This is a genomic window from Mycobacterium sp. PS03-16, assembly GCF_004570325.1.
Lineage (GTDB): Bacteria > Actinomycetota > Actinomycetes > Mycobacteriales > Mycobacteriaceae > Mycobacterium.
Window position 1 is genome coordinate 1 of sequence record NZ_SPQO01000038.1, and the last position, 42615, is coordinate 42615.

Here is a 42615-nt window from a genome sequence, read left to right on the forward strand (position 1 = left end):
TGCCGGCGGTGCGGGCGGAGCCACACCGGCAGCAGGCTCGACGACTGCGGCCGGCGGAGCCGGCGGCGCGGGCGGAGCCACACCGGCAGCAGGTTCAACGACAGCCGCGGGAGGGGCGGGCGGACCCGCCGGAGCACCGGCACCACCGGCCTGAGCCAACGGAGCGCCAGGAGCCGGCGGCGCGGGCGGAGCCACACCGGCAGCAGGTTCAACGACAGCCGCGGGAGGGGCGGGCGGACCCGCCGGAGCACCGGCACCACCGGCCTGAGTTAACGGAGCGCCAGGAGCCGGCGGCGCGGGCGGAGCCACACCGGCAGCAGGTTCAACGACAGCTGCGGGAGGGGCGGGCGGACCCCCCGGAGCACCGGCACCACCGGCCTGAGCCAACGGAGCGGCGGGAGCAGGCGGCGCCGGGGGCACCGCACCGCCACCCGAACCAGCCGCCGGCACACCGGGACCACCCGGAACCGGCGGCACCACACCACCACCCGAACCAGCCGCCGGCACACCCGGACCACCCGGAACCGGCGGCACCACACCACCACCCGAACCAGCCGCCGGCACACCCGGACCACCCGGAACCGGCGGTGTCACCGCACTAGAGGTGTCGACCAATCCCGTCGGCGGCAGCGGAGCCCGCGGCGGAGTCGCGGTGGCGATCCCGTTCAGCGATCCGGCGGGCGGGATGCCCACCGACGGCGGTGTCGCCGTGGTGATTCCGTTGGTCGAGCCGGCCGGTGGGACGCCCACCGACGGCGGCGCGACATTCGTCAGGGCAGTGTTCGCGCCCGGTAGCGCTTCCGGGATGCGACCGGGAACGGTGAGCAGCTGCTGCATGATGTTGACGCACGGAACGCCCGGGCTGACCGTCACATTGGGATCGGCGATCGCCGACGTGGGATTGAAGAGCTGAACGGCCCAGCACGCCCCTGCGGTGGCAAGGGCGGTGACGCCCAAACGATGTGTGGTCCGCGACATGTTCCCTCGATCTCTGTGCGCTGCCTGTGACGCCTGTGCGTCGGGAGGAACGTATGCCGGGACAGCGAATTGGCCGCTGCGACAATTCGGCGTTTACCGAACTGTTGCGAATGCGAGGTATTTCAGTGACAGAGCCGCGTAGGCCCTGCTTGAGCGGATTTCTTTCGCCTTGCGAAGGAGACATCTCGGCATCATCGGAACGTCACGTCGCGGTTCCCGAAATCCTCAGCAACGTGCACTACGCAAACCATCGGCAGAACCGGTGACCGGTGACGTGCACGGCGTGCTGAGTGCCCGCGCATGCGGACCGCCGCAGAAGATTGCGCCGCATCGACACTGAAGACGTTGACCCACAACGACTCCACCACGTCGACCGCTTGGGCGAGGCTCAGCAGTCAAGCATCGGAGCCGTCGACTTCACCTCCACGCGCGCGCTCGACGGCAGCGCCCGCACCTCGGCGCACTCGTTACGAACACCGTGCGCCTGTCGCCGCGCGCCCAGCGCCTGACCGCGGTCGGCTGAGCGACGGCGCGCCGGACCGGGACACCGGTCCGGTGCGTTTACGTTGTCGGAATGGACCTCTGGCTGGCAGCCGATCCCGCGTTCTTCGGCGGCCCCGGACAGGGTCCGCGCCAGCTCATCGAGCTGTTCGTCGCCTTCGGGCTCACCGCGCTGATCGGCCTGGAACGCGAGATTCAGGGTAAGAGCGCAGGCCTGCGCACCCAGACCATCGTCGGCACCGCCGCGGCCCTGATCCTGCTGGTGAGCAAGTACGGCTTCAGCGACGTACTGGCCGCGGGGACCGTCGAGGTCGACCCGTCACGCGTGGCGGCCCAAATCGTGTCGGGCATCGGGTTTCTCGGCGCCGGCATCATCATCTTCCGGCGAGGGTCGGTGCACGGACTGACCACCGCGGCCGCGGTGTGGGAGTCCGCGGCGATCGGGATGGCCGCAGGCGCCGGGTTGTTGCTGCTGGCGTGCACGGTCACCGCGATGCACTTCGTCATCGTGCTCGGCTTCATGCCGTTGGCGCGGCGCCTCAACGCCCGGCTCAGCGGATCGGTGCGTCTGCACATCACCTACCGGGAAGGCCAGGGTGTACTGACCCGGCTGTTGCAGGCCTGCGAGCGGCGCGGGTGGCAGCTGGCCGAACTGGCCGCCGACGCGCCGGGCGAGCCGCTGGGCGCCGGCCCGGGGCAGACCGGGGTGATGCTGACCTTGGCCGGTGACCGCATCTTGAGCGCGCCGACGGTGCTGGCGACCATCGACGGCGTCACCGCGATCCGTCAGCTCGACGACGATCCCGACTGACGCCGCTCAGTCGGGATGGCGTCCGGCGCGGTACGACGCCACGACACCGACCGCGACGAACGCGGCGAACACCGCGAACAGCCAGCGGGCGGCCGTCGCGCTGCCGTCGTCGGTCATGTTGACCACCACGCCGGCCAGGCCGGCGCCGAAGGCCCCGCAGATCAGCTGCACCGTGTTGATCGCCGCCGCGGCGGCCGGCCCCTCGGCCGGGTCCCCGACCCGGCTCATCGCCCACGCGGACAGGTGCGGCCAGGCGACGCCGATCCCGGTGCCGGTGAGCAACAGCCCGACCGCCCACAGCGCGGTCCACGCGGGCGACATCTCGTCACGTAAGGCCACCACTCCCAGCGCCAGCCCGGTGGCCATCACCAGCGGAGCGGCCGCGACGGTGCGCACGATGACGCGGGTGCGGCGCAGCGAGGCGCTGCTGATCTCGCCGCCCGTCCAGCCGACCGACAGCACCGCCCCGAAGAATCCGGCGACCACCGGCGCCAGCCCGGCGAGGCGCTGACCGAACAGCGGCACGTACATGTCGACCATGGTGGCCGCCATCAGCAGGCCCAAGGTGACGTAGATCCACTTCAGCGGCCCGGACGAGAACGTGCTGGGCGGCAGCACCGCCGCACCGGCCCGCCGGTCGGCGTAGACGAACACCATCACGATCAGCGCGCCCAACGCCAGCAGGGCCGCGGTGGCGCGCGCATCGTGCGGCACCCCGGCCGAGCTGACCACCAGCGCCGCCGCGCCGAGCAACAGCAGCGACCGCAGCGGGATGCGCACCCGCTGGGCCGCCACGGCACCGGACTCCCGGCCCGGCAGCGCGAACGGCACCAGCACCGCCATCGCGAGGGTCAGCACGACCAGCACCCCGAAAGCCCAACGCCACGAACCGAATTGGGCGAACAGGCCGCCGGCGGAGGGGCCGACGAGCGTGCCCACCCCCCACATCGCCGACACCAGCGCCGAGGCGCGGGTCCACAGGTGCCTCGGCAGCGCGGTGTTGATCACGGCGTAGCCCAGCCCAGCGAGCAGTCCCCCGGCGGCGCCCTGCACCGTGCGCCCGGCCAGCAGGAGCTCCATCGACGGCGCCAGCGCGCAGCCGAGGCTGCCGGCCCCGAACACGGTCAGCCCGCCCAGGTACGCCGTCCGCGCGCCGAGGCGCATCAGCAGCGGGTGCACGGTGGTGGCGGCGACCACGGAGGCGACCAGGTACACCGTCGTCACCCAGGCGTAGAACCGGTGACCGCCGATGTCGGCCACCGCGCTGGGCATCAGGCTGATGGTGAGGAACTCGTTGGTCGCGTACAGCGCGACGCCGCCGGCAAGCACCGTGGAGGCACCGAGGTGCCGGGGCCCCAGCAGGTCGCGCCAGGCGCCCGGGGTGACGGTCGCGGTTTCAGTCACCCGCTCACGCTAGGAGCTCAACTCCGGTTGAGGTCAAGCGCCGGTCACTTCAGCCCGGCCGCATCCATCCCGCGCAGCTCTTTCTTCAGGTCGTGGATCTCGTCGCGGATGCGCGCGGCCAACTCGAACTGCAGATCCCGTGCGGCGGTCATCATCTGTTCGGTCAGATCCTTGATCAGGTCCGCCAACTCCGCGCGCGGCATGTTCGCGGTGTCGCGACCCTCGACGATGCCGGCGCTGACCGCGCGACCCGGCTCGCCCGGCGCCCGCCGGCCCCGCGACGAATTGCGCCCGGAGCCGCCGACCTCCACCGTCTCGGTGTCGTCGGCCTCCCGATACACCTGGTCGAGAATGTCGGCGATCTTCTTGCGCAGCGGCTTCGGGTCGATTCCGTGCTCTTTGTTGTACGCGATCTGCTTGGCGCGGCGCCGTTCGGTCTCGTCGATCGCCTCGCGCATCGAGTCGGTGATGTTGTCGGCGTACATGTGCACCTCGCCGGACACGTTGCGTGCCGCCCGGCCGATGGTCTGGATGAGGCTGCGGGTGGACCGCAGGAAGCCCTCCTTGTCGGCATCGAGAATCGCCACCAGCGACACCTCGGGCAGGTCGAGACCCTCACGCAGCAGGTTGATCCCGACCAGCACGTCGTACTCACCGAGGCGCAGCTGGCGGAGCAGTTCGACGCGGCGCAGCGTGTCGACCTCCGAATGCAGGTACCGCACCCGGATCCCGAGCTCGAGGAGGTAGTCGGTGAGGTCCTCGGCCATCTTCTTGGTCAGCGTGGTGACCAGCACGCGCTCGTCGCGCTCGGTGCGCTTGCGGATCTCGCCGATGAGATCGTCGATCTGGCCCTTGGTGGGTTTGACGATGACCTCCGGATCGACCAGCCCCGTGGGCCGGATGACCTGTTCGACGAACTCACCGCCGGACTGCGCCATCTCGTACGCGCCGGGAGTGGCCGACAGGTACACCGTCTGCCCGATCCGGTCGGCGAACTCCTCCCAGGTCAAGGGTCGATTGTCGACCGCCGAAGGCAGCCGGAACCCGAAGTCGACCAAGTTGCGCTTACGGGACATGTCGCCCTCGTACATCCCGCCGATCTGCGGGACGGTGACGTGCGACTCGTCGATGACCAGCAGGAAGTCCTCGGGGAAGTAGTCGAGCAGCGTGGCGGGCGCCGACCCGGCCGGGCGACCGTCGATGTGGCGCGAATAGTTCTCGATGCCCGAGCAGAAGCCGACCTGGCGCATCATCTCGATGTCGTAGTTGGTGCGCATCCGCAGCCGCTGCGCCTCCAGCAGCTTGCCCTGCCCCTCGAGTTCGGCGAGCCGCGCCTCGAGCTCCTGTTCGATGGTCGAGATGGCCTGCGCCATCCGCTCCGGGCCGGCGACGTAGTGGGTGGCGGGGAAGATCCGCAGCGAGTCGACCCGGCGGACGATGTCCCCGGTCAGCGGATGCAGGTAGTACAGCGCCTCCACCTCGTCACCGAAGAACTCGATGCGCACCGCGAGCTCCTCGTAGGACGGGATGATCTCGACGGTGTCGCCCCGGACCCGGAAGGTGCCGCGGGTGAACGACATGTCGTTGCGGGTGTACTGGACGTCGACCAGCAGGCGCAGCAGCCCGTCACGCGGCACCTCGTCACCGACCTTCAGCTCCACCGAACGGTCCATGTAGGACTGCGGCGTGCCCAGGCCGTAGATGCACGACACCGACGCCACCACGACCACATCGCGCCGGGAGAGCAGGCTCGACGTCGCGGAGTGCCGGAGCCGCTCCACATCGTCGTTGATCGAGCTGTCCTTCTCGATGTAGGTGTCGGTCTGCGCGATGTACGCCTCCGGCTGGTAGTAGTCGTAGTACGACACGAAGTACTCGACGGCGTTGTGCGGCAGCATCTCCCGCAGCTCGTTGGCCAGCTGGGCGGCCAGGGTCTTGTTCGGCGCCATCACCAGGGTGGGCCGTTGCAGCCGCTCGATCAGCCACGCGGTGGTGGCCGACTTGCCGGTGCCCGTGGCACCGAGCAGGACGACGTCCCGCTCACCGGCACGGATGCGCTGCTCGAGCTGGTCGATGGCGGCCGGCTGGTCACCGGCGGGCGCGTACGGGCTGACCACCTCGAAGCGCGCACCGGTGCGCACCATCGACTCGACGGGTCGGTACTCCGAGTGCGCCAGCACTGGATGCTCGGTAGCGAAAGCCATGTTCACAGGGTAGAACCAGGCACCGACACGGTCTTGTTCCCGGACTCCTATGCTGTGACCATCCACGCGCCCAAGCACGAGACCTTCGACCTCACCGCCCGCACGAACACCGACCCCAAGGGCATCGTGCGGGCCGTCGACGTCTACACCGTCGAACCGTGGGGCCTGTACATGGCCCGGCCGACCCCCGGCCGGGCACAGTTCCACTATCTCGAATCGTGGCTGCTGCCGTCGCTGAACCTGCGGGCCACGGTCTTCCACTTCAACCCGGGCCACGAGCGCGACCAGGACTTCTACCTCGACGTCGGGCGGTACACACCGGGCCCGCAGCGCTGGGTGGCCGAGGACCACTACCTCGACCTGACGGTCCGGACCGGCATCGGGGTCGAGCTGTGTGACGTCGACGAACTGCTGACCGCGGTCCGGCACAACCTGCTGACCCCGGAGGTCGGTGAGCAGGCGGTGCAGACCGCCGCGGCCGCGATCGACGGCCTCGCCCGGCACGGCTACGACCTACACCGCTGGCTGGCTGGCAACGGCATGGCTCTCGTGTGGCGAACATTGTAAGGTCACCTATCATGAGCCCTGTGAAGCGCGGATACGCCGCAGGTGCCGCGGCAGCGGTCATGATCGGTGCCTCGCAGTTAAGTCCGGCCGTCGCCGTCGCCGAACCGGTGGACCCGCCGCAGCCGGTGATCCAGGAGCCGGCCGGCCCCGTGGTGCTGCACAACATCGTCTACCGCGCGCGGATCGACGGGGTCTCCCGCGGGGCGACGATCAGCTACGCCGCCGAAGGCGATCAGACGCAGACCGCCAATCCCACGATGGTGCCCGGCCGGGTGTTCGAGGCCAACACCGTGCTGCCCGAGTCCGGCGTCGCGAACATGCGCGTGGCCATCGAGTGGCCGTACTCGGCGAACCTGCACTGCGAGATCCTGGTCGACGATCAGGTGGTGGCCCAGGCCGACGACTTCATCGCCCCACGGGTGCTGCCGCAGCGCGACGACCCGGACTACGGCGCCATCGTCTGCGAGGCACCGGTGAGCGGTGTGCAGAACATGCTGCCGGCGGATGCCGCCGCCCCGCCGCCCGATTCGAACGCACCGCCGCTGCCCTGACCGGTCAGGGCCGCCACCCCGTGGTGTCGGCCCACTCCCACGCCCGCCGGTAGGCGTCGAGAAACCACGGTTCCTTGGCCTCGGCATAGGCGCCCGTCGTGGGGGGCGCCGCCCCCGCCACGCGGCGTTTCAGCGCGAGGTAGTCGGCCTGCACGGCAGGGTTGGCGCGCAGCCACTCGACGAACAGCAGTGCGAACTGCTGATTCGGATGGCCCTCGACCCGCAGGTGCACATTGGTCGGGCGGCCTGGATCAGCCGAGCAGTGCACCCGCTTGTGCCACAGCGACTCGTCGTCGCGGTGGTCGAACGCGGTGACCGTCGAGCGCGCGTCGGCCTTGCCGACATCGGCGGTGACCGGCCGTCGCACGTAGCCCGCAGCGGTCAAGGCGTCCCGCAGTTCGTCCGCGTCCTCGAGCGAGGCGACCGTCACCTGGACGTCGATCACGTCCTTGGCGTCCATCCCGGGCACGGCCGTCGAGCCGATGTGGTCGATGCGCACCGCGCGGTGCCCGCAGGCGGTGCGCAACCGGGCGAGGATCCGGCCGGCCTGATCGGGCCAGGTGGCGTCGTACGGCACCAGCGCAGGCGCGGCCGCCGCCGGCTCCCCGACTCGCAGGTTGTGCGCGAACGGCAGGATCCGCTCATGCCACAGGGTCCGCGCCTGCTCGACGAGTTCTGCTGCGCTCCCGGAGTTGTCCAGCCACACATCGGCCACGGCCCGCCGCTGTTCCTCGGTGGCCTGTGCCGCGATCCTGGCCCGCGCGTCCTGCTCGCTGAACCCGCGGTATTCGATCAACCGGGCGACCCGCAGATCCTCGGCGGCGTGCACGATCACCACGAGCGGGAACATCGGCGCCATTCCCGACTCGACCAGCAGAGGGATGTCCTCGATGATCACCGCATCCGAGTGCGCGGCGTCGATCAGCTCCGACCGGCGCTTCGCGACCAGCGGATGCACGATGCCGTTGAGGGTCTGGCGCTTGTCCTCGTCGCTGAACGCGATGGCCGCCAGCGCAGGCCGGTTCAGCGCGCCGTCGGGGGTCAGGATGTCCTCACCGAACGCGTCGACCAGCTTCGCCAGCCCCTCGGTGCCCGGTTCGACGACCTCCCGCGCGATCACATCGCCGTCGACGACGATGCCGCCGAGCTCACTGAACGTCGAGGACACCGTCGATTTCCCGGCGCCGATCCCGCCGGAGAGCCCTATGCGCAGCACCGGACCAGTCTGTCAGCAAGGACGCCGGAAACGGCGAACGCCCCGGCTCGGTGAGCCGGGGCGTTCGTCGTGAACTGGACTGGTCAGGCGTTGCCGGCCAGCTTCTCGCGCAGTGCGGCGAGCTGAGCGTCGCTGGCGAGCGTTCCGCCGGTCGACTCCTCCGACCGCGACGAGCCGTTCGACACGGGGCGCTCGGCCGCCTCGGCCTCGGCCGCGGCGAACCGCTCCATCTGCGCGGTGTGCATCTTGTGCCGGCGCTCCGCCTCGGCGTAGCGGGACTCCCACTCCTCACGCTGCTTCTCGAAGCCCTCGAGCCACTCGTTGGTCTCGGAGTCGAAGCCCTCGGGGAAGATGTAGTTGCCCTGCTCGTCGTAGCTGTCGGCCATGCCGTACTTCGAGGGGTCGAACTCCTCGGTGTAGTCCTCGTTGGCCTGCTTGAGCGACAGCGAGATCCGGCGACGCTCGAGGTCGATGTCGATGACCTTGACCATCGCGTCGTCGCCGACCTGGACCACCTGGTCCGGGACCTCGACGTGACGCTCGGACAGCTCGGAGATGTGCACCAGGCCCTCGATGCCCTCCTCGACGCGGACGAACGCACCGAACGGCACCAGCTTGGTGACCTTGCCGGGCACGATCTGACCGATCGCGTGGGTGCGGGCGAAGTGGCGCCACGGATCTTCCTGCGTCGCCTTGAGCGACAGCGAGACCCGCTCGCGGTCCATGTCGACGTCGAGCACCTCGACGGTGACCTCGTCGCCCACCTGAACCACCTCGGACGGGTGGTCGATGTGCTTCCAGGACAGTTCGGAGACGTGGACCAGGCCGTCGACCCCGCCGAGATCGACGAAGGCGCCGAAGTTGACGATCGAGGACACGACACCCTTGCGGATGGCGCCCTTCTGCAGCTGGTTGAGGAACTCGCTGCGCACCTCGGACTGGGTCTGCTCCAGCCACGCGCGGCGCGAGAGGACCACGTTGTTGCGGTTCTTGTCGAGCTCGATGATCTTCGCCTCGATCTCCTTGCCGATGTACGGCTGCAGATCGCGGACGCGACGCATCTCGACCAGCGACGCGGGCAGGAAGCCGCGCAGGCCGATGTCGAGGATCAGGCCGCCCTTGACGACCTCGATGACGGTGCCCTTGACGGCCTCGTCCTTCTCCTTGAGCTCCTCGATGGTGCCCCAGGCGCGCTCGTACTGGGCGCGCTTCTTGGACAGGATCAGGCGGCCTTCCTTGTCCTCCTTGGTGAGGACCAGGGCTTCGACCTCGTCGCCGACGGACACAACCTCATTGGGGTCGACGTCGTGCTTGATCGAGAGCTCGCGGGACGGGATGACGCCTTCGGTCTTGTAGCCGATGTCGAGCAGGACCTCGTCGCGGTCCACCTTGACGATGGTCCCTTCGACGATGTCGCCATCGTTGAAGTACTTGATGGTCTTGTCGATGGCGGCGAGGAAGTCTTCCGCGGAGCCGATGTCGTTGAGGGCTACCTGCGGGGACGTGACGGAGGGACTTGGCATGTGGTGGGTTGCTCCGGACAGCTTTGGTCGTAGGGACAGAAATGATGATGATTGTTGTGCCTGCGATCGAATACACACAGGTACGTCACGAGACTACTCGACGTCGACCACGCGGGACAAACCCATGGCCCGTGGCGCGGCGAATCCCTGCTTATGCTGCAGCGGTGTCCCAGCTCGGCGGGCCCCCGCCCCACCTCCCGCCGTCCGCGCTCCGTCCACCGTTGACGCTGAAGTTGCGCCAGGTCGGGGCGCCGCTGGGCGTCCTGATCGCGCTCGGCACGGTCGTCGGGCTGATCGTGATCGCGCTGACCGTGGTCAATCCCGTCGGCACCGCGATCGCCTTCGTCCTGTCGACCGGGGCCATGGCGGTGGTGGTGCTGGCCTACGTGTGGCTCGACCGGTGGGAACCCGAGCCACCGCGGCTGCTGGTGTTCGCGTTCCTGTGGGGCGCCTCGGTGGCGATCGTCCTGTCGATGGTGCTGGGAACGGTGTTCGAGGCGGTCCTCGCGCCCGGCGGCGCCGCGGACGTCAGCGCACTGTCGGTCGTGCTGGGCGCCCCGCTGATCGAAGAGGCGGCGAAAGGGCTCTTTCTGCTGCTCATGATGACCGGGCGGCGGCGCAACGAGCTCAACACGATGACCGACTGTCTGGTCTATGCGGGCCTGGTCGGCGTCGGCTTTGCGTGGCTGGAGGACATCCTCTACATCGCCGGGGCGGAGACGGTCGGCGACTCACTGCTGACGGCGGCCCTTCGGCTGATCATGGCGCCGTTCGCGCATTCGCTGTTCACGACGATGTTCGCGGTCGGTGTCGGTCTCGCACTGCGGCAGCACAGCGCCGTGGCCAGGATCGCGCTGGTCATCGGCGGCTACGCGGTCGCGGTCATGATGCACGCGCTGTGGAACGGGTCCTCGCAGCTGGGCTTCGATACCTATCTGCTGGTTTACGTGCTGTGGATGGTGCCGGTGTTCGCGGTGTCGATCGCGCTGGCCGTGGGCAGCCGGCGCCGGGAACAGCGCCTGGTCGCTGCGAAACTGCCCGGCATGGTCGCCGCCGGGCTGGTCATGCCCAACGAGGCGACCTGGCTGGGCTCGCTGCGCAACCGCAAGGCGGCGATCGCCGAGGCCCGCCGCCTCGGCGGCCCGGCGGCGGGTAAGGCGGTCGGAGCGTTCGCCGCGCAGGTCGTGGAACTGGCGTACGTCCGCGACCGGATCGACCGGGGATTCGGCGATGCGCGGGTCTTCGCGCTGCAGTACGACGAGGCCCACCGTGTGCACGCGGCGCGCGCGGCCGCGCCGGCGCTGCACTGGCTGGCCGGCTACCGGGCACCTCGGCCCTTGTGATCCGGTAATCGACTTGCCGGGCGCGCGATACTGCTGACATGGTCGCCCACCTGCTCGATGTGCTGCCGGCGTTCCTGCTGGCGGCCGTGATCCTGGCCATGCTGCCGGGGCCGGCGATGGCGCTGTTCCTGCACCGCTCCCTTCGCGACGGCCGCGCCGCCGGGTTGGCCGCCGTGGTCGGCAATGAGATCGGGATCTTCGGCTGGACCGTGGCCGGTGGCGCGGGCCTGTCCGTGCTGCTGATGGCCAACCGGGCCCTCTCGATCGCCCTGCACGTGGTGGGCGCGGTGGTGTTGGTCTGGCTCGGCGTCAGCGCGTGGCAGAGCGCGAAACGCCCGGCCATGCTCGCCGTGCCCGCCGAGCCGCGGGGCGGCACGCCGGGCGCGGCGTTCCGCGCGGCGCTGCTGTCGATCGCCGCGAACCCCAAGGCCGCGGCGTTCGGCATCGTGGTGGTGCCGCAGTTCCTGCCGTCCAGCGGTCCGGTGCTGCCCACCCTGCTGGTGCTGGCCCTCATCCAACTGGTGATCGACACCGCCTGGTGCGCCGGCGTCGTGCTCGCCGCGTCCCGGGCACGGGAAGTGCTGAGCCGCACGCACATCCGTCGCCGCATCGACCGTGCCATGGGCGCGATCCTGGTGGCGCTGGGACTCGGCCTGGCCGCCGAAGCGCGCTGATCCGGACTAGTGCGCGGCCGCGTCCCAGCTGCGGCCGTACCCGACGCTGACCTCCAGCGGGACGTCGAGCGGGTACGCGCTGCCCATCTGCTCGCGCACCAGCGCGTCGAGCGCATCCCGCTCTCCCTCGGCGACCTCGAACAGCAGCTCGTCGTGAACCTGCAGCAGCATCCGAGACGTCAACCCGGCATCCTTGATCGCCCGGTCGACGTTGATCATCGCCATCTTGATGATGTCGGCGGCGCTGCCCTGGATCGGCGCATTGAGCGCGGCGCGTTCGGCCGCCTCGCGAACATTGCGGTTACTGCTGTCGAGTTCGGGCAGATAGCGCCTGCGGCCGAACACCGTCGAGGTGTAGCCGTCCTTGCGGGCCTGGTCCACCACGTCGCGCAGGTAGTCCCGGATTCCGCCGAATCGGGCGAAGTACTGGTCCATCTGGACCTTCGCCTCCTCGGTGGAGATCTTGAGCTGGGCGGCCAGCCCGTAGGCACTCAACCCGTAGGCCAGGCCGTAGGACATCGCCTTGACGCGGCGCCGCAGATCCGCGGTCACCTCGTCGATCGGCACGTCGAACGCCCGGGAGGCGACGAACGAGTGCAGGTCCTCACCGGTGTTGAACGCCTCGATCAGCCCGGCGTCCTGCGACAGGTGCGCCATGATCCGCATCTCGATCTGGCTGTAGTCGGCCGTCATCAGCTCGGCGTAGTCGCCGTGTGCACCGCGGCCGACCACGAACGCGTCGCGGATGCGGCGGCCGGCTTCGGTGCGGATGGGAATGTTCTGCAGGTTCGGCTCGGTGGAGGACAACCGGCCGGTGGCCGCGATGGTCTGGTTGAACGTGGTGTGGATCCGGCCGTCCGAGGCCACCGAGTTCAGCAGCCCGTCGACGGTGACCTTCAGGCGGGTGGCGTCCCGGTGGGCCAGCAGATGCTGCAGGAACGGGTGCCCGGTCTTGTCGAACAGGGACTGCAGCGCGTCGGCGTCCGTGGTGTAGCCGGTCTTGGTGCGCTTGGTCTTGGGCATCTCGAGCTCGTCGAACAGCACGGTCTGCAGCTGTTTGGGCGAGCCGAGGTTGATCTGCTTGCCGATCACCGCGTACGCGGCCTCGGCGGCGTCGCGGATCTGATCGGCGAATTCGCTCTGCAGGCCCTTGAGCTGCTCGATGTCGACGGCGATGCCGGCGTGCTCCATCTCGGCGAGCACACGCTGCACCGGCAGTTCCATCCGGCCGAGCAGCGAGGACGAGTCGATCTTGGCGAGCTCCTCGTCGAGGGCGTCGGCCAGGTCGAGCACCGCAACCGCCCGTAGGATCACCGTCTGGACGGCCTGATCGTCGACGCCGTCGCCGTCGTCGAGCAGCGACAGCTGCTGCTGCTGGGGATCCTCCGCGCGCAACTCGCGCCGCAGGTAGCGCAACGACAGGTCGTCGAGGCTGAAGCTGCGCTGCCCCGGCCGCACCAGGTACGCGGCCAGCGCCGTGTCGGAGGTGACGCCGTTGAGGGTCCAGCCCCGCCCGGCGAGGTCGTGGAACGCCAGCTTGGCCTCGTGCAGGGCCTTCGGCGGACCCGGATCGGCGAGCCAGGACGCCAGCGCGGCCTCGTCCTCCGGGTCGAGCGTCGAGGTGTCGATGTAGCGGCCCTCGCCGTCGGCGGACACGATCGCCAGCGCGGTGGCGTCCGCGTCGTAGGCGAGATGGGTGCCCACGACCGCGAGCCCGAACCGGTTGCCGAGGCTGTGCTCGGCGAGCCAGCCCGCCAGCTCGCCGGGCTGCAGCGCCTGACCGCGCACATCGAAGCCGTGTTCGACCTCGGGCTCGACGGCGGCCAGGGTCTCGAAGAGCCGGTCCCGCAGGACGCGGAACTCCAGGTCGTCGAAGAGCCGGTGGATCTGGTCGCGGTTCCACGGCTGCATCCGCAACGTGTCGGGGGTCTGCGCCAGCGGGACGTCCTTCACCAGATCGGTGAGCTCGCGGTTGAGGATGACGTGGCTCAGGTTGGCCCGCAGCGCGTCGCCGACCTTGCCCTTGACCTGGTCGACGTTGTCAACCAGGGCCTGCAGCGACCCGTACTCGGCGATCCACTTGGTGGCTGTCTTCTCCCCCACGCCCGGGATGCCGGGCAGGTTGTCGCTCGGGTCACCGCGCAGGGCGGCGAAATCCGGGTACTGCCGGGGGGTGAGCCCGTACTTCTCGAGCACCGCGTCGGGGGTGAAGCGGGTGAGTTCGCTGACACCCTTGCGCGGGTAGAGCACCGTCACCGCATCGCTGACCAGTTGCAGCGAGTCGCGGTCGCCGGTGACCACCAGGACGCGGTAGGCCTCCTCCTCGGCCTGGGTGGCCAGCGTCGCGATGATGTCGTCGGCCTCGTAACCGGGCTCGGCGAGCACCGTGATGCCCAGCGCCACCAGCACCTCTTTGGTGATGTCGATCTGGCCGCGGAACTCGTCGGGGGTGGCCGACCGGCCGGCCTTGTACTCGGGGTACTTGTCGACGCGGAACGTCTTGCGGGACACGTCGAAGGCGGCGGCCACGTGGGTGGGCTGCTCGTCGCGCAGCAGGTTGATCAGCATCGCGGTGAAGCCGTAGACCGCATTGGTGGTCAGCCCGCCCTGGGTCTTGAAGTTCTCGGCCGGCAGCGCATAGAACGCGCGGTAGGCCAACGAATTGCCGTCCAGCAGCATCAGCGTGGGCGTGTCAGACGCCTTCTCGCTGGCCTTCTCACCGGCCTTCGCGGCGGCCGTTTTCTTCGCGGTCGGGGTGCTGGCTGGGCTCACGGCCCTACTCTATGCACCGCCCCCGACACGCAGGTGCCTGCGGGCCAGCCCGATCAGCGCGCGGGCCGCCGGGCTGACGGGCCCGGCCGCCCGCCAGGCCAGCACCAGGCGCCCGCGCAGCCGTGGAGTGATGCGCAGGGCGTGAAGGCCGGGCCGGTGACGCGCCACCGACTCCGGCACGATCGCCACCCCGAGGCCGTGCGCTGCCAGGGCGGCCACCTCGATGGGCGTGCTCGCCTCGAACGCCACGCGGGGCGTCACCCCGGCCGCCGTACACGCCTCGTCGAGCCGGCGGCGGATCCCGGTGCCGGCGGGCAGCGCGATGAGCGGCCGCTCGGCCAGCGCCGCCAGCGGCACCGTCCGGCGACGCCGCCAGGCGTCGTCGCGGTGCACGGCCGCCTCGATCTCCTCGTCGGTGACCACCTCGACGGCGAGCCCGTCGGGCACCTCCCCGGCGCCCACCGAGGCGATGACCACATCGAGCCGGCCGGACCGCACGCCCTCGATCAGCGCGTCGGAATCCTCGGTGCCCAGGGTGATCTCGACGGCCGGATGTGCCTGATGGAACTCGGCCAGCAGGGCGGGCATGTCGACGCTGTGCGAGGTCACCGTGCCGATCGCCACAGAACCCCGCATCAGACCGGACAGTTCGCCGACGGCGCGCCGGACGTCGGCGACCGCGGCCAGGGCCGCGCGAGCGTGGGTCAGGGCCGCCTCACCCGCGGCGGTCGTGGTGACCTGACGGCTCGAGCGGTCCAGTAACGGCTCCCCCAGCTCGCGCTCCAGCCGCGCGACCGCGGCGCTGACCGCCGGCTGCGCGACGTGCACGCGACGCGCGGCGCGGGTGAAGCTGCGCTCCTCGGCCACGGCGACCAGGTACTCGAGCTGCCGAAGATCCATAAGCACAGTTTATAGTTCCTGTACTGAACCGCTATTGGACTTATGAACCGTGCCGGCTCACCGTGGAGTCATGGCCACCTTCGTTCTGATCCCCGGCGCCTGCCACGGCGCATGGTGCTTCGACGACCTCACCGACACGCTGCGACGAGAGGGCCACCGGGTGCTGGCGTACACGCTCACCGGCGTCGCCGAGCGCGCGCACCTCGCCCGAGCCGGCGTCAATCTCGACACCCACATCGCCGACGTGCTGGCCGCCGTGGCGGCCGACGCCCCCGACGCGAAGGTCGTGCTGGTGGGCCACAGCTACGGCGGCATGGTGATCACGGGCGTGGCCGACCGGATTCCCAACCGCGTCGACGCGCTGGTCTATCTCGACGCACTGGTACCCCACGATGGTGAATCCTGTTGGCACCTGGTCAATGACGAGGAGCGGCAGTGGTACCTCGACGTGGACGACACCGGGTACGGCGTGCCGCCGATGCCGTTCTTCGACCCCAGGGCCAGCGCGCATCCGCTGGCGTCTTTGCTGCAGCGCATCTCGCTGCGCGGCGACCTGAGCGGTATCCGTCGCCGCGACTTCGTCTACGCCCTGAACTGGCCGGGCGACTCACCGCTGCGGCCGTCGTACGAACGGGTGCGCGAGGATCCGGCCTGGCGGGTGCACGAACTCGACGGCGCGCACAACCTGATGCGGGACAACCCCGACGATCTGCGGCGCATACTGCTCGACGTCGCGGGGTCCGGCTGAGTTCACGCTCTCGGCCTCCACCGCGAGCACGCCGCACCGCCGCATGCCCCGATCGGCGCGGCGGCACGGTAACTGGAACACGTTTCAGTTTTGTCGGCCGACTGGGTACGCTGACCGCGTGTCAGCATCCATCCAACCCGCGATCGACGGCTGGTTCGCCACCGACGGATCAGGTGAGGCCTATCTGCTCGGCGGCAAATGCCACCGGTGCGGGACCTACGTGTTCCCGCCGCGGGCCACCAACTGCCCGAACCCCGGTTGCGACGGCGACGAGCTCGCGCAGGTGCCGCTGTCGCGGCGCGGGAGATTGTGGAGTTACACCGAGAACCGGTATGCCCCACCACCGCCCTATCCGTCGCCGGAGCCGTTCGAGCCGTTCGCGGTGGCGGCGGTCGAGCTGGCCGAGGAAGGGATCATCGTGCTCGGCAAGGTCGTCGACGGCACACTGGCCGCCGACCTGAAGGTGGGCATGGAAATGGAACTGACCACGATGCCGCTGTTCGTCGATGACGACGGCATCGAACGCATCGTGCACGCCTGGAGGATCGCGAGATGACGCCGGAACCGCTCTACATCCTCGGCGCGGGCATGCATCCCTGGGGCAAATGGGGCAACGACTTCACCGAATACGGTGTGGTGGCCGCCCGTTCGGCCCTGGCCGAAGCCGGCCTGGACTGGCGCCAGATCCAGCTGGTCGCCGGTGCGGACACCATCCGCAACGGCTACCCGGGCTTCGTCGCCGGCGCCACCTTCGCTCAGAAGCTGGGGTGGAACGGCGTCCCGGTGTCGTCCTCCTATGCCGCATGCGCCAGCGGTTCGCAGGCCCTGCAGAGCGCCCGCGCCCAGATCCTGGCCGGCTTCTGCGACGTCGCGCTGGTGGTCGGCGCCGACACCACGCCCAAGGGATTCTTCGCGCCCGTCGGTGGCGAACGGCGCAACGATCCCGACTGGCAGCGTTTCCGTCTCATCGGCGCCACCAACCCGGTGTACTTCGCGCTGCTGGCTCGGCGCCGCATGGATCTCTACGGCGCCACGCTCGAGGATTTCGCGGCGGTCAAGGTCAAGAACGCCCGCCACGGGCTGGAGAACCCGAACGCCCGGTTCCGCAAGGAGACCTCCGTCGACGACGTGCTGGCCAGCCCCATGGTCGCCGACCCCCTCCGCTTGCTCGACATCTGCGCCACCTCCGACGGCGCCGCGGCACTGATCGTGGCCAGTAAGCGCTTCGCCGAGAAGCACCTCGGATCGGTCGAAGGGGTGCCGTCGGTGCGGGCGATCAGCACCGTGACCCCGCGCTATCCCCAGCACCTGCCCGAGCTGCCCGACATCGCCACCGATTCCACCGCGGTGGTGCCCGCACCCGAGCGGGTGTTCAAGGACCAGATTCTCGACGCCGCCTACGCCGAGGCCGGTATCGGACCCGAGGACCTGTCGGTCGCCGAGGTCTACGACCTGTCCACCGCGCTGGAACTCGACTGGTACGAACACCTCGGCCTGTGCGCCAAGGGTGAAGCCGAACAGCTCTTGCGCAGCGGCGCCACCACGATCGGCGGCCGGATCCCGGTGAACCCGTCCGGTGGACTCGCCTGCTTCGGTGAGGCGATTCCGGCCCAGGCCATCGCCCAGGTCTGCGAACTCACCTGGCAGCTCAAGGGACAGGCCACCGGACGTCAGGTCGAGGGCGCGAAGGTGGGCGTCACCGCGAACCAGGGCCTGTTCGGCCACGGCTCGTCGGTGATCGTCGCGCGGTAGCGTCCCGATGCGCCGACACTACGGTCGTTGACGGATTTCGGCGGATTTCGGTCATCTTCCGTAGTCTCGGCGAGCGCTCAGGCGACACCGAGGTACGCGGCGCGGATGCTGTCGTCGTGCAGCAGTTCCCGCGCATTGCCGGTGCGGGTCACCTCCCCGGTCTCGAGAATGTAGGCCCGGTCCGAGCGTGACAGCGCCTGCTGCGCGTTCTGCTCCACCAGCAGCACCGTGGTGCCCTGGGCGTTGATGTCGGCGATGATCCGGAAGATCTGCGAGATCACCATCGGCGCCAGGCCCATCGACGGTTCGTCGAGCAGCAGCACCTTGGGTCGCGCCATCAGCGACCGCCCGATCGCCAGCATCTGCTGTTCCCCGCCGGACAGCGTGCCGCCCACCTGGCTGCGCCGCTCGGCGAGGCGCGGGAACGTCTCGAACACCCAGTCCAGCCGCTCGCGATGTGCCGCCTTGGACTCGAATTTGCGCCCGTAGCAGCCCATCTCGAGATTCTCGGTCACGGTCATGCCGGGGAACACGCCCCGCCCCTCCGGCGCCTGGATCAGCCCGTCGACCACCCGGCGGTGCGCCTTGACCCGCGAGATGTCCCGTCCGTCGAACCACACCGACCCGGACGTCAGCGGGCGCAGACCCGAGATCGCGCGCATCATCGTGGTCTTGCCGGCCCCGTTGGACCCCAGCAGGGTGACCAGTTCCCCCTCGTGCACCGTGAGCGACACCCCGTGCAGCGCCCGGATCCGGCCGTAGTGCACGACGACGTCCCTTACCTCCAGGAGCACCTTGCGGTCCGGCTCAGCCGATTTCGTCATCGGGCACTCCCAGGTAGGCGGCGATGACCTTGGGGTCCTCGCGGATCTCGGTGGGCAGGCCGTCGGCGATCTTGCGACCGAACTCCAGCACCACGATCCGGTCGGTCACCCCCATCACCAACCGCATGTCGTGTTCGATGAGCAGCACCGTGTAGCCGTCGTCGCGGATCTTGCGGATCAACTCGATCAGCGCCGCCTTCTCGGCCGGGTTGAACCCTGCGGCCGGCTCGTCGAGGCAGAGCAGCTTCGGTTCGGTCGCCAGGGCGCGGGCGATCTCGAGGCGGCGCTGGTCGCCGTACGGCAGGTTCTTCGCCTTCTCCTCGCCGCGGTGGGCGATGCCCACGAAGTGCAGGAGGGCCGCTGATCTCTCGATCGCCGACTTCTCCTCGCGACGGTGCCGCGGCGTGCGGACCAGCGCGCCCGGTACCGACGTGTGGTGGCGGGCGTCGGTGCCCACCATCACGTTCTCCAGCGCCGTCATCTCCCCGAACAGCCGGATGTTCTGGAAGGTGCGCGCGATACCGCGCCGGGTGATCTCGTGGCGCTTGATTCGGCCCAGCGGGCGGCCGTCGAAGGTCACCGAGCCCGAGCTGGGCCGGTAGACGCCGGTGATCGCGTTGAAACAGGTGGTCTTGCCTGCGCCGTTCGGCCCGATCAGCCCGAGGATCTCGCCGCGGCGGATGCCGAAGGTCACCGCGTCGAGAGCGGTGAGCCCGCCGAACTTCACCGTCAAGTCGTGGGTCTGCAGCAGCGTCTCGCCCTCGGCGGCGTTGATGTCCCGGTGCACACCGGCCAGTTCCTCGATGCTCACCGCGTCACCTCCTCGCGCTCCCCGGGGGCCCGCCGCAGCATGTCACGCGCCGACTTGCCGTAGGCCAGCAGCTGCTGGCGCGCCGGGAACAGACCCTGCGGCCGGAAGATCATCAGCACCACCAACGCCAACCCGAAGAACAGGTATTTCAGGTCGCCGAGGTTGACGCCGAGGAACTCGACGCCGAGCAGCCGGTTGGGCAGGTACACAATGATGAAGGCGCCGAAGACGACGCCGAGCTTGTTGCCCTGCCCGCCGAGCACCACCGCGCACAGGAACAGCATCGAGTTGATGATGTTGAACGTCGGTGGCGCCACGAACTGCACCTGCCCGGCGTACAGCGCCCCCGACAGACCGCCGATCGCCGCGCCGATCACGAACGCCCACAGCTTGAACTTGAAGGTGTTGACGCCCATCACCTCCGCGGCGTCCTCGTCCTCGCGGACCGCCACCCAGGCCCGGCCGACCCGGCTGCGCTCGAGGTTGCCCACCAGCAGCAGGATGCCGACGATCAGCACCAGCCCCAGCCAGAACCACCAGGTGCCGTAGTTCGCGTCACCGGACGAGTTCGCGCTGGAGAACACCCCTTCGGGCAGCCGCTCACTCTCGCCGACCTTCGGGTACTCGACCTCGTTGAGGCCGCGCGGACCGTTGGTGATGTCGGACAGGTTGTCGGCGAGGAGCCGGATGATCTCGCCGAACCCCAGCGTCACGATCGCCAGATAGTCGCCGCGCAGCCGCAGCGTGGGTGTGCCCAGGATCAGGCCGGCCAGCGCGGTGACCGCCATCGCCAGCGGCACGCAGGACAGCCACGCCCAGTCGGTGCTGAAAAATCCGGTCGGGCCCACTTTGTTCCACGGGCTGCTGGGGCTGGTCAGCAGCGCGACCGTGTAGGCCCCGACGGCGTAGAACCCCACGTAGCCGAGGTCGAGCAGACCTGCTTGTCCCACAACGACGTTCAGGCCGATCGCGATGATCGCCACCATCGCGAACTGCGCCATGGTGCCGCCGAAGCTGATGCCGGGGGTATCGAGAAACGGCGGGGTGAACAGCGGCAGCGCGGCCAGTAATCCGAAGCCGAGGACGCCGAACAGCCACTTGACCGGCCGGCTCAGCCCGGCCCACCATTCCCGCAGCCCGTCGCCGGGCGCCAGGAGGTTGCGGCTCATCCGTGACGCGCCGTCGCGTCCGTGCTGATCGGTCATACCCGCGCCTTCCCGAGGCTCTCCCCGAGTATGCCGGTGGGGCGGATCAGCAGGACCAGCACCAGCAGCACGAACGCCACCACGTCGCGCCACTGGGTGCCGAACACCGCCTGCCCGTAGTTCTCCATCACCCCGAGGATCAGGCCGCCGAGCAGCGCGCCGCGCAGGTTGCCGATGCCGCCGAGCACCGCTGCGGAGAACGCCTTGATGCCCAGCAGGAACCCGCCGGAGTAGATGATCCCCTGCGGCACCTTGAGGATGTAGAGCAGCGCGGCGGCCCCGGCGAGCACGCCGCCGATCATGAACGTCAGCATGATGACGCGCTCACGGGAGACCCCCATCAGCGTCGCGGTGCTCGGGTCCTGTGCGACGGCGCGGATGCCGCGCCCGAACTTGGTGCGATTGATCGCGATGTCGGTGAGCAACGCGAACACCAGCGCGGCCGCGATGATGACCAGCGTGACGTTGGAGACGGCGGCGCCGAAGATCTCGAACTGGGTCTTGGGCGCCACTAGGTTGATCGGCTGCTGGGCGTTGCTGCCGCCGTAGCCGTCGATGATCGACGGCAGGATGAAGTGCACGAATTCCTGCAGGACGAACGACATCCCGATGGCGGTGATCAGGAAGGTCAGCGGCCGGGCGCCGCGTCGGCGCAGCGGCCGGTACGCCACGAACTCCAGGCCCACCGCCGCACCGCCGGAGACCAGCATCGCGAACAGCATCGCGATGCCCAGGTAGAGGACGGTCAGCGCAATGCCTTTGTTGTAGACGTTGCCCGACGGGGTGAACCCCAGGATGAAGTCGAGGCAGAAGTAGGCGCCGAACATCCCGAGCATGAATATCTCGGAATGGGCGAAGTTGATCAACCGCAGGACGCCGAACACCAGGGTGTAGCCGACGGCCACCAGCGCGTAGATCGCCCCCCAGGACAGGCCGTCGATCGTCAACTGCCAGAAGCCGTCCCGCAGGCCGTCGATGTTGAAGTTGATGTTCGCGGCCAGACAGGCGGACTGGGCGACGCACTGATCGATCATCCGGTGACGGGCTCCCTCGCGTGCAGCGATGCCTCGACCGAAACGCGTCCGAGCCGTGGCGGTCTCGGACGCGTTTCCGTCTCGGGGCTTACTGGACCTTGTACATCCAGATGAGCGTGCTGGTCAGCTCACCGTTGGGAGTCCACTGGTAGTTGCGGGCGACGCCCTGGCCGTTGTAGTTGCGGACGTAGTCCAGCAGTGCCTGGCGGGTGATGGCGCCGGAGTCGATGCCCTTGAGCAGGATGGTGCCCAGGTCGTAACCCTCGGTGCTGTAGGTGCCCGGCTCCTGACCGAACTTCTGGGTGTACTCCTCGGCGAACCCGCCGGTGGCCGGACCGCACGGGCAGGACAGCAGCGCGTCCTTGGCGGATTCCCCGGCCTGCTTGACGAATTCGGGGTCCTTGGTGCCGTCGGCGCTGACGAATGTCGCCTCGACGCCACCGTTCTTGAGCTGCTGCACGAACGGCGCCGCCTCGGCGTAGTAGCCGCTGAAGAACACCGACTGCGGTGCGACGCCCTTGATCTGCGTGACGGCGGCCGAGAAATCTTTGTCGCCCTTCTTCACCGAGATGTTGCATCCGGGATCGGCCGCCGGGCCGAGGGTTTCGCGCACCGTCTGCGCGAGACCCAGGCCGTAGTCGGTGCTGTCGTCGACCACGCACACCTTCTGGTTGCCCAGCGTGTTCTTCAGGTAGTTGGCGACCGACGGTCCCTGCACCCCGTCGTTGGCCAGGCCGCGGAAGAAGGTGCGCCAACCCCGTTCCGAGAGAGTCACATTCGTCGCGGACGCGGTGGTCGCCACCAGCCCGGCCTGGTTGAACACGTCGCCGGTGGCGTTGGTCTCACCGGAGAACGCCGGGCCCACCAGGCCGATGGTGTACTGGTCGTCGACGATCTGCGGCGCGATCGCCGACGCCTTCTGCGGATCGCCCTCGGTGTCGAAGGTCTTGAGCTGCACCTGGCAGCCCGGGTTGGCGGCGTTGTGCTTGTCCACCGCGAGCTGCACACCGTTCTTGATGTTGATGCCGAGCGCGGCGTCCGGGCCGTTGAGCGCTCCCGCCATCGCGATCGACAGGGGCGGGCACGTGGCCTTGCCGTCTCCGGCGGGGTCGGCGGGTGCGGCGCCCTCGGCGGCCTGCACCTCGGCGCCGTTCTCGTCGATCTGCACCTGTTCGACGATCTTCAGATCGGTCTGCGCCGCTTCTTCTTCGGGGGTGGACTGACTGCAGCCGGCAAGGCCGAGCGCCAGCAACCCCGCGCTGCTGAGGGCAAATGCGTTCCGTGCCATGCGACCGCGCACGTTTCACCTCCGGATGTGGGTTTCCATCGGCATCGGCTCCGCAGACCGCGAGAAGTCAGGGCGCTGACGCTTCCGGTAGAAGATAACCAACGCATGGCCGGAGTGCGTCATGTTGGGAAATGCTTGGCGCGCCGCGTCGGTCGGAACTCGACGAACGACGATTCCGAAACCTCGTGTTTACCTGTCCGCGGCGTCCGCGGCTACCCCGCGGTGCTGTCGCCCGTCGGAGTGTCCAGCGTCTCGAGCACCACCTCGGCGACCCGCTTCATCGTCGTCCGGCGGTCCATCGCGGCGCGCTGAATCCACTTGAACGCCTCGGGTTCGCTCATCCCCTGCTTGGCCTGCAGCAAACCCTTGGCGCGTTCGACGAGCTTGCGGGTCTCCAGCCGGTCCGACAGCGAGGCCACCTCGTCCTCGAGCGCGGTGATCTCGCTGAACCGACTGACGGCCACCTCGATGGCCGGAATCAGGTCGTTGACGTTGAACGGTTTGACCAGGTACGCCATCGCGCCGGCATCGCGGGCCCGCTCGACCAGTTCGCGCTGACTGAACGCGGTCAGGATGACGATCGGCGCGATTCGCTTGCCGGCGATCTCCGAGGCGGCGTCGATCCCGTCGCGGCGCGGCATCTTGACGTCCATGATCACCAGATCGGGCCGCAGGCTCTCGGCGAGTTCGACCGCCTCCTGACCGTCGCCCGCCTCACCGACGATCTCGTAGCCCTCGTCGCGCAGCATCTCGGCCAGGTCGAGCCGGATGAGTGCCTCGTCCTCGGCGATGAGGACCCGGCGCGGCGTAGGCGGGTCAGTGGGTGAGCCGGTCATGGACTCATTGTGGCGGTACGGCGGCCGATCAGCGACCGCGGGTCCATCCTCTATGGTGGGAGACCGCACCCCCGCGCTCGCCCCTGTAGCCCAACCGGCAGAGGCACACGACTCAAAATCGTGACAGTGTGAGTTCGAATCTCACCAGGGGCACCACCACGCGCGACGCGGTGGGGAACGCGATCACGCCCGCATCGGCAATCGCTCCGCCGGATCTCGATCAGCCACTGCACACACACCGCACTTCGGCGTCCGGCCGCGCGCAAATTATTTGCACTCTCAAATTGCTTCGTCGGCGCCATTTCTTGAAAGCTCAAATAAACCACTTCACCGCGGAAACAAATTTGCCGGGACGGCCGAGCGCGCGAGGGTGGCCGAATGTAATCTGCTGCGTCATGAGAATCCGCCGTGGCGTTGCCCACAGCGCTTGGCTCCGATGGTCCGGGCGGTACGCCGCCGCCGTTGCGGACAGCGCCGCCGGTCCGTCCCTGTGAGAGTCACCGGACAGGAATCGAGCGCGCAGCAGCCGAAAGCCGAACGCCCCGATCAGTTATTGGCCGTCGGTACCCAAGATCGGCGCTCCGCGGAACGGGGGTTCCGCCCGGACATCGAAGGGTTGCGCGCGGTAGCGGTGCTGGCCGTGGTGCTATTCCACGCCGATGTGCCCGGCCTGCGTGGCGGATTCGTTGGTGTCGATGTTTTCTTCGTCATTTCCGGGTTTCTGATCACGGGTTTGCTCTGGCGCGAAGCCAGCGCGAACGGCACGGTGAGACTCCGCAATTTCTACGCCGCGCGAGCTCGCCGCCTGCTGCCGGCATCGGCCGTGGTCGGTGTGATCACCATGATCGGGGCGGCGCTACTGCTGCCTCCGCTGCAGGTCGCGTCGGTGGCCATGGACGGCATCACCAGCGCGTTGTACGTCAGCAATTACCGGTTCATCGGCTCGGGCGTCAACTACTTCGCCGAGAGCAGCCTGGCGTCTCCGTCGCCGTTCCAGCACTACTGGTCGTTGGGCGTAGAGGAGCAGTTCTACCTGGTGTGGCCGATTCTGATCATCGGAACGGCATGGCTGATCCGGCGCCTACGCCGGCTCGACACCAAGGCGGCGGCGACAGCGTCGGTACGCCCGTACGTCGTCATCCTCGGTCTGGTCACCGTGGTGTCGTTCGCGCTGTCGCTGTTCATCACCTACCTGGTTCCGCCGGTCGCGTTCTTCTCGCTACCCACCCGGGCGTGGCAACTCGCCGCGGGCGGCCTGATCGCGCTGACCGTCACCCAGTGGCGGCGGATGCCGGCCGTGCCCGCCGCGGTCACCGGGTGGACGGGCCTGGCGCTGATCCTGCTGGCCTGCACCTGGCTGAGCTCGGCCACCCGCTATCCGGGAATCGCGGCGCTGTTGCCGACCCTCGGCGCCGTGCTGGTGATCGGCGCGGGCTGCGCCCAACCGTCGCGAGGGTGTGGTCGCTTGCTTTCGACGAGGCCGATGGGCGCCATCGGTAGGGTGTCGTACTCCTGGTATCTGTGGCACTGGCCGGTACTGGTGTTCACGCCGCTGGTGGTCGGGCATGCGATCGGATTGGCCGGGAAGTTGACGGCCGTCCTGGTGGCCGCTGGGCTCGCCGTGTTGACCATGCGCTTCGTCGAGGATCCATTGCGGTTCTCCCCGCGCATCCGGCGCTCCGCGTGGGCCGGCCTCGGGCTGGGCGGCGCAGTCACCGCGACCGCGGTCTGCGTGGCCCTGGTGACGCCGATGCTCCTGCCCAACCCGGCCAGCCGCGGGCCCGTCGCCACGCCGGTCCGCATCGCGGCGGCGACCGTGCCCCCGGGCTCGGATCCGACGGCGTACGACGCGGCGGTGCGCGCCGTCTTCGACCAGGCACAGGCCGCGGTCGCGGCGTCGGTCGACATCCGAACCGTTCCGTCGAACCTGACCCCGAACCTGTCCGAACTGGGGTCGCAACAACTGTCCATCCTGAGCGGCGGCTGCCTCCTGGTGGTGCCGTTCGACACCGAGCAACCCGAATGCGCGACCGCCGACACCTCCTCGGCGACGACGGTGGCGCTCATCGGTGACTCGCGCGCGGCGATGTACCACCCGGCGTTCGAACAGGCCGCGACCCAGCGGTCCTGGCGGTTGGAGATGCTGGCCAAGGCCAGCTGCCCGATCGTGGAGCTGCCGGTCTCCGATCAGTTCAACGGCCTGGCCGAACAGTTCCAACGCTGTGCGCAGTGGCGCGGAGAAATCCTGACCCGCGTGCAGGCCGAGCCCCCGCAGCTGGTCGTGGTGGCGTCGGCGCGGGCGTACGACGCCACCGGCGTCCACACGATGACACCGGGCCTGAAGATGTTCGACGACGCATGGCTCGACGGACTGAGCCGCCTGGTGCAGCAGCTCCGCGACACCGGCGCCCAGGTGCTGGTGCTCGGTCCGAGTGTCGACCTGCCGATGTCGGCTCCGCTGTGCCTGTCGGCCCATCCCGAGGACGTGACCACGTGCGCCGCGGTGCGGGGTGAGAAGTACGCCCGCGGGATCGCCGCCGAGGCCGCCGCCGTCGAGGCGGCCGGCGGCCGGTACACCGACGTGACCGGCCTGTTCTGCGCCGGCGACCGCTGCCCGGTCATCGTGGGCAACACCCTGGTGTACTTCGACGCCGGCCACCTGACGCGCGAGTACGCACAGCACTTGGCGCCGGCGATGGGGGCGCTCGCCGACCGCGCGCTCGCCCACCGGTGATGGCGGGACCTGACCGCCCGGCAGGGCGAATGTCTGCCGGGTGACCCCGCAACGGCGATACGCTGCGTCGGTGGCTGTCCGCGAGGTCCGGCGCACCGTCTGCATGCCCGACGTGGCGCTGCACAACCGGGTGCCCGCACGCACCCGGCACTGGGCAGAGACCGTGGTGCGCCGGCTCCGGGTCCTCACCATCGCCACCTGGATCGCCGCTGCGGTGTCGGTGTTGTTCGGGGTGCTGCAGTTGTTCATCGGCGGTGCCGGCTGGTGGATCGGGCTGCTCAACCTCGTGTGCGGGGCGATGTTCATGGCGATGCCGCTGCTGTACCGCTTCGGGGCGCTGATCGCGCCCCTGACGTTCTTCGTCGTCGCCTATCTGTCGGTGAGCTTCATCTGCTATTCGATCGGCACCGATTCGGGGCTGCAGTTCTACTTCCTGGTGGCGGCGTCGCTGGTCGTGCTGGTCCTGGGTATCGAGCGCATCGTGCTGTCGGCGGTATTGGTCACCCTCGGCCTGCTGGCCACGATCCTGCTCGAGGTGTTCGTGCCCGGCGACCGCGGCCTGGGCCCGCCCTGGATGCTGACCGTCGGGTTCGTCAGCTCGACGGTGGGTTCCACGGTCATGGTGTTCGCGACCGTCTGGTACGCCCTGCGCGAGACCGACCGCGCCGAACGCGCGATGGAGGCCGAGTACCTACGGTCGGAGACCCTGCTGACCAACATCCTGCCCGCGCCCATCGCCGCCCGGCTCAAGGATCCGGCGCACACGATCGTCGCCGACAAGTACGACGACGCGTCGATCCTGTTCGCCGACATCGCCGGCTACACCGAACGCGCCAGCGACACCCCGCCCACCGATCTGGTGCGATTCCTCGACGCGCTCTACACCCGACTCGACGCGCTGGTCGACCGGCACGGCCTGGAGAAGGTCAAGACCAGCGGCGACTCCTACATGGTGGTCAGCGGCGTCCCGCGGCCGCGGCCCGACCACGTGGAGGCGCTGGCCTGCCTGGCGCTGGACATGGCCGACGCCGTCGCCGGTCTGCAGGATCCGCTGGGCCGGGCGGTCCCGTTGCGGATCGGGCTGGCTGCGGGTCCCGTGGTGGCCGGAGTGGTGGGCGCCCGCAAGTTCTTCTACGACGTGTGGGGCGATGCGGTCAACGTGGCCGCACGCATGGAGACCACCGACGTCGAGGGCCGGATTCAGGTGCCCCACAACGTCTATGAACGCATCCGCCACGCCTTCGTGCTCGAGGAACGCGGCGACGTCGACGTCAAGGGCAAGGGTGTGATGCACACCTGGTACCTGGTCGGCCGCCGCGATGACGCCGCGGTGCGCGATGCCGTCGAGCTGCCCGCTACCGGACGAACAGTGACGTCACCAGCTGGTTGATCCGGCGCCGCGGCCACCCGGTCAGGCCGTCGCTCGCCAGCGCGGCGCGCGCCGCGTTGCGCCCGCACGCCCCGTGCACTCCCCCGCCCGGGTGCGCGCCCGCGCTGCCGAGGAACAGCCCGTCGATCGGCGTCTCCGCACGACCGAATCCCGGTGTGGGACGGAAGATCAGCTGCTGCTGCAACTGCGCGGTGCCGCCGTTGACCGCCCCGAACACCAGATTGGCGTCCGACGCCGTCAGATCCGACGGCCGCTGGATGAACTTGCCGACCACGTGATCGGTGAATCCGGGTGCGTGTTCCTCGAGCACCCGGTCCACCGCCTCGGACAGCCGGTCTGCGGACGCATCGTCGGCCACCTCGCGCGGCAGATGCGTGTAGGCCCAAGCGCTTTCGGTCCCCGCCGGCGAGCGGCTGGGGTCGGCGGTGGTCATCTGCCCGAAGAGCATGAACGGATGCTCGGGCACCGTGCGGGTGTTGAGGTCGGCCATCCACCGCACCAGCCCGTCCGCGTCGGCCCCCAGGTGCACGGTTCCGGTGTCGGCCAGGTTCTTGGAGCGCCACGGGATCGCCGCGTCCAGGGCGTAGTTGATCTTCAGCACCGGGGTGTCCCAGGTGAAGTGCTCGAGGTCGTCGAGCACCCGCGACGGCACCGCCGCGCGCGGCAGCAACTCGCGGTAGAGCGCGGGGGCGGACACGTCGGCCACCACCGCCCGCCGGGCGGCGACGCTGTGGCCGCCTGCGGTCCGTACGCCGACCGCGCGACCCTCCCGTACCTCGACGCCCTCGACCGGCTGGGCGCAGTGCACCTGCGCACCGGCGAATTCGGCGCGGCGGACCAGCGCGGCGGTGAGCTGTCCGGCACCGCCGACGGGGACGGGCCAGCCGCCGTCCTGGGCCATCATGATCAGCATCAGGCCCATGACCCCGCTGCCGGGCGCATCCACCGGGACGTCGGCGTGCAGCGCATTGCCGAGCAGCAGCAGCCGGGCCGCGTCACCGGCGAACAGCTGTTTGGCCATCTCCCCGGCGGGCAGCACCAGCCGGTGCACCAGTCGCAGGGCCTCGGCGGTGCCGAGGCGGCGCAACAGCCCGACGGGTCCGCGCAGTGGCGGGAACGGGGTGAACAGGCTGGCCAGCAGCGGTTCCCTGATCTGCTGCCACAGCTCGAACAGTCGCAACCAGTTGTCCCCGTCGGCGGGGTGGTTGCGGGCGAGTTCGGCGGCGGTGCGGTCGACTTCGCGGTAGATGACCGGGGCGTCCTCGTCGGCGGCCGAGCGCGGGTGGCCGACGACCGCGGGCGCATGGGTCCACCGCAACCCGTGGTCCTCCAGCCCCAGCCCGGCCAGCACCGGCGACGCCACCGACAGCGGATAGAACGCGCTGTAGAGGTCGCTGACGTAGCCGGGGATGCGTTCGGCGCTGCGCACCGCGCCGCCGGGCTCGGGTTGCGCTTCGAGCACCACGACGTCCCAGCCGGCGTCGGCCATCAGGGCGGCGGCGACCAGTCCGTTGTGGCCGGCGCCGATGACGACGGCGTCCGCCTCAGTCGGTATCGGCGTCACTGGACTTCCGGCGCTCGGCGAGGAAAGCGAGGCGGCGCAGCGATTCGTTGTTGCGCGGCCACACCGCCATGTCGGACAACCGCTCCGGCATCAGCTTGCCGATGCCGGAGATCGGAAACTCCTGCATGGCGACGCGGCAGCCGGTGGGGGTCTCGAACAGCCGCAGAACGATGCGCGCCCCGCCGAACGGCCGCCCCTTGGCGTGCAGCACCAGCTCCTCGGGTGGGGTCGCCTTCTCGACGACCGTCTCGTCGTTGAGCATCACCGGCCAGACGCCGATGGAGTGGTGGATGGCGGTGCCGGGTGCGGGCCACTCGGTGTCGACGGCCCGCATCCTGCTGTTGCCCACCACCCACTGCGAATAGGTCCACCCGTCCGCGATCACGTCCCACACCTGCTGGCGTGACGCGGCGATGTCGCGTGTCACTGTCACGCAACAGGCATACCCGTCCGCCGGATCTTTAGACCTTGCGGTTCTCCGACTTGATCAACCAGGCCAACTTCTCCAGGCCGTCGATCAGCTGATGCAGGATGTCGGCGGTGCTCGGATCCTCGGCGTCGACCGCGTCGTGTACCGCCCGCATGGTGTCGACGGTGGCCTGGATGCGGGTGGTGATCAGGTCGACGACCTCGCCGGTGCTGCGCTCGTAGGCGGGGAACTCCGGAAGGCTGGTGGTCGCGACCACGGTGTCCGACCGGCCGTCGGGCACCGCGTCGAGCGCGCGCATCCGCTCGGCGATCGTGTCGCTGCCCGCCCTGGCGAAGTCGACCAGTTCGTCGAGCTGCAGATGCAGGTCACGGAAGTTGGTGCCGACCACGTTCCAGTGCGCCTGCTTGCCCTGCAGGTGCAACTCGATCAGGTCGACGAGGACGCGTTGCAGATTCGCGGCGAACTCGGGGCCCGCGACGAAACCCTGAATCTCTGCTTCGGTACGACGTGAGGTGTTCATACCCTGATCAACGCTCACTGATCTGGAATCAGTCCAAATTACTGGGTGATCGGTGTCACAGAGTCCTGCTGGTCCTGCGCGGCCAACAGCCGGGCGTATCCGGCGCCCATCCCCAGCAGGACTAGTCCGACCACGATGAAGACCACCACCCGGAAGATGCCGTCGAGGGTGCCCAGGTCGAACAGGAACAGCTTGGCCATCGCCGCGGCGACGAGCGTAAGACCACCGCCGATCGGCACCGACCGCTGCGCGCGGGGCCGCCGCGCCGCGTAGCCGAACAGGGTGGCCGCGGCGGCGATCCAGCAGATCGTGGCGGCGACGTGACCGGCGAAGAACCCTCCGCCGACACCGCCGACCACCACGCCGGCGGTGACCGTGAACGTCGTGGTGGCGTAGATGGCCACGGCCGCCGTGCCGCCCCACAGCACCCGCACCGCTTCGGCGTCCGCCACGCGGCCGGCCCAGGCGACGGCGAGCGCCGACGCCGCGGCGACCAACAGGACACTCGAGATGAGGATCGCGACCGTATCGGGCCCGCTCAGCGCGGTCGGCTCGACCAGCGAGCTCGGCGGCGCGTAAACCACGTACAGTCCGCCGCCGACCGCGGCGAAGCCCACCGCGGCCCAGCGCGCGACGGTGTCGCGCCGGCCTGCCACGGCCACCACCGCCGCCATCGCGAGCAGCAGCGGCATCGCCAGTTCGCCCTCGAAGGCGACCGTGACCGCGATCAGCGCGCTGATCGCGCTGAGCGCCGACCACACCTGCCGCACCACCCCGGTCACGGCGGGCAACCGGTCAGTGAGCACGATCGCCAGCAGCGCCGTCGACAGCGCGGCGATCATCAGCGCCGCCACCACACGGTCAACGGCCAGCGACACACACAGCACCGGCGCCACCCCGGCCACCGTCAGCAGCGCGAGCACCGCCGGCCGAGTCGTGGACGGCAGGAGCAACAGGGCGCCGGCCAGTGCCAGCAGCGCCGCCACACCGCAGGCGGCGGCCAGCAGCAGGTCGTCGTCGCCGCCGATGGCGGTGCCGACGAGCGCGATCAGCAGCGGCAGCGTCACCGCCGCGGTGCGCGCGGCGTGCATCCCGGCCCAGTCCCTGCCGAGCTGGACCGGCAGCGCGGCCGCCGACAGTGAGAGCATGAAGGCGATGAGTGACAGGGTCACGCCGTCGGTGAGCAGCGGGGCGAGTCCGATCAGCGGCACCAGCACCAGTAGCGCGAGGTGCTGGGAGTCCCACCGCCGGGCCAGGGTCAGGCCTGCTCCGCCGACCGTCGCGGCGACCACCAGCCCGACGGGTGCGGCGATCCACTCGTAGATCGTCGTCACCGCCACCACGTCGATGTAGGCGGCGGCAATGCCGGTGGCGGCGAGCGCGATTCCGCCCACGCGGCCCCCGGCGCGGCCGTTCATGCGGCATCCGGCAGTCACCAGCGCGGCCGCGAGCAACGCGCCGGCGCCGACCCGGATCTCCGGCCGCAAGATCCCGGCCTGCGCGGCGAGCACCAGGAGCAGCACCACACCGATGAGCGTGACGCCGACGCCGGCCACGGCGAGCACCTTGCCGATCCAGCCCTCCGACCGTTCCCGTTTCGGCGCAGGTGCCGGCGGTGTGGGTGCGGGCGGGGGCAGCGGCCGGGGCGGGGCCGGCGCAGGCACGGGCGCGTACTGCGGCCAGTACACCGGCTGCGGCGCCGGCTGCGGTCGCGGCGCCGGCTGCGGTTGCGACGCGGGTTGCGCGGTCAGGAGCCGGTCGAGTTCGGTCAGGTCGGACGACACCCGGGCGAGTTGCCCCGACAGCGCCGCGAATTCCGAGGACAGGCGCGCGATGACGGCATGGTGCGATTCGCTCATGGTTCTCATCGTCGCGACGCGCGACCCGGCGCGGATGAGTAGGACTACCCGACTTCGCTACTGATCGAGGCCGTGTTCGATGGCGTAACGGGTCAACTCGACGCGGTTGGCCACCTGTAACTTACGGAACGTCGCCTGTACGTGGTTCTCGACCGTGCGGTGGCTGAGCGACAGCCGCGCGGCGATCTGGCGGGCCGTCAGTCCCTTCGCCACCAGCCGCAGCACCTCGGTCTCGCGCTCGGTCAGCCTGGGCGCCGCCGGACCCGTGTCCGGACCCGCCGCGATGCGGCGGTACTCCCCGAGCACCAGACCGGCCAGCCCGGGCGTGAACACCGCCCGCCCCTCGGCCGTCGCCCGCACCGCCGCGGCCAGTTCGGCCTTGGACGCGCTCTTGACCAGATACCCGGTGGCGCCGGCCTTGACCGCCTCGAGCACGTCGTCGCGCTCGTCGGACGCCGAGAGCACCAGCACCCGGCAGGACGGTGACACGGCCAGCACCTCGGCCGTCGCCTGCGCGCCGTCGCCGTCGGCCAACCGCATGTCCATCACGACCACATCGGGTTTCACGACGGCCGCCCGCCGGCGCGCCGCCGCCACCCCGTCGGCGGTCGCGGTCACCGAGAACCCGCCGTCGGCGAGGTCACGCGCCACCGCGTCGCGCCAGATCGGGTGGTCGTCGACCACCATCACCGTCGTCGCGGTCGAGTCGTCAGCCACGTCCGCCCTCCTCACGCGTGCGCGGCACCGTCATCTCCCATTCCGTGCCGCTGTCGGGTCCGGTGTGCAGTGTCGCGGTGCCACCCAGCGATTCCAGCCGTCCCACAATGGATTTCGCGACGCCCATTCGGCCCTGCGCGGCCGCCTCGGCCAGCCGGCCCGCGGGGATGCCGACTCCGTCGTCGCGCACGGTGACGGTCACCGCGTCCCCGAGGTCCTCGACGAGCACGTACGCGCGGGCACCGGGTCCGGCGTGGGCGGCGACGTTGTCGAGTGCGTTGACCGCCGCGGCGCACAGTTCGGTGGCGACGCGGGCGTCGAGCAGCACGGGCTGCGCCGGCACGCTGACCGAGATGCCGTCGGCCGCCCGGCGGCGCAGCAGCGCCCCGATGTCGGTGCGCTCCCCTTCCCCGACCGTCGTGTCGGCGTCGCTGACCAGGCGGCGCAGCGCCCGCTCCTGCTCGCCGGCGAGCTCGGCCAGTTCCGCGGTGGGCCCACCGATCTCGCGGCCGCGGCGGGCCACCAGCGCCAGCACCTGGATTGCGCCGTCGTGCACCTGACGGGAGAGCCGGTTACGTTCCTCGAGCGCGGCGGCCAGCCGGGTGGCGCGTTCGAGTTCGGCGTGCGCGCGGCGCGCGGTCTGGGCGGCCATACCCACCACCAGCCCGACGGCGAGCTCGATGACGATGGTGGCGTTACGGCCGACGTTGATGCTGACGTAGCCCTTGAGCACGGCGTACGCGGCCATCACCACCAGGCCGGTGACCATGCCGGAGACCGAGCCGCGCAGGATCGCCGCGGAGATCACCGCATTGGTCGCCCACAGCGTGGTCGGCCACGACTGGTTGTCGAGCACCCACTGATCCCCGGCCACCACCTCGGTCGACAGCATCAGCGCCACCACGACCACGATCTCCGCCACCACCCACGCGGTCGTGCGGCCGAAGCCCTGCAGGTAGGCGACCGCGCACGCCGCGCTCCAGGCGATCAGTACCGCGAACAGCGTCCACGCGAAACCGGGCCGGTCCAGGTCGTCGTTGACCGCGATCTGGAAACCCAGCGCATAGCCGCAGCTGAGCAGCCGGAAGACCTGCGCCGCGCGCCACAGCGGCGTGGCCGGATCGGCCGCCACCGGCATCACATCACCTTGGACAGAAAGGCTTTCGTGCGTTCCTGCTGCGGATTGCTCATCACCTCGCGGGGGTCGCCGCTCTCGACGATGACCCCGCCGTCCATGAACACCAGCTTGTCGGCGACCTCGCGGGCGAACCCCATCTCGTGGGTGACGACGAGCATGGTCATCCCCTCCGAGGCCAGCTTCTTCATCACCGCCAGGACCTCGCCGACCAGTTCGGGGTCCAGCGCGGAGGTGGGCTCGTCGAACAGCATCAGCTTCGGGTTCATCGCCAGCGCGCGGGCGATCGCCACGCGCTGCTGCTGACCGCCGGAGAGCTGCGCCGGATACGCGTCGGCCTTGGCGGCCAGCCCCACCTGGTCGAGCAGATCCCGCGCCCGGGCCACCGCGTCCTGTTTCTTGACGCCCTTGACGTGGATCGGCGCCTCGATCACATTCTCCAGCGCGGTGCGGTGCGGGAACAGGTTGAAGTGCTGGAACACCATCCCGACGTCGCGGCGCTGCCGGGCCGCCTCGCGTGGTTTGAGCTCGTGCAGTTTGCCGCCGCGTTCCCGGTATCCGACCAGTTCGCCGTCGACGTACAAGCGTCCGGCGTTGACCTGCTCGAGGTGGTTGATGCACCGCAGGAACGTCGACTTGCCCGAACCGGACGGGCCGACGATGCACAGCACTTCGCCCTTGGCGACATCGAGCGTCACGCCCTTGAGCACCTGCAGCGCACCGAAGTTCTTGCAGACACCCTCCGCGCGCACCATCGTCATGGCTGAGTCGCGGGGCTGGGCTGCTGCGGTCATGGGTGCGGCTCCCCCTGCGCCTTGGCCAGCGCCTCGAGTTGTTTGGTGGTCAGCTTCCGCGACGCCCCGCGGGAGAAGTACCGCTCCAGGTAATACTGGCCCACCATCAGCACGCTGGTGATCGCCAGGTACCAGGTCGCCGCCACCAGCAGCAGGGGTATCGGCTGGAAGATGACCCCGGCGATGTCACGGGCCCGGCCGTACAACTCCAGGCTGTAGGGCACCGCGGTCACCAGCGACGTCGTCTTGAGCATGCTGATGATCTCGTTGCCCGTCGGCGGGATGATGACGCGCATCGCCTGCGGCAGCACGGTGCGTCGCATGGTCATCGACCACGACATCCCCAGCGCCGTCGACGCTTCCGACTGCCCCTCGGGGACCGAGCTGATGCCGGCGCGGATGATCTCGGCCATGTACGCGGCCTCGTTGAGGCCCAGGCCGATGATGGCGAGCGTGAAGCTGATCTGCAGACCCTGCAGATTCATCTCGAAGAAGGACGGCCCGAACGGGATTCCGATGCGGATGTTCTGGTACAGCGTCGGGAACAGCCCCCAGAACACCAACTGCACGTAGACCGGTGTGCCACGGAAGATCCATAGGTACACCCACGCCACGGACTTGAACACCGGGTTCGGCGACAGGCGCATCACCGCGAGCGTCACGCCGAGCACCAGAGCCAGCAGCATCGAGAAGATGGTCAGCTGCAAGGTGTTCCACGCGGCCTCGGAGATCCGCTTGTCGAACAGGTACTTGACGTAGGTGTCCCAGCCGTAGGCCTCGTTGGTGGCCGCACCGTAGAGGAACAGTGCGACCAGGACGATGATGACGACCGCCGCCACCCACCGCCACGGATGCCGCAGCGGTACGGCGTCGATGGCGGCGGGGTCGGCGCGTGGCGACGGGTCGGCGGAGGTCATCGTGTGCGGTCGATCTCCGTCAGCTGATCGCGCCGTTGATCTTCGGTTCGTCGATCATGCCGTCCTCGACGCCCCAGTTCTTCGCGATCTGCTCGTAGGCACCGGACTCGATGAGGTGTTGGAGTGCCTGCTGCAGCGACTGCGCCAGCGGCGACCCCTTGGCCACCGGCCAGCCGTAGGGCGCGGCGTCGAAGATCTCGCCCGCGGCCTCGAGTTTGCCGTTGCTCTGTTTGACCGCGTACGCGGTCACCGGGGAGTCCGCCGACATCGCGTCGGCCTGCCCGAGCACCACGGCGTTGGCCACCGCATCCTGCTCGTCGAACTTGATGATCTGGATCGGCGGCTGACCCGCATCGGTGCACGCCTTGCTCTTGGCGGGCAGCTCCTCGGTCTCCTCGATCGTGGTCGACTGCACCGCGACCCGCTTGCCACAGGCGTTGTTCGGATCGATCGACCCGCCCGCCTGCTGCGCCCACTGGATACCCGCGGAGAAGTAGGTGACGAAGTCGACCGACTCCTCGCGCTCTTTGGTATCGGTGAACGACGACATGCCGACGTCGTAGGTGCCCCCCTGGATGGACGGGATGATCTTCTCGAAATCCGACTCGCGGTACTCGGCGGTCACCCCCAGGGTGGAGGCGATCGCGTTCATCAGATCGACGTCGAATCCGACGATCTTGCCGCTGGGATCCTTGAACTCGTTCGGCGCGTACGGCACGTTGACGCCGACGATCAGCGAACCACGGTCCTTGATCGGCTGCGGCAGCGTGTTGGCGATCTCGTCGACCTTGGCCGCCGACGCAGCGGTGGTCTCGGTCGTCGGTCCACTGGTGTCGGTATTGCTCGCGCACCCCGACAGCGCCATCGCGCCGCTCGCAGCGAACACCACTGCGAGGCGCCACATCTTCCCTCGACGGATCTGACATCCACCTGACACGGTTAGCCTCTTCTCTCTGACGGGTCGTCGCGCCCCAAGGCGACGAGGTTAACGACCATGGTCCTGGCGCGCACTTCCGGTAACGGAACATTAACGACCCCGCACCCTCGACACAGCCGTACTGTGAAATCGCCGCGTGTCATCAGGCCCTATGCCACACTGCGCGCATGCAAACTACCGCTGCCCCAACCATGTTGCGGCATCTGTGGCTCTACACGCTGGTCTCGGGGCTGCTCGCGATCCTGCTCGGTGTCCTCATCTTCGTGCGGCCGGCCGCGGCGATCATCGTCACGGCGATCTTCTTCGGAGCCTATCTGCTCGTCACCGGCGTCGCGCAGGTCGCGCTCGCCTTCAGCGTGCGGTCGTCGTTGGGCGGCCGGGCTCTGCTCTTCGTCAGCGGCGCGGCAGCACTCGTGCTGGCCGTGCTGTGCTTCGTCAACCTGTCGAACTCGATCGATCTGCTGGCGATCTGGATCGGTATCGGCTTCATCTTCCGCGGCGTGGCGACCGCGATGTCGGCGTTCAGCGACCAGTCGCTGCCCGGGCGCATCTGGGAGATCGTGGTCGGCGTGATCAGCGTGATCGCCGGCATCATCATGTTCGCCGCCCCGCTGGAGGGCCTGGTGGCGCTGACCCAGGTGACCGGCATCATCCTGGTGGTCATCGGGGTGTTCGAAGTGGTGGCGGGCATCCGGATCCGCACGGAGTCCCGTACGGCGTCCCACCCGGCGACCCGGTGACGTAAGCCACCCCGACCAGGGCCTAAAGACCCTGGTCGCGGTGCGCCCACCGCTACTACACTTTGTCGTAGACGAGTGTGGTCACTGTGGAAGTGGGTCAGATGGACGCGTTGGACGTATCGCGGTGGCAGTTCGGCATCACCACCGTGTACCACTTCATCTTCGTCCCGCTGACCATCGGCCTCGCGCCGCTGATCGCGGTGATGCAGACGGCGTGGGTGATGACCGACAACCCGGTCTGGTACCGACTCACCCGGTTCTTCGGCAAGCTCTTCCTGATCAACTTCGCCATCGGCGTCGCGACCGGCATCGTGCAGGAATTCCAGTTCGGCATGAACTGGAGCGAGTACTCGCGATTCGTCGGTGACGTCTTCGGGGCGCCGCTGGCGATGGAGGGCCTGGCCGCGTTCTTCTTCGAATCCACGTTCATCGGCCTGTGGATCTTCGGGTGGACCCGGCTGCCCCGTCTGGTGCACCTGGCGTGCATCTGGATCGTCGCGATCGCGGTCAACCTGTCGGCGTTCTTCATCATCGCGGCCAACTCGTTCATGCAGCACCCGGTCGGCGCGCGATTCAACCCGGACACCGGCCGGGCCGAACTGACCAGCATCGTCGCGCTGTTCACCAACAACACCGCGATCGCGGCGTTCACCCACGCGATGGCCGGCTCGTTCCTCACCGCGGGGACGTTCGTGGCGTGCGTCTGCGCCTGGTGGATGGTGCGTTCACACCGCTCCGGCGGTTCGGATGCGGCCGCGCTGTTCCGGCCGGCGACCATCCTCGGCTGCCTGGTCGCGCTGATCGCCTCGGCCGGACTGTTCTTCACCGGCGACATCCAGGGCAAGCTGATGTTCGAACAGCAGCCGATGAAGATGGCGTCCGCGGAATCGTTGTGCCACAGCGAGACCGACCCGAACTTCTCCGTGCTGACCGTAGGCACCCACAACAACTGCGACAGCGTCGTTCACCTCATCGAGGTGCCCTACGTGCTGCCCTATCTCGCCGAGGGAAAGCTGAGCGACGTTCACCTCGAGGGTGTGCAGGACCTGCAGGAGCAGTACGAGCAGAAGTTCGGCCCCGGCGACTACCGGCCCAACCTGTTCGTCACCTACTGGTCCTTCCGGGCGATGATCGGCCTGATGGCGGTGCCCGTGCTGTTCGCGCTCGCGGCGCTGTGGCTCACCCGGCGCGGCCGGATTCCCGACCAGCGCTGGTTCTCCCGGTTCGCGCTGCTGACCATCCCAACCCCGTTCCTGGCCAACAGCGCCGGATGGATCTTCACCGAGATGGGCCGCCAGCCCTGGGTGGTGGTGCCCAACCTCGACGGTGACCTCACCGTCCGGCTCACCGTCGGCGAGGGCGTGTCCGGGCACTCGGTCGGCATGGTGTGGACCTCGCTCATCACGCTGACCCTGGTGTACGGAGTGCTCGCGGTCGTCTGGTTCTGGCTACTGCGGCGCTACATCGTCGAGGGCCCGCAGGAGCACGACTCCGAGCCGACCCCGCCCCGCCCGCCCGGTGACGACGAAGTCGCCCCCCTGTCGTTCGCGTACTGAGAGGCCGCCATGGGACTTCAGGAACTCTGGTTCATCCTCCTGGCCGCGCTGTTCCTCGGCTTCTTCGTGCTCGAGGGATTCGACTTCGGCGTCGGCATGCTGATGCCCTTCTTCGGACGCGCCGCCCGAGACCGCGGCCCCGGCGCCGTCGAGCGGCACCGCCGCGCGGCGCTGAACACCATCGGGCCGGTGTGGGACGGCAACGAGGTCTGGCTGATCACCGCGGGCGGCGCCATGTTCGCGGCGTTCCCCGACATGTACGCCACCATGTTCTCCGGGTTGTTCCTGCCGCTGCTGGCGATCCTGTTCTCGATGATCGTCCGCGTGGTGGCGATCGAATGGCGCGGCAAGATCGACGATCCGACCTGGTACCGCTGGGCCGATGTCGGCATCAGCCTGGGCTCCTGGGTGCCGGCGGTGTTGTGGGGGGTGGCGTTCGCCGCGCTGGTGCGCGGGCTACCGGTCGACGCGGACAAGCAGATCCACCTCGGCTTCGGCGATGTGCTCAACGCGTACACCCTGCTCGGCGGCCTGGCCACCGGCGGGCTGTTCCTCCTGCACGGCGCCGTGTTCGTCGCGCTCAAGACCGAGGGCCCGATCCGCGAGGACGCGATGCGGTTCGCCGGACTGATGGCGCTGCCGGTCACCGCGCTGGTCGGCGGCTTCGGCTTGTGGACCCAGCTCGCCCACGGCAAGAGCTGGACCTGGCTGGTGCTCGCCGTCGCGGTGGTCGCCCAGCTCGCCGCCGTGAGCCGGGTCTGGGCCGGCCGCGGGGAAGGATGGGCCTTCGCCTACACCGCCACCGTCGTCGTCGCCGTCGTGGTGCTGCTGTTCGGATGCCTGTATCCGAACCTGATCCCCTCGACGCTCGACCCCCAGTGGAGCCTCACCATCGCCAACGCGTCGTCCTCGCCGTACACGCTGACGGTCATGAGCTGGGCCGCGCTGGTGTTCGTGCCCCTGGTGGTGGGCTACCAGGGCTGGACGTACTGGGTGTTCCGCAAGCGCATCTCCGCCGACCGGATCCCGGCCCCCATCGGGCTGCAACGCCGGTGAACCTCTGGCGCGTCTCCGCGGCGATGCGGCGCTACCTGGCCGCGTCGGTGCTGTGCGGCGTCGTCGTCAGCGCCGTCACGATCGCCTCGGCGGTCCTCACGGCGCGCGTGGTGGCCGGGGTGATCACCGACCCCACCTCACGCACGCTGGGCCACTGGGCGGGCGACCTGTTCGCGCTCGCCGCGCTGTGGGTGGTGCGCACGGTCGCACAGTGGCTGCAGGGCCGGCTGTCCCAGCGCGGCGCGACCGCGGTGATCGCCGAACTGTCCGCCAAGGTGCTGGCGACCGTCACCGCGCTGCCGCCGCGCGAGCTGGCCGGGGTCCGCGACGACGCGGCCGTGGTGGCCGGCCGCGGCCTCGACGGGCTGCGCCCCTTCTTCACCGGCTACCTGCCCGCGGTGTTCCTGGCCGGGCTCCTCACCCCCGCCGCGGTTCTGGCGATCGCGGTGGTCGACTGGCGGTCGGCGCTGATCGTGCTGATCGCCCTGCCGCTGATCCCGATCTTCATGATCCTCATCGGCCTGGTCACGCGGGACCGTTCCGAAGCGGCGCTGACCGCGCTGACGACGCTGCAGTCCCGGCTGCTCGACCTGGTCGCCGGGATCCCCACCCTCGCGGCGCTGGGCCGGGTGACCGGTTCGGCCGACCGCATCGCCGAACTGTCTGCCACGCATCGCCGCTCGGCGATGGCGACGCTGCGGATCGCGTTCCTGTCCGCACTCGTGCTCGAGCTGCTCGCCACGCTCGGTGTCGCGCTCGTGGCCGTCAGCGTCGGCCTGCGCCTGGTGTTCGGTGAGATGACATTGACCGCCGGGCTCACCGCACTGCTGCTGGCGCCCGAGGTGTTCTGGCCGCTGCGCCGCGTCGGCGTGGAATTCCATGCCGCACAGGATGGGGAGACCGCCGCCGACCGGGCGATGCGGATGCTGCAGGTCGCACCCACACCGCCGGCGGGCACCCGCACCGTGCCGGCCCGCGGGGCGGTCATCCACCTCGACGCACCCGCGGCCGACGTCCACCCCGGTCGGGTCACCGTCCTGACCGGGCCCAACGGCTGCGGCAAATCGACCACGCTGCAGGCGCTCCTCGGCCTCAACGCCCCCGTCGCGGGCCGGATCACCGTGGCAGGCAACGACGTGGCGGAGCTGGATCTGCAGGCGTGGTGGAAGCAGGTGTCGTGGCTGGCGCACCGGCCGGTGCTGGTCCCCGGCACGGTGCGCGAGAACCTCGAGCTGTTCGGCTCGCTCGCCGACGCCGGGGCGGCGTACCGCGACAGCGGTTTCGACGATGTGCTCGCCACACTGCCCGACGGGCTCGACACCGTGCTGGGCCGCGACGGCATCGGGTTGTCGCTGGGCCAGCGCCAGCGGCTCGGGCTGGCGCGCGTCTTCGGGTCCCGCGCCGCCGTCCTGCTGCTCGACGAACCGACCGCCCACCTCGACGCGGCGCTCGAGCGGCGGGTGCTGGCCGCGATCACCGCGCGGGCCCGCGCCGGGGCGACCGTGCTGATGGTCGGCCACCGCGAACCCGTGCTCGCCGCCGCCGATCTGGTGGTGCCGATGGGGGCTGGTGTCCTTGCCGACCACTGATCCGCTGCTGCGGCTGACCCTCGACCTGCTGCGGCCCCGGCTGCCACGCCTGCTGCTGGCGATCACGCTGGGCGTGCTGTCCCTCGGCAGCGCCCTGGCCCTGGCCGCCGTCGCCGCCTGGTTGATCACCCGCGCCTGGCAGATGCCGCCCGTGCTCGATCTCAGCGTGGCGGCGGTGGCCGTCCGCGCCCTCGGAATCTCCCGCGGCGTGCTGGGCTACTGCCAGCGCCTCGCCGCCCACGACGTGGCGCTCAGCGCGGCCGGTAGCGCACGCACCGAGCTCTACCGGCGCCTCGCCGGCGCCCCGCCCGAGGTGTCGCTGCGGCTGGCGAGTGGCGCACTGGTCAGCCGTGTCGGCGCCTCGGTGGACGACCTGGCCGACGTCATCGTGCGCGCGGTGCTGCCGGTCGCGGTGGCCGCGGTGCTGTCGGTGGCGGCGGTCGCGGTGCTCGCGGTCATCTCCCCCGCGGCGGCGGCGGTGCTGGCGGCCTGCCTGCTGGTCGCCGGCGTGCTGGCACCGGCACTGTCCGCCCGTGCGGTCACCCGCGCCGAGACCGTGGCGGCCGAACACCACGCCGACCGCGACGCGACCGCGATGCTCGCCCTCGACCACGCCGCCGAACTGCGGGTCAGCGGACGGCTGGACGCGACGATCGCCGGAGTCCGGCACCGCCACGAACAATGGGGCGACGCCACCGATCGCGCCGCCGCCCCGGCCGCCGTCGCCGCCGCCGC

General features: G+C 69.6%; 37 protein-coding genes and 1 tRNA gene. 17 read left to right on the forward strand and 21 right to left on the reverse strand.

Annotation, left to right across the window (positions count from 1 at the left end; genetic code table 11):
* The first annotated feature begins 604 nt into the window (after positions 1 to 604).
* Together E4P42_RS27095 and E4P42_RS22845 are read left to right on the forward strand one after the other, a co-directional pair.
* On the forward strand, positions 605 to 913 hold the full coding sequence (locus E4P42_RS27095; protein ID WP_167759586.1) for a hypothetical protein: 309 nt from the start codon (positions 605 to 607) through the stop codon (positions 911 to 913).
* 639 nt (positions 914 to 1552) lie between these two features.
* On the forward strand, positions 1553 to 2290 hold the full coding sequence (locus E4P42_RS22845; protein WP_135128393.1) for an MgtC/SapB family protein: 738 nt from the start codon (positions 1553 to 1555) through the stop codon (positions 2288 to 2290).
* Between the two features lie 6 nt (positions 2291 to 2296).
* Here E4P42_RS22845 and E4P42_RS22850 read toward each other — a convergent pair whose 3' ends face one another.
* Both E4P42_RS22850 and uvrB read right to left on the reverse strand, forming a co-directional pair.
* The gene (locus tag E4P42_RS22850; RefSeq protein ID WP_135128394.1) at positions 2297 to 3694 is read right to left on the reverse strand and encodes an MFS transporter; all 1398 of its coding nucleotides are present in this window, start codon (positions 3692 to 3694) and stop codon (positions 2297 to 2299) included.
* A gap of 44 nt (positions 3695 to 3738) precedes the next feature.
* Positions 3739 to 5898 carry an excinuclease ABC subunit UvrB gene (gene uvrB, locus E4P42_RS22855; RefSeq protein ID WP_135128395.1) on the reverse strand — a complete coding sequence of 720 codons (2160 nt, stop codon included), beginning with the start codon at positions 5896 to 5898 and terminating at the stop codon, positions 3739 to 3741.
* 126 nt (positions 5899 to 6024) lie between these two features.
* Between uvrB and E4P42_RS22860 the strand changes: the two genes are divergently transcribed.
* A complete protein-coding gene (locus tag E4P42_RS22860) occupies positions 6025 to 6465 on the forward strand; it encodes a DUF402 domain-containing protein (RefSeq protein ID WP_167759590.1) in 441 nt (146 codons plus the stop codon).
* 11 nt (positions 6466 to 6476) lie between these two features.
* Positions 6477 to 7016: a hypothetical protein gene (locus tag E4P42_RS22865; RefSeq protein ID WP_135128397.1), complete on the forward strand. Its 540-nt coding sequence runs from the start codon at positions 6477 to 6479 to the stop codon at positions 7014 to 7016.
* 4 nt (positions 7017 to 7020) lie between these two features.
* Here E4P42_RS22865 and coaE read toward each other — a convergent pair whose 3' ends face one another.
* Positions 7021 to 8232 (reverse strand): dephospho-CoA kinase, encoded by a 1212-nt coding sequence (coaE, locus tag E4P42_RS22870; RefSeq protein WP_135128398.1) that lies wholly within the window; start codon positions 8230 to 8232, stop codon positions 7021 to 7023.
* A gap of 83 nt (positions 8233 to 8315) precedes the next feature.
* Positions 8316 to 9755 carry a 30S ribosomal protein S1 gene (gene rpsA / locus E4P42_RS22875; RefSeq protein WP_135128399.1) on the reverse strand — a complete coding sequence of 480 codons (1440 nt, stop codon included), beginning with the start codon at positions 9753 to 9755 and terminating at the stop codon, positions 8316 to 8318.
* 164 nt (positions 9756 to 9919) lie between these two features.
* Here rpsA and E4P42_RS22880 point away from each other — a divergent pair, with 164 nt between their 5' ends.
* Together E4P42_RS22880 and E4P42_RS22885 are read left to right on the forward strand one after the other, a co-directional pair.
* Positions 9920 to 11098, forward strand: a complete 1179-nt coding sequence (locus tag E4P42_RS22880) for a PrsW family intramembrane metalloprotease (RefSeq protein WP_371287073.1) — start codon at positions 9920 to 9922, stop codon at positions 11096 to 11098.
* Between the two features lie 38 nt (positions 11099 to 11136).
* Positions 11137 to 11772 (forward strand): LysE family translocator, encoded by a 636-nt coding sequence (locus E4P42_RS22885; protein WP_135128400.1) that lies wholly within the window; start codon positions 11137 to 11139, stop codon positions 11770 to 11772.
* Between the two features lie 6 nt (positions 11773 to 11778).
* Here E4P42_RS22885 and polA read toward each other — a convergent pair whose 3' ends face one another.
* Together polA and E4P42_RS22895 are read right to left on the reverse strand one after the other, a co-directional pair.
* Positions 11779 to 14451: a DNA polymerase I gene (gene polA, locus E4P42_RS22890; RefSeq protein WP_167759591.1), complete on the reverse strand. Its 2673-nt coding sequence runs from the start codon at positions 14449 to 14451 to the stop codon at positions 11779 to 11781.
* 102 nt (positions 14452 to 14553) lie between these two features.
* Positions 14554 to 15444: a LysR substrate-binding domain-containing protein gene (locus E4P42_RS22895; RefSeq protein ID WP_135128402.1), complete on the reverse strand. Its 891-nt coding sequence runs from the start codon at positions 15442 to 15444 to the stop codon at positions 14554 to 14556.
* 70 nt (positions 15445 to 15514) lie between these two features.
* Here E4P42_RS22895 and E4P42_RS22900 point away from each other — a divergent pair, with 70 nt between their 5' ends.
* From E4P42_RS22900 to E4P42_RS22910, 3 genes are all read left to right on the forward strand, one after another.
* Complete coding sequence (locus tag E4P42_RS22900) at positions 15515 to 16192, forward strand: alpha/beta fold hydrolase (RefSeq protein ID WP_135128403.1); 678 nt, start codon at positions 15515 to 15517, stop codon at positions 16190 to 16192.
* A 118-nt stretch (positions 16193 to 16310) separates the two neighbouring features.
* Entirely contained in the window at positions 16311 to 16748 is a 438-nt protein-coding gene (locus tag E4P42_RS22905; protein WP_135128404.1) for a Zn-ribbon domain-containing OB-fold protein, read from the forward strand.
* On the forward strand, positions 16745 to 17944 hold the full coding sequence (locus E4P42_RS22910; protein ID WP_135128405.1) for a lipid-transfer protein: 1200 nt from the start codon (positions 16745 to 16747) through the stop codon (positions 17942 to 17944). The genes E4P42_RS22905 and E4P42_RS22910 overlap by 4 nt, the downstream gene beginning before the upstream one ends.
* Before the next feature lie 77 nt (positions 17945 to 18021).
* Here the strand turns inward: E4P42_RS22910 and E4P42_RS22915 are convergent, their stop codons facing one another.
* The 6 genes from E4P42_RS22915 to E4P42_RS22940 form a co-directional block, all read right to left on the reverse strand.
* Positions 18022 to 18768 carry an ABC transporter ATP-binding protein gene (locus E4P42_RS22915; protein WP_135128406.1) on the reverse strand — a complete coding sequence of 249 codons (747 nt, stop codon included), beginning with the start codon at positions 18766 to 18768 and terminating at the stop codon, positions 18022 to 18024.
* Positions 18752 to 19579, reverse strand: coding sequence for an ABC transporter ATP-binding protein (locus E4P42_RS22920; protein ID WP_135128407.1), 828 nt, complete (start codon positions 19577 to 19579; stop codon positions 18752 to 18754). Before E4P42_RS22920 ends, E4P42_RS22915 begins: the two co-directional genes overlap by 17 nt.
* Entirely contained in the window at positions 19576 to 20784 is a 1209-nt protein-coding gene (locus E4P42_RS22925) for a branched-chain amino acid ABC transporter permease (protein WP_135128408.1), read from the reverse strand. Before E4P42_RS22925 ends, E4P42_RS22920 begins: the two co-directional genes overlap by 4 nt.
* On the reverse strand, positions 20781 to 21818 hold the full coding sequence (locus E4P42_RS22930) for a branched-chain amino acid ABC transporter permease (protein ID WP_135128409.1): 1038 nt from the start codon (positions 21816 to 21818) through the stop codon (positions 20781 to 20783). The genes E4P42_RS22925 and E4P42_RS22930 overlap by 4 nt, the downstream gene beginning before the upstream one ends.
* Positions 21819 to 21906: 88 nt before the next feature.
* Complete coding sequence (locus tag E4P42_RS22935) at positions 21907 to 23118, reverse strand: branched-chain amino acid ABC transporter substrate-binding protein (protein WP_167759587.1); 1212 nt, start codon at positions 23116 to 23118, stop codon at positions 21907 to 21909.
* A gap of 200 nt (positions 23119 to 23318) precedes the next feature.
* The gene (locus E4P42_RS22940; RefSeq protein ID WP_135128410.1) at positions 23319 to 23942 is read right to left on the reverse strand and encodes an ANTAR domain-containing response regulator; all 624 of its coding nucleotides are present in this window, start codon (positions 23940 to 23942) and stop codon (positions 23319 to 23321) included.
* A 79-nt stretch (positions 23943 to 24021) separates the two neighbouring features.
* On the opposite strand from E4P42_RS22940, the gene E4P42_RS22945 reads away from it, so the two are divergent.
* The 3 genes from E4P42_RS22945 (at position 24022) to E4P42_RS22955 (ending at position 28066) form a co-directional block, all read left to right on the forward strand.
* Positions 24022 to 24098: transfer RNA gene (locus E4P42_RS22945), tRNA-Leu, on the forward strand.
* 280 nt (positions 24099 to 24378) lie between these two features.
* Positions 24379 to 26676: an acyltransferase family protein gene (locus tag E4P42_RS22950; RefSeq protein WP_135128422.1), complete on the forward strand. Its 2298-nt coding sequence runs from the start codon at positions 24379 to 24381 to the stop codon at positions 26674 to 26676.
* Positions 26677 to 26779: 103 nt separating this feature from the next.
* Positions 26780 to 28066, forward strand: a complete 1287-nt coding sequence (locus E4P42_RS22955) for an adenylate/guanylate cyclase domain-containing protein (protein WP_135128423.1) — start codon at positions 26780 to 26782, stop codon at positions 28064 to 28066.
* On the opposite strand, the gene E4P42_RS22960 is transcribed toward E4P42_RS22955, so the two are convergent.
* The 9 genes from E4P42_RS22960 to E4P42_RS23000 are packed head-to-tail and all read right to left on the reverse strand — an operon-like array spanning position 28032 to position 36906.
* The gene (locus E4P42_RS22960) at positions 28032 to 29630 is read right to left on the reverse strand and encodes an NAD(P)/FAD-dependent oxidoreductase (RefSeq protein WP_256371189.1); all 1599 of its coding nucleotides are present in this window, start codon (positions 29628 to 29630) and stop codon (positions 28032 to 28034) included. The genes E4P42_RS22955 and E4P42_RS22960 overlap by 35 nt on opposite strands.
* A complete protein-coding gene (locus tag E4P42_RS22965; protein ID WP_135128411.1) occupies positions 29611 to 30063 on the reverse strand; it encodes an SRPBCC family protein in 453 nt (150 codons plus the stop codon). Before E4P42_RS22965 ends, E4P42_RS22960 begins: the two co-directional genes overlap by 20 nt.
* A 28-nt stretch (positions 30064 to 30091) precedes the next feature.
* A complete protein-coding gene (locus tag E4P42_RS22970) occupies positions 30092 to 30580 on the reverse strand; it encodes a Dps family protein (protein WP_135128412.1) in 489 nt (162 codons plus the stop codon).
* Positions 30581 to 30618: 38 nt separating this feature from the next.
* Positions 30619 to 32439: a DUF2339 domain-containing protein gene (locus tag E4P42_RS22975; RefSeq protein ID WP_135128413.1), complete on the reverse strand. Its 1821-nt coding sequence runs from the start codon at positions 32437 to 32439 to the stop codon at positions 30619 to 30621.
* 57 nt (positions 32440 to 32496) lie between these two features.
* The gene (locus E4P42_RS22980; protein WP_135128426.1) at positions 32497 to 33126 is read right to left on the reverse strand and encodes a response regulator transcription factor; all 630 of its coding nucleotides are present in this window, start codon (positions 33124 to 33126) and stop codon (positions 32497 to 32499) included.
* 22 nt (positions 33127 to 33148) lie between these two features.
* On the reverse strand, positions 33149 to 34294 hold the full coding sequence (gene macS, locus E4P42_RS22985) for a MacS family sensor histidine kinase (RefSeq protein WP_135128414.1): 1146 nt from the start codon (positions 34292 to 34294) through the stop codon (positions 33149 to 33151).
* On the reverse strand, positions 34294 to 35046 hold the full coding sequence (locus tag E4P42_RS22990) for an amino acid ABC transporter ATP-binding protein (protein WP_167759593.1): 753 nt from the start codon (positions 35044 to 35046) through the stop codon (positions 34294 to 34296). The genes macS and E4P42_RS22990 overlap by 1 nt, the downstream gene beginning before the upstream one ends.
* A 35-nt stretch (positions 35047 to 35081) precedes the next feature.
* Positions 35082 to 36002 carry an amino acid ABC transporter permease gene (locus tag E4P42_RS22995; protein ID WP_135128415.1) on the reverse strand — a complete coding sequence of 307 codons (921 nt, stop codon included), beginning with the start codon at positions 36000 to 36002 and terminating at the stop codon, positions 35082 to 35084.
* A 19-nt stretch (positions 36003 to 36021) separates the two neighbouring features.
* Positions 36022 to 36906, reverse strand: coding sequence for an ABC transporter substrate-binding protein (locus tag E4P42_RS23000; RefSeq protein WP_135128416.1), 885 nt, complete (start codon positions 36904 to 36906; stop codon positions 36022 to 36024).
* Between the two features lie 200 nt (positions 36907 to 37106).
* Between E4P42_RS23000 and E4P42_RS23005 the strand changes: the two genes are divergently transcribed.
* From E4P42_RS23005 to E4P42_RS23025, 5 genes are all read left to right on the forward strand, one after another.
* A complete protein-coding gene (locus tag E4P42_RS23005) occupies positions 37107 to 37679 on the forward strand; it encodes an HdeD family acid-resistance protein (protein ID WP_135128417.1) in 573 nt (190 codons plus the stop codon).
* A gap of 101 nt (positions 37680 to 37780) precedes the next feature.
* Positions 37781 to 39235: a cytochrome ubiquinol oxidase subunit I gene (locus E4P42_RS23010; RefSeq protein WP_135128418.1), complete on the forward strand. Its 1455-nt coding sequence runs from the start codon at positions 37781 to 37783 to the stop codon at positions 39233 to 39235.
* Positions 39236 to 39244: 9 nt separating this feature from the next.
* Positions 39245 to 40291, forward strand: coding sequence for a cytochrome d ubiquinol oxidase subunit II (gene cydB, locus E4P42_RS23015; RefSeq protein WP_135128419.1), 1047 nt, complete (start codon positions 39245 to 39247; stop codon positions 40289 to 40291).
* Between the two features lie 23 nt (positions 40292 to 40314).
* Complete coding sequence (cydD, locus tag E4P42_RS23020) at positions 40315 to 41880, forward strand: thiol reductant ABC exporter subunit CydD (protein ID WP_135128427.1); 1566 nt, start codon at positions 40315 to 40317, stop codon at positions 41878 to 41880.
* Positions 41867 to 42615, forward strand: a 749-nt coding sequence (locus E4P42_RS23025; RefSeq protein WP_245234179.1) for an ABC transporter transmembrane domain-containing protein, incomplete at its 3' end; no start/stop codon positions are given. The genes cydD and E4P42_RS23025, both read left to right, overlap by 14 nt.

Coding starts and splice junctions, on each gene's coding strand:
- E4P42_RS22940 (WP_135128410.1), bottom strand. CDS start 23,942: ATGACCGGCTCACCCACTGACCCGCCTACGCCGCGCCGGGTCCTCATC.
- E4P42_RS22895 (WP_135128402.1), bottom strand. CDS start 15,444: ATGGATCTTCGGCAGCTCGAGTACCTGGTCGCCGTGGCCGAGGAGCGC.
- E4P42_RS22995 (WP_135128415.1), bottom strand. CDS start 36,002: ATGACCTCCGCCGACCCGTCGCCACGCGCCGACCCCGCCGCCATCGAC.
- E4P42_RS22885 (WP_135128400.1), top strand. CDS start 11,137: ATGGTCGCCCACCTGCTCGATGTGCTGCCGGCGTTCCTGCTGGCGGCC.
- E4P42_RS22915 (WP_135128406.1), bottom strand. CDS start 18,768: ATGACGAAATCGGCTGAGCCGGACCGCAAGGTGCTCCTGGAGGTAAGG.
- E4P42_RS23010 (WP_135128418.1), top strand. CDS start 37,781: ATGGACGCGTTGGACGTATCGCGGTGGCAGTTCGGCATCACCACCGTG.
- E4P42_RS22990 (WP_167759593.1), bottom strand. CDS start 35,046: ATGGTGCGCGCGGAGGGTGTCTGCAAGAACTTCGGTGCGCTGCAGGTG.
- E4P42_RS22900 (WP_135128403.1), top strand. CDS start 15,515: ATGGCCACCTTCGTTCTGATCCCCGGCGCCTGCCACGGCGCATGGTGC.
- E4P42_RS23005 (WP_135128417.1), top strand. CDS start 37,107: ATGCAAACTACCGCTGCCCCAACCATGTTGCGGCATCTGTGGCTCTAC.
- E4P42_RS22910 (WP_135128405.1), top strand. CDS start 16,745: ATGACGCCGGAACCGCTCTACATCCTCGGCGCGGGCATGCATCCCTGG.
- E4P42_RS22980 (WP_135128426.1), bottom strand. CDS start 33,126: ATGGTGGTCGACGACCACCCGATCTGGCGCGACGCGGTGGCGCGTGAC.
- E4P42_RS22950 (WP_135128422.1), top strand. CDS start 24,379: ATGGTCCGGGCGGTACGCCGCCGCCGTTGCGGACAGCGCCGCCGGTCC.
- macS (WP_135128414.1), bottom strand. CDS start 34,294: ATGCCGGTGGCGGCCGATCCGGCCACGCCGCTGTGGCGCGCGGCGCAG.
- E4P42_RS22955 (WP_135128423.1), top strand. CDS start 26,780: ATGCCCGACGTGGCGCTGCACAACCGGGTGCCCGCACGCACCCGGCAC.
- E4P42_RS22865 (WP_135128397.1), top strand. CDS start 6,477: ATGAGCCCTGTGAAGCGCGGATACGCCGCAGGTGCCGCGGCAGCGGTC.
- E4P42_RS22970 (WP_135128412.1), bottom strand. CDS start 30,580: ATGAACACCTCACGTCGTACCGAAGCAGAGATTCAGGGTTTCGTCGCG.
- E4P42_RS22925 (WP_135128408.1), bottom strand. CDS start 20,784: ATGACCGATCAGCACGGACGCGACGGCGCGTCACGGATGAGCCGCAAC.
- E4P42_RS22975 (WP_135128413.1), bottom strand. CDS start 32,439: ATGAGCGAATCGCACCATGCCGTCATCGCGCGCCTGTCCTCGGAATTC.
- uvrB (WP_135128395.1), bottom strand. CDS start 5,898: ATGGCTTTCGCTACCGAGCATCCAGTGCTGGCGCACTCGGAGTACCGA.
- cydB (WP_135128419.1), top strand. CDS start 39,245: ATGGGACTTCAGGAACTCTGGTTCATCCTCCTGGCCGCGCTGTTCCTC.
- polA (WP_167759591.1), bottom strand. CDS start 14,451: ATGCTGCTGGACGGCAATTCGTTGGCCTACCGCGCGTTCTATGCGCTG.
- cydD (WP_135128427.1), top strand. CDS start 40,315: ATGCGGCGCTACCTGGCCGCGTCGGTGCTGTGCGGCGTCGTCGTCAGC.
- E4P42_RS22845 (WP_135128393.1), top strand. CDS start 1,553: ATGGACCTCTGGCTGGCAGCCGATCCCGCGTTCTTCGGCGGCCCCGGA.
- rpsA (WP_135128399.1), bottom strand. CDS start 9,755: ATGCCAAGTCCCTCCGTCACGTCCCCGCAGGTAGCCCTCAACGACATC.
- E4P42_RS23000 (WP_135128416.1), bottom strand. CDS start 36,906: ATGTGGCGCCTCGCAGTGGTGTTCGCTGCGAGCGGCGCGATGGCGCTG.
- E4P42_RS22930 (WP_135128409.1), bottom strand. CDS start 21,818: ATGATCGATCAGTGCGTCGCCCAGTCCGCCTGTCTGGCCGCGAACATC.